The following is a 56,034-nucleotide window of genomic DNA, read 5'->3' on the forward strand; positions in this document are numbered from 1 at the left end:
GCCCCACCAGCTGCTGGAAACGGCGGTCGAAGGGGTTGCCGTGATAGCGGAGCGCTGCCAGCACCCGGCCGGCGCCGGCCTCCCAGTCGGCTTCGTCGCGACCCTCGTCGGCGAACACCGACTCGACCAGGTTGAGGCCCGGCCGGAGCCGATGGTCGCCGATCCGCCCGGCCGCCTCGTTGACGACCACCACGTCGAAGGTGCTCGAGACGACCATCGCCGGCGTCGTCGACCACCCCCGGAGCAGGTTCTCCAGTCGCGGGACCAGGTCGGTCGCGGGCTCCCCCGCGGACGACGGGTCGGGATGCAGTTGGATCTGCCGCAACCGCAGCAGGTGCTGCTCGGCGCTGTCGTCGAGCAGCAGCGCCTTCGCGATGCCCCGCAGGACCTGGTCGGACGGCTCGCGATCGTGGCCCTGCTCCAGCCGCAGGTAGTACTCGGGGCTGATCGACGCCAGCTTCGCGACCTCTTCGCGCCGGAGCCCCGGGACCCGGCGGTTGGGCGCCCGCACGAGACCGACCGCCTCGGGCTGGACGGCGGCACGGCGGGCCCACAGGTACTCGCCCAGGATCGTCGACGACCGGTTCGGCGTCACGCCGTTCACGATCGGCCTCCGACGCTGCGGACGGCTGCGGAGACGGCATCGTGATCCTGCCACGGAGACCCGCCACCCGCTCCGAGGCCGCCGATCACGACGCCGTCGCGATCGAGGATGGGCCTCCTCCGGCCACGAACACCAGCCTCACCTCCGACGAGGTCGCACTCGTCGCGAGCGGACCTCCCGCGGCCGCCGCGGCCCTGGCGTCGCCGTGACGATGGTCGGCGCGCATGGCCGGCGAGGCGTGGGCGATCCGCGACGACCTGACCACGTCGGCCGCCGTCGAGCCCTCCTCGGCGTGCAGGACGATGAGCAGGTGGTGCTCGTCGCCGGCCGGCCTCAGGCTCTGCAACGAGAACTCGACGCGGCCGTACCCCGCGACCTCCAGGGTCACGGCGGTCGAGTCGAACGGTGCTGCCGTGTGCGCGGCCCAGAGGCGGCGGAAGTCGGGGTCGCGCATCGAGAGCAGCCCCACGATGTCCTGGAACCGGGGGTCGGACGGGTCGGCGTGGAATCGCAGCGCCGCGAGGGCGCGATCGGCCGTGGTCTCCCAGTCGAGGTCGGATGCCCGCCAGTCCCGGCCGAAGACGGTGAGCACCAAGTTCGCGCCGGGATCGACGCCGCCGGGCAGGATCGCCCTCGCGAGGTCGTTGACCAGGACCACCGTCTGGTTGCGGTCGACGACGAAGGCCGGCATCGTCGACCACTGGGCGATCACCGGGCCGAGTGCGGCCTCCACGCGTCGCCGCGACTCGACCGTCCCGGTCAGTCCGGACTGGATCGCCACCAGCCGCGTCATGTACTGGACCGCATTGGCGTCGAGCTTCAGCGCACGCGCGAGGGAACGCACGACCTGGTCGCTCGGTTGATGTCCTCTGCCCTGCTCGATCCGGAGGTAGTACTCGGGACTGATGCCGGCGAGCTGGGCCACCTCGTCGCGGCGAAGCCCCGCCACACGACGACCCGGCATGCTCCGGAGCCCGACGTCTTCAGGCCGCAGGCTCGCCCGACGCGCCCTCAGATACTCGCCCAGTGGTGAGTCCACCACGCACCTCGCCTTCCTCGTGCCGGTCGCCGGCGCTGGTCCCGGTCACCGCTGGACCGTTCACCATCCACTGTGACGACCCGGTCGCGTCGCGTCCATGCAGAACACAGGCAGTCCAGAACGGAAGGTATCCGGTCGGCACGACTCTGCCGGTCTTCGGCGCACTCGTAGCGCTGCAGGATGCCCGCACCGGGTCGCACAGGCTGTCCCCGTAAGGGCCACGTGCTCCGCGGCACCGGATTCCTAACGTGGTGCACGTCGCACACCGACGACCCCACACCAAGGAGACAGATCATGCCGTACTTCACGACGTCCGAGGGCATCGAGCTCTACTACACCGACAACGGGGCCGGCCGGCCCATCGTCTTCAGCCACGGCTGGCCCCTCTCGAGCGATGCCTGGCAGGTGGAGCTGAAGGTGTTCGCCGACGCCGGCTACCGCACCATCGCCCACGACCGTCGGGGTCACGGCCGGTCGCAGAAGACCTCCACCGGCAACGACATCGACACCTACGCCCGCGACCTCGCCGAGCTGATCGACCACCTCGACCTGCACGACCTCGTCATCTGGGGGCACTCCACCGGCGGCGGCGAAGCGGTCCGTTACGCCGCCCAGTACGCCGAGGGTCGCGTCGCCAAGGTCGTCACCGCGGGCGCCATCCCGCCGGTGATGCTCAAGTCGGACAAGAATCCGGAAGGATCCCCGATCGAGGTCTTCGACGGCATCCGCGCGGGCGTGCTGAAAGACGCGTCGCAGTTCTGGATCGACCTCGCCGAAGGCCCGTTCTACGGCGCCAACCGCCCGGGGAGCTCCGTCTCCGAGGGGGCGAAGCGCGACTTCTGGCGCCAGGGCGCGCTGGTGAACCTCGCGGCGGCCTACGACTGCGTCAAGGCGTTCTCGGAGACCGAGCAGTTCGACGACCTGAAGGCGCTCGACGTGCCGATCTACATCGCGCACGGCTCCGACGACCAGATCGTCCCGATCGCCGGCGCCGCCGAGCAGAGCATCAAGCTCGTCAAGCACGGCACGCTGAAGGTCTACGAGGGCGCTCCGCACGGCATCTACGGCGACTACCAGGACGAGCTCATCAAGGACGTCCTCGCCTTCATCAAGGAGTGACGTGATGCCGGCACTCCGCTCCCGTCCGCCGCTGAACACCTTCGGCATCGCTTTCGGGTTGACCGGGCTGGCCGGGGCATGGACCGAGGCGACGCGATCACTCGCGTCGCCTCAGGTCGTCGGTGAGGCGATCTGGGTCCTCGCCCTGCTGGTCTGGCTCGTCACGGTCGGCCTGTACCTCGGCCGGCTGCACGGCTGGCGCGAGCTGATCGGAGACCTCGAGAACCCGGTGCTCGGACCGTTCGCCGCACTCGTCCCGATCCCGCCGATGCTCCTCGGAGCCCACCTCACGCCGGTGCTGCCCGAGGTGGGCGTGCCGCTCGTCTGGGTCTGCGTGGCCGCCTCCGCGGTGTTCGGGTCGTGGTTCATCTCGCAGCTGCTGACCGTCTCGCGGGGGTTCGGGCCCGTCCACAGTGGATACTTCCTCCCGACCGTCGCCGCCGCTCTGCTGACGGCGCAATCACTGGCGGTCGTCGGCGAGCCGAAGCTCGCGGTCGGCGCCCTGGGCATCGGGATGCTCTTCTGGCTGCTGATCGGCGGGGCCGTCATCGCCCGGCTGATCGGCGGCCCCGATTCCCTGGCAGCGCTGATGCCCACGCTCGGCATCTTCTCGGCCCCGCCCGCCGTGGCGGGGAACGCCTGGTGGATCATCAGCGGCGGTCAGAGCGGCATGGTCGGCGAACTGCTCGCTGGCGCCATGGCGGCGGTCATCGCGCCCCACCTGTTCCTGATCGGGCGGTACGCGAAACTGCCGTTCGCACTGGGATTCTGGGCGCTCACCTTCACGGCGGCCGCCAGCGCCACCTTCACGCTGCGACTGCTCTCGCTCGAGAGCGGAGCCTGGGCCCCCGTGGCGGCCTGGGTCGTGCTCGCGGCCGCCACGGTGTTCATCGGGGCGATCGGCGTGCGATCCCTGGCACTCCTGAGACCGCGACGACGAGTCCTGTCGTGAGGCACAGTCCGGCCGCTGCGACGAGCGGCCGGACGTCGACGTAGAACGCGGTCGCCGGATACGCGGCCGCCAGCACCCCGAACTCGGCGGCGGCCGTCGCGACCAGCGCGACGGCCCCGAGGAGGGTCGCCGTCACCACCCCGATGACCACCTCCCACAGGCGCTGCAGGATCATCACCCGGGTCCCGGCACCGAGCGAATCGAGCGTGCCCGTCTCGCGTCGACGCTGCACCGAGCGCAGCAGCAGTGCCGCACCTCCGCCGACGGCCGCGAGCAGCACGGGCCCGAAGAGCACCAGCACCGTTCCCGCCGTCGAGTCGTCGCCCGCGACACCGGCGGCGCTCGCGGCGGTCGAGGTGCCGGCCAGGAAGGTGACGGGGAGGCCGATCGCGACGACGAACGGCGTGATCGGCGCCGCGCCGTCGGAGCTCCGCGTGACGTCGGCGCGCGCCAGCAGGAACGACGTCGACCACCGGCCCGGAACCACCGCCGTCCACGCGCGTGCCGCGGCCGCCATCGCCCCGCGACCCGGCAGGCACATCAGCGCCACCACGGCCGGTCCCAGGAGGAGCGGCTGCGAGCCGCCCGTGGAGACGGACGACGGCAGGGAGACGAGCAGCTGATAGACGAGGAGAGCGAGGGCGACCGCGACGAGGCTCTTCCCGATCAACACCCCGGCGCCGCGACCGGCTGACGCGTCGGCCGTACCGACGCCGCTGAGCAGCCGGACGGGTGGGGTGGCCGCAGCGCGCCGGGCGGCGGGGATCGCGGCCCCGCCCACGACCAGTGCAACGGCCACGACCGCGATCACCAGCGTCGCGGGGCCGACGTGCGCGTCGAAGGCCCCCACGGCCTCCGTGAGGGTGGCCCGGGCGAACACCGGCCCGAACCACTGGCCGAGCAGCGCACCGGGCACGGCGCCGAGGATCCCCACGACGACCACCTGGGCGAAGACGACCACACCGACCTGGCCGGGCAGCACTCCGGCGATCTGCCAGAGCCCGAAGGTCGGCCGCCGCGCGTCGATCGTGGCGCGGGCGACCGAGCCCGTCACGATCACGAGAGACACCAGGGTGAACGCGATCACCGTGCCGGCGATCGCCAGCAGCGCGAGCGACGTGAGACCCTCGACCGGCAGCGCCGACTCGATCAGGGTCGCGGGCACGAGCGCGACGAAGGCGCCCGCCGCCGCCACGAGACCGGCCGCCGCCCACAGAACCCAGGAGTCGCGCAGATCCTGCAGTGCGAGCCGGCCGATCATGCCGCCTGCTCCACCGCGCGGAAGACGTCTCGGGCGCTCGGCCGCACCAGCTCGCGGTGCACGCGTCCGTCGCGCATGACCAGCACGCGGTCGGTCTTGGAGGCCGCTTCCGGGTCGTGCGTGACCATGACCACCGACCGGTCGTCGGTCACGGTCTCTCGGAGCAGGCGGATCACCTCGGCACCGGCCACCGCATCCAGGGCCCCGGTGGGCTCATCGGCGAAGAGCACCCGCGGGCGGGCGACGAGGGCACGGGCGATGGCGGTGCGCTGCTGCTGGCCGCCGGAGAGACCGCCGGGCCGGGCGCTTCCGAACGACTCCAGCCCGACCGACCGCAGGCTCGCCTCGACCTCGGCGCGCGGCACGCGGCGGCCCGCGAGGCGCGCCTGCAGTCCGACGTTCTCCCGCACCGTGAGCGAGGGCAGCAGGTTGTAGGACTGGAACACGAAGCCGACCAGATCGCGCCGCAGGCGGGCGATCTGCGAGCGGTTCAGTGATCCGAGGTCGGTCCCGGCGAGGCGCACCGATCCCTGCGAGACGGGTTCGAGCCCGGCGAGGCAGTACAGCAGCGTCGACTTCCCCGAGCCGCTCGGTCCGACGACCGAGACGAACTCGCCCGCCCGCACCTCGATCGAGACGTCGTGCAGCACCTCGACCGAGGAGCGGTTCCCCGCTCCTCGATAGCTCTTCCGGACCTCGCGCGCGACAACGAGCATGCAGCTCTCCTTCGGGATTGGACGGATTCAGCGTAGGGAGCGGGCTCCCGACGAGGGTGGCCTCGTCGGGAACAGCCCCATCGGCTGCCTGTCCGTGCAAGGGCCATGACCGCCTCCGCGGCCCTCCCTACCGTGTGAACAGGCCGGACCCCGCCGGAGCGATCACCCGATGAAAGGACGAACAGGATGACCACCACACTGGATGCACCCACTCTCTCGATCACCGCCGCGAACGGAGAGACCTACGCCTACCGACGGTTCGGCACCGGCTCCGACGACGTGCCGATGGTCTTCCTCCAGCACTTCCGGGGCAACCTCGACAACTGGGATCCGGCCCTGATCGACCCGATCGCCGAGCAGCGCGAGGTCATCCTGGTCGACAACACGGGCGTCGGCGGATCCTCCGGCCGAGTTCCCACCACCGTCGGGCAGATGGCGCGCGACATCACGGCGTTCCTGGATGCGCTCGGCATCGCCCGCTACGACCTGTTCGGCTTCTCGCTCGGCGGCTTCGTCGCCCAGGAGCTCGCGCTGCTGCGCCCGACCGCGGTACGGACGCTGACGCTCGCCGGCACCGGCCCCACCGGTGCGCCCCGGATGCACGGATGGCGTGAGGACATCCGTCGGGAATCGCACCACGACCAGCCCACCCCGGAGAGCCTGCTGTACATCTTCTTCGCCCACACGGACAGCAGCCGGGCCCTCGGCGGCCAGTTCCTGCAGCGCATCTTCACCCGCACCGAGGATCGGGACGCTCCCACCACCCCGGCGGTGCGGGATGCGCAGTACGACGCGGTGCTCGACTGGGGCATCCCGACCCTCGGCCGACTCGAACGGCTCCTCGGGATCACGCAGCCGACCCTGATCCTCCAGGGCGACGACGACCTGATGATCCCGACACCCGGGTCGCACCTCCTCGCCGGTCTCATCCCGGACTCGCGCATCCACATCTTCCCCGACGCGGCGCACGCGTCGATCTTCCAGTACCCGGCCGAGGCCGCGGCACTGGTCAACGACTTCGTCGACTCGACGAACAACTAGGAATCGGAGAAAGACCATGGGAACACTGCTCGAGAAGATCATCGACGCGCACGGCGGAAGCCGGTGGGACGAGGTCGATCGGATCTCGGCGAACCGGCAGTTCGGCGGGGCGTTCTGGTCGCTGAAATCCGTGCCGGGGATCGCGGAGTCCGGCCGGTTCACGGTCGATCTGCGCCGGGAGCACAGCCAGCTGTTCGACTTCGGCGACGCGGACCTGCACACCGACTTCACCCCCGACCGCGTCGCGATCGTCGCGGCCGACGGCACGGTCGTCAAGGAGCTGCGGCATCCGCGCGACTCGTTCGCGGGTCACGAGCTGATGACGCCTTGGAACGAGCTGCACCTGGCCTACTTCACCGGATACGCGATGTGGACCTACAACACCGAACCCCGGTCGTTCACCCTGGACGGGGTCGTCACCGAGGAGATCGGCCCGTGGACCGAAGAGGACGGAGAGGTCTGGGACAGGCTCCAGGTGACCTACCCGAGCTCGCTGGCCACCCACACGCCGGTTCAGACGATGTACGCCGATTCGGACGGAGTACTCCGTCGCCGCGACTACTCCGTCGACATCGCGGGAGGGTCGCCCGCGGTGGAGTACATGACCGGGCAGACCTGGGTCGACGGCCTCCTGCTCCCCCGACACCGCGAGATCTACGTGCGCGACGAGGCCGGTCGCGCGGTCAGGGATCCGCTGCTCGTCTCGATCGACATCGACGAGATCTCCGTCGGCTGAGAGGGAGGCCTCATGATCGCTGAGGCCTCACGAATTTCGAGGCCTCACCATCCCTGAGCCCTCCCGGAGCCGTCAGGCCCTGGGAGGGCTCAGTCGTCGAAGGATCGAGGCGGAGGCCTCGTCGGCGGGCTCCCAGGTGACGACCGAGTCCCCGCTGCCGTCTGCGACGGAGGTCAGCCGGTAGGTCAGCTCGAGGGGCGGCGATCCGGGGGCCGGCGCTCCGGGGGCCGGCGCTCCGGGGGCCGGGATGCGGAACGTTCCGGTCCCGGTCGGCGTCGCGCCCCGCGCCCAGACCTCGGCGAAGTCCGCGCTCAACGCCGCGAGCTCGCCCACGAGCGTGATGAACTCGTCGTCCTCCCCGAAGCGGTCCAACGACGCCTTCAGGGCGGCGGCCACGTGCTCGCAGGCGAGCCCCCATCCCGCGTCGGAGCGACGGGGCCTCTCGACCAGGAACACCGAACGGGCGATGTTCACCCCCACGGCGGAGGTCGGCAGGACGGCCGCCGCAAGGTCGTTGACGGCGAAGACCGTGAGATGCCTGTCCATCCCGAACGCGGGGATCTCCGTCGACGACGCGATCAGTGCGGCCGCGGCATCGCGGTCGGACGGCTCCTGAGGAGTGGTGGGCATGCGCTCCACGCTAACGGTCGGGTGGGGGCCGGAGGTGCTCTCCGAAGGGCCACCCTGGATCGTCCCGGATGCTCCGGCCCACCCGCGGCACGGCCCCGCATCCTGCCCCCGTGCGAGCCACGATGTCCCGGCCGCGGAACACTACGGTCGGGCTCATGACCGAATACACCTCCGCCGACGCGATCGCGGCCCACCCGATCCTCTCCGACGCCCAGTCGTCCCGATTGTCGGCCTACGGCGAGACCGTCGCCGCCGTGGCCGGCAGCGTGCTGTTCGGCTCGGGAGACGTCGCTCCGGACCTCATCCTGGTTCACGCGGGCGGGGTCGAGGTGGTCCAGCCGGCGACGGTGCTGGTCGAGGAGACGGTCATCGATTCGTTCGGACCCGGGGAATTCGTCGGCGAGCTGAACCTCCTGACCGGGCAGCGCATCTTCCTCCAGGGCCGGATGACGGAGGACGGCACGGTGACCCGGATCACGGCGGCCGGCTTCCGAACGGTGATGGCGGAGGATCCCGAGCTGTCCGACCTGATGCTGCGGACGTTCATCGACCGACGGCGATTCCTCAAGGACGGCACGGGCGCCCGCGGTGTGGAGATCGTCGGGAGCGCGCAGGACGCGCGGGCGCTGGCCCTCCGCACCTATGCCGCCCGGCAGAGGATCGCGCACTCCTGGATCGACATCGGGAGTCCGGAGGGAGCCGCCGTGGTGCGCGAGCTGCACCTCGCCCCCGAGGACCTGCCCGTGGTGCTGGCGCCGGACGGCACCCTGACGAACGCCAGCCCCGGCGACCTGGCGGTGCACCTCGGCCTCACCTACCGGCCGCGCGGCGAGCCCGAGGTGGTCGACCTCGCCGTCATCGGAGGGGCCCCTCCGGGCTGGCCGCCGCGGTCTACGGAGCCTCGGAGGGCCTGGACACCGTCGTGCTGGAGGCGGTGTCGCTGGGCGGACAGGCCGCGGCGAGCTCCCGCATCGAGAACTACCTGGGCTTCCCGTCGGGGCTGAGCGGCGAGGAGCTCACCGCACGGGCCATGGTGCAGGCGGAGAAGTTCGGCGCCCATCTCTACTCGCCCTGCCAGGTCACCGCTCTGGACCCGTCGGGGCCGCTGATCGAACTCGGGCTGGCGGACGGCGCGCGCATCCGGGTCAAGGCGGTCATCATCGCGACGGGCGCGCGATACCGGTCGCTGCCGATCGACGACTGGGCCGACTTCGAGGGGGCGGGGATCTACTACGCCGCCACCGAGATCGAGGCGAGGGACTGCGGTCAGAGCGAGGTCACCGTGATCGGCGGCGCCAACTCGTCGGGGCAGGCCGCACTGCACCTCGCATCGCGGGGTGCCACCGTCACGATCGCCGCGCGACGGGGAGACCTCCGGGAGACGATGTCCTCGTATCTGGTCGACCGCCTGGAGGCGCACCCGCTCGTCGAGATCCGCACCGGCACCGAGGTCGTCGGGCTGAGCGGCGACCGACACCTCGAGCGGATCGAGCTCGTCGACCGCGCGACCGGCACGACCTGGTCGCAGGCCTGCCGCGGCCTGTTCTGCTTCATCGGCGCCGATCCCGCGACGGGCTGGCTGGACGACGCCGCCCGCGACGCGTTGACGCTCGACGCCGGCGGGTTCGTGCTCACCGACGCCGACCTGCCGACCGCGGCGCAGGCCGCCTATCTCCCGCTGGGCCGGAGCCCACTCCCGTACGAGACCAGCATCCCGCGGGTCTTCGCGGTCGGCGATGTCCGGCAGGGGTCGATGAAGCGGGTGACCGGAGCCGTCGGCGAGGGGGCGAGCGCGGTGAGGTCGGTGCACGCCGCCCTGGCGGCGCACCAGAGCCGGCCCCACCGTGGCGACGGGGTGGAGCCGGCCGCCTTGGCAGCCTCCTAGTGGCTAGAGCCGCCGCTCGTGGTGCCTAGGCCGCCGCTCCTAGCGCCTAGAGCCGCCGCTCGTGCCGCACCGGCTTCAGGCGCTCCGGCGCATCCACGGCGGGCGGGAACTCGCACGCGAACCAGCCCTCGTAGCCGAACAGGAAGCCGAGCAGCCGGTTGCGCACCTCCAGCACCACGTGGAACTCGCCCCGCTCCTCGTCGTAGTCCTCGTGCAGCTCGGCCGAGCCCGAGAAGAGCATCGGGAACCGGAAGCCCAACGCGCCCTCGTAGAACCGCTGCTCGGTGGAGCGCAGCACCAACCCGCCGCGTTCATCCACGTCGAGGTCGAGATCCACGGCCAGGTGCTGGTGGGTGCCCAGGTAGTCGACGACGACACCGCGGCGCTCGTCGAGCACCATGGTGGCGTCGAAGCGCGCCGGGCGGCGGTGCACCCGGTACTCGCGCACGAAGGTGACCGTCTCGCGACCGAAGGGGTCGCGGTAGGGGTAGTTCTCGATCGTGAAGGGCACCTGCGTGCCCGTGTCGGCGACCAGGATGTGCCGCAGCCTCCCGATCAGCAGGAACGGCACGGTCCACCAGGGGCCGCGGCGGATGCTCGCCATCGTTCCGCGACCCACGCACGCGTAGCCGGCCTCGAGCGAGACCCCGAAGCGGCGCTGCAGCATCGGGTGCAGGCGGGCGAAGCGGTCCTCCCCCAGCGCGGTGCGGAAGATCGACCCGGTCACGAGAGCTCTCCGAGGGTGGCGGGGGCGTCGGCCATGGCCCCGGCCCGCGGCGGGCGGGTGCGGCAGCGCGCCGCCCGCGGCCTGTCGGGCCGCCACCAGGCGAGCACGCTCCGCAGCCCCCAGCGCTCCGGGGGCGCGTCCGTCTCGGCCCAGATGCGCAGGCGGTCGAAGCTCCAGGCCGTCATCCACAGCACCACCGGGCGCAGCAGCAGGTCGGGCAGCCGGCCGAACCCCGGAACGTAGTCGTACCCGGTGATGAAGCGCACCCCCTCCGGCGTCGGCACGTAGCGCCAGTAGCCCCGGCCGCTGCGGAGCGGCGAGAGCCGATCGCGGGTCTCGAAGGCCAGGGCGGAGGTGCGGGTCCCGTCGGCCCTGACCCGCTCACCCAGCGAGACGCCGCTGCCCCGGATGCGGTGGAGCGGCAGCGAGCGCTCGTACCGGAATCGCCGGCGGCCTCGCGCATCCGTGTCGGTGGGGACGATCGCGCTGAAGCGCAGGTCCCACCGCGGGTGCAGGGCCGGATCCTGGGTGAGCCGCCAGATCGTCTCGAGGTCGGCCCGGATGAGGGTCTCCACGTACAGCGCTCGTCGGCCGTCGTTCACGCGCGCTCCATGCAGCCATTATGGCCGGGGCGGGCTCGGCGGCTCCCGCGACCCTAGGCTTCCGGCGGGGTCAGGAGACGGCGCCGGCGTCGTGCACCGTGACGGTCGGCTCGAGGCCGTCGGCCCCGACGACGCTCTTCCAGGCGTCGAACCCGATCTGGAACGCCACGACGCCGGCTTCGGGGAGGGCGATCTCGAGCGCCTCGAGGATCTCCTGCGCGGTGAGCCCGAGGTCGAGCCCGACCCGGATGTGGCTCTCGATCTGGCCCTTCGGCGCCTTGAGCACGGTGAGGCTCACGATGAAGATGAGCTCCTTGACCTTTCGGTCGAGCAGCCGCGGCTTCAGGTAGGCGGCGTTGACGAGACCGTTCGTCGCCTTGAGCACCTCGAAATCGTGCTTGGCCATCACCTTGTGGTAGTCGAGCACGTAGCCACGGCTCGTGGCCATCTCGTCGATGTACTCCTGGGCGTCGGGGGCTTCACTCATCCGTCTCTCCTGCTTTCGCGTTCTCGAGGGAACGGTACCCGACCTTGACAGTCGGCGGTGGTTCCGAGACGATACGGGGAGTTCCTAAAATCATATAGGATACGATCCCGATGGAGGCTCAACGATGAGACGCACCACAGTTCCCCTCGCCGTCACGGCGATCACCGCCGGCGCCCTGCTCCTGTCCGGCTGCACCCCTCAGGCTTCGAGCGGCGACGCCGCCGCCACCGGCCTCGACACCGTGAAGGTCGCGCTCGTGCCCGGCGGCCCGCACCCCTACTTCCAGCCCTGGATCGCCGCGGCCGACAAGGCCAAGACCGACTTCGGGCTCGGCGACACGACCTTCAACGAGACGGCGGGCTGGGATCAGACGAAGGAGAACGACGTCATCAACTCCCTGGTCGCCAACGGCTACAACGCCTTCGGAGTGTTCGGCGTCTCCCCCACCGACATCAACTCGACCTTCCAGGACCTCAAGCAGAACGGCATCGCGAGCGCGGCCCTCGGCTCCTGCCCCGCGGGCGACACCAACGACGCCGACTTCTGCCTCTCGACCGACACCGAGACCGCGGCCTACAAGGCGGCGAAGGCGACCATCGAGGCCATGGGCGGCACCGGCACCCTGGCCCACCTGACCGGGGTCAACGTCGACTCCAACACGCAGCGCCGCATCGCCGGCGTCAAGAAGGCGGTCGACGAGACCAACGGGGCGGTCACCCTGCTGCCCGACGTCACCGACATCGACACCGACCTCACCACGGCCCAGAAGGCCGTCGCCGACCTCCTCGCCTCGAAGGGCACCGAGATCACCGGCATCGTCTCGACCGCCTACAACCCGGCGGTCGCCGCGGCCACCGCGGTCAAGGAGTCGGGCCTGCCGATCAAGCTGGTCGCGATCGACGACGACGCGACCATCCTGGCGGCCATCAGCGACGGCTCGGTCTACGCGACGGTCGCCCAGAACCCGACGGGTCAGGCCTACGTGGGCAGTTACGCCCTCGCGAAGCTGGCGAGCAAGGAGTGCACGATGGCCGACCCTGGCGCGATCATCGACTCCGGCTCCTTCATCGTGACCAAGGACAACGTGGCCACCTACGACGACGAGCGCACCGCGGCGAGCGCGCAGTTGAAGAAGGACTTCGACGACGAGTACCTCACCTGTTCCTGATCCTCACCGCACCGCCCGTTCCCGTCCGCGACCGCGGCCGACCCCTGGAGGCACCGTTGCCCACCATCACCACCGCCCGCGCCTATCTCGTCGACCTCGAGGTCGAGACGGTCCGCACCGACGCCGTGCAGAGCTTCGTCAAGCAGGAGACGATCTTCGTCGAGATCGCGACCGACGACGGGCTCACCGGCACCGGCTACTCCTACACGATCGGCACGGGGGGTCGCGCGGTGCTGTCGATGCTGCGCGACCACCTGATCGCGCTGCTGCCGGGTCAGGATGCCCGCGACATCGAGGCCATCTGGATGCGGCTGTTCGCCTCCACCCGGGCCACCACGACCGGGGCCATCACCTCGCTCGCCCTCGCGGCCGTCGACACGGCGCTCTGGGACCTCAAGGCCCAGCGCGCCGACGCCCCGCTCTGGCAGACGGCGGGCGGGTACCGCCGCGAGGTGCCGCTCTACGACACCGAGGGCGGATGGCTGCACCTGTCGAAGGACGAGCTGGTCGAGGGCGCGCTGGCTTCGCGCGACGCCGGCTGGGCGGGGCTGAAGATCAAGGTGGGCAGCCCGCACGTGGCCGACGACGTGGAGCGGCTCCGCGCCGTGCGCGACGCGGTGGGCGACCGGATCGACATCATGGTCGACGCGAACCAGTCGATGACCTCGGCCGAGGCCGTGCGGCGGGCGAAGGCCTTCGAGGAGCTCGAGCTGTTCTGGTTCGAGGAGCCCCTCCCCGCCGACGACGTGTCCGGCCACGTGCGGCTCGCCCGCTCGACCTCGATCCCGATCGCGGTCGGCGAGTCGATGTACTCGGTGGCCCAGTTCCGTGAGTACCTCGAGCGGGGCGCCGCCGGCATCGTGCAGGTCGACGTCGCCCGGATCGGCGGGATCACCCCGTGGCTTAAGGTCGCCCACCTCGCCGAGGCCTTCAACGTGGCGGTGTGCCCGCACTTCTTGATGGAGCTGCACGTGAGCCTGGTCGGGGCGGTGCCGAACGGCCGCTATGTCGAGCACATCCCTCAGCTGCGGGCGATCACGCACGGCGAGATGGCGATCGTCGACGGTCACGCGCTGGCCCCGGAGACCCCGGGCCTCGGCATCGACTGGAACCGCGACGCGATCGACGACCGGGTCGTGGCATGACCGCGCGGTCGGCCCCGTTCCCGGCTCTTCTCCGCTGGCTCGCCACCCCGCGGTTCGTGCTCGTGGCGATCATCGCGGTGCTCGTGATCGTGCTGATCGCCTTGAAGCCCTCGTTCTTGAACGGCGCGTTCGTGCTGGCACCGCTGATCACGAGCATCGCCATCTTCACCGTGGTGGGGCTCGCCCAGATGGTGGTGCTCTCGATCGGGCACATGAACATCGCGGTCGGCCAGATGGCGGCGTTCGGGGCGATGATCGCGGGGATCTCGTTCGATCTGTTCTCCTTCCCCCTTCTCGCCGGCATCCTGGTCGGGCTGGTGGGCGGTGCCGCGATCGGCGCGCTCACCGGTTGGATCATCGCCCGCACGGGAGTCAACTCCTTCATCGTGACGCTCGCCATGAGCTTCGCCCTGCTCGGCCTGGTGCCCACCGTGTACTCCGCACTCAGCACCGGATCGGCGTTCATCGTCAAGCCCGACGGCTTCGACCTGCTCGGCCGCACCTCGTTCGCCTCGGTCTGCCTGGCCGGCTGGTGCGGACCGGCCGCGATCCCGCTCATGGTCGTTCCGGTCGTGCTGGTGATGCTCGTGATCGGCCTGCTCTACAGCCGTACCCGGTACGGCCGGGAGCTGCTGCTCACCGGCAGCAACGTGCGGGCGGCCGAGCTCTCCGGCATCCCGACCTCGCGTCGGATCGTGCTGGCCCACACGCTCTCGGGGGTGCTGGCGGCTCTCGCGGGCATCCTGCTCGCCACCAGCATCGGTTCGTTCACCCCGTCGATCGGCGACGAGTTCATGCTGCAGTCGTTCGTCGGGCCCATCCTCGGCGGCACCCTGCTGGCCGGCGGGTACGTCTCGGTGGTCGGCACCTTCCTCGGCATCACGCTGACCCTGGTCATCCGCAAGGGGCTCGAGCTGTTCGGCGTGGGCATCGAGACGCTCAACGTGCTGCTGGGCGTGATCCTGCTCGTCGCGCTCTCGGCCGACCGGGTGCGCGAGCTGCGGCTGCGGCGCGGTCGCACGCCCGACCGTTCTCCCGACACCGCGGAGGTGCCCGCATGACCTTCTCGACCCGATCCCTGCTGCGCTCGCAGAGCACGACCCTCGTCGCCATCATCGTGCTCGGCACGATCCTGCTCGGCATCGCCTCCGGAGGCGACCTGTTCTCGCCCGTCGGGCTGCGCACCTTCTTCCAGTTCCTGGCCGTGCCCATCCTGATCGGCCTGGCCCAGATGATCACCGTCGCGGTCGGCCAGCTCAACCTCGCGGTGGGCGCCATCGGCGGTGTCGCCGCCGCCCTGGCCGCGGTGCTGATGGCCGACGCCGGACTGCCGCCGCTCGTCGGCGCCATCGTGCCGCTCGTGGTCGGCGCCCTGGCCGGGCTCGCCAACGGCTGGCTGGTGGTGCTCACCCGCATCAACGGCTTCATCGTGACGCTCGCCACCATGACGATCCTGATCGGCGCGCAGTACGCGCTGGTGAACACCCGCACCGTCGCCTCGTCGAACTGGCCGCCGCTCGCCGAGTTCGGCCGGGCCACCGTGCTCGGCATCCCGGTGATCTTCCTCCTGGCCGTGGCCGTCGCCGTGCTGGTGGCGCTCGCCTTCCGCTACACGCGGTCGGGGCGACGCCTGCTGGCCACCGGCGACAACCCCGAGGCCGCCCGGCTGATGGGGATCTCGAACGATCGCAGCGTCGTGCTCGCCCACACCGCATCCGGTCTGCTCTGCGGGGTCGCGGCCCTGGTGAGCCTCGCCTCGCTGCCCGGCGTGAACCAGAGCGTGGGCGGCGACTGGCTGCTGCCGAGCTTCGCGGCGCCGATCATCGGCGGTGTCTCGCTCACGGGCGGCACGATCGCCGTGCTCGGCACGGTGCTCGCCGCGACGGTGATCCGGCTGGTCGACACCGCCCGGGCCGAGTTCCAGCTGGCTCCGGCGTGGGTGAACTTCGTGATCGGGGCCGTCGTGCTGGGCACGGTCGCCCTCGACCGGGTGCGCCAGGTGCGCGCCGAGCGGCGGCGCGGGGCCGAACGCGCCCGGGATGCCCGCTCCGACCAGACCCTGGAGGCCGCACGATGACGATCCCCGCGCGCCCGGACACACCCACGCCCGCTGCCATGCCTGCACCGACGCCGACGCCGACGCCGACGCCCACGCTCGAGGCCGTCTCGATCTCGAAGTCCTTCCCCGGGGTGAAGGCGCTCGACCAGGTGTCGCTCCGCCTCCTACCCGGGTCGGTGCACGCACTCCTGGGCGAGAACGGCGCCGGCAAGTCCACCCTGATCAAGGCGCTGACCGGGGTGCACCGGCCGGACTCCGGCCGCATCCTGGTCGCCGGCACCGAGGTGTCGTTCGGCGACCCCGCGGCCGCCCGCGACGCGGGGATCGGGGTGGTGCACCAGGAGCGCAACGTCATCCGCGGCTTCACGGTCGCCGAGAACATCGTGCTCGGCCGGATGCCCCGCCGCGGCGGCCGCATCGACTGGGCCCGGGTGCGCGAGGAGGCCGCGGCCTGCCTGACCCAGCTGGAGGTCGACCTCGACCCCAGCACCCCTATCACCGAGCTCTCCTCGGCGCAGATGCAGCTGGTCGAGATCGCCCGCGCGCTCTACACCGAGACCCGCGTGCTGCTGCTGGACGAGCCGACCGCCTCGATCAGCGGCGCCGAGAGCGACCGGCTGTTCCGGGTGGTCGACCGGTTGCGCGACGAGGGTGCGGCGATCCTGTTCGTCAGCCACAAGCTGGATGAGGTCTACGCGCACTGCGACACCGTCACGGTGCTGCGCGACGGCCGCTCGGTGCTCGAGTCGCAACCGCTCGCGGCGCACGGCCACGACGAGATCGTCGACACGATGGTGGGCCGGGCCCTCGGCTCGCTCACCGTGCCGCCGCGACCGGCCCGGCCGACCGGACGGCCGGCTCTCGAGCTGGCCGACGTCGCCACCTCGGCCGGGCACAGCGGCATCTCGCTCGAGGTGCATCCGGGCGAGATCGTCGGCCTCTACGGTCTCGTCGGGGCGGGCCGCACCGAGCTGGCCCGGGCGATCGTGGGCCTCGAGCGGATCACCGCCGGGGAGCTGCGGGTGGAGGGGAAGCCGGTGCGCATCCGCTCGGTGCGTCAGGCGCTGCACGAGCACCGGCTGGGGTACGTGACCGAGAACCGCAAGGAGGAGGGCGTCTTCCTCGAGCAGAGCATCACTCGCAACATCGCGGTCACGGTCTGGTCGACGCTGCAGCGCGGCCCCGGCCTGATCAGCGGCCGGCGCGAGCGCGAGCTCGTCGACGGGTACGTGCGCGACCTCGACATCCGCATCTCGTCGCAGAACCAGCTCGCGGGGCGGCTCTCCGGCGGCAACCAGCAGAAGGTGTCATTGGCCAAGTGGCTCGCGGCCTCGCCGCGCATCCTGATCATCGACGAGCCGACGATCGGCATCGACCTGCGCACCAAGCGGGCCTTCTACGAACTGATCTGGAAGCTGGCCGACGAGGGCATGGCCATCCTGCTCATCTCGAGCGACCTGGCCGAGATGATCACGCTGGCCGACCGGATCGCGGTCATGGACCGGTTCGAGATCGGCGGCGAGATCGCCAACACGCACGACTACGACACGATGAGCCGGGACGTGATCCGGCTGATCCACTCGCGCGAGAGGGCGCAGCCGTGAGGTCCCGGGCCCTCCGCACCGGCCTCGAGCTGACCGAGCTCGGGCTCGGGGCCGCGCAGTTCGGCAACCTGTTCCGGGAGACCACCGAGGCCGCCTCCGTCGCGGCGGTGGAGGCGGCCTGGGCCGGCGGCATCCGTTATTTCGACACCGCCCCGCACTACGGGCTCGGTCTGTCCGAGCGCCGGCTCGGGCGGGCGCTCGCGGGGCTGCCGCGAGACGAGTACGTGCTCTCGAGCAAGGTGGGGCGGATGCTCGTGCCGAGCCCCGAGACCGCCGGCCTCCTCGACGACCAGGGCTTCGTCGTGCCGGCGGAGACCCGGCGGGTCTGGGACTTCGGTCGCGACGGCATCCTCCGCTCGATCGAGTCGAGCCTCGGCCGGCTCGGCACCGACCGGCTCGACATCGTCTACCTGCACGACCCCGACGACCACTTCGCCGCCGCCTCCACGACCGGGGTCGACACCCTCGTCGAGCTGCGCGAGCAGGGCGTGATCGGGGCGGTCGGGGCGGGGATGAACCAGGCGGCGATGCTCGCCGAGTTCGTGCGCCGCACCGACGTCGACGTCGTGATGGCCGCGGGCCGGCTGACGCTCGCCGACCAGTCCGCCCTCGACGAACTCCTGCCGCTCGCGGTCGAGCGGCGGGTCGCCGTCGTGGCGGCGGCCGCCTACAACTCGGGACTGCTCAGCGGTGACACCGTCTCGGACGACGCCTTCTACGACTACGGCCCGCCCCCCGCCGAGGTGATCGACCGCGCCCGGCGGGTGGCGGCGATCTGCGCCGAGCACGGCGTCACCCTGCCGCAGGCGGCGGTGCAGTACGCGCTGCGGCACCCGGCCGTGGTCTCGGTCGTGCTCGGGATGCGCACGGCCGCGCACGCCGCCGGCTCGCTCGAGCGCTGGGCGGCACCCGTCCCCGAGGAGCTCTGGCGCGCCCTCGACCGCGCGAACCTGGTCCCGTTCCTCCCCGGCGCGGTCGGTCAGGGCTGGCTGTAACCGACGGTGCCGTTCGAGAAGAAGGGCAGGTGCACGAGCTGGCCCGGCTGCCACGACCCGAGGTCGAGGCCGAGCAGACCCGCGTGCTGAACGAGGATCAGGACGACGGTCACGGCCGCCAGGACGATCACCGCGCGTGTGGTCCGCAGGGCCATCGACCCGAACACCACACCGAGCAGGATGATCAGGCCCTGAGCGACCGGCGACGGGGTCAGAGCGACCGAGACGCAGCCGCTCGGTGCGGTGCCGGGCCCGCGGCAGATGCCCGCAGAGGCCGTCGAGAGCGCCGTGTAGATCGCGAGCATCAGAAGCGTCGTGAGCACGATCGCGACGAGCGGCCGCGCCGGCACTCGAGCCGACTCACCAGGAGACGGGTCAGCGGGGCGCAGCGGCGCGGGGGCGGCGGGCTGCTGGGTCACGAGGCCGCGGCGGTGACGATGCCTCGGGCGAAGGCGGCCTGGCCGGCGTGCTGCAGGTCGTCGGAGACGACGCTCACGAGGCGCACCGCGAGGGTGACCGGCGGATCCCAGTTCTCGTCGACGACCCGGTCGAGATCGGCGTCGTCGAGGGTCGCCAGGTAGGCCGAGGTCGCCTCGGTCACGGCGTCGAGGTAGCCGGCGAGCGACTCGGCCGTGACGCCGGGGCCGGCCACCTGCCCGACCTCGTCGGCGCTCTGGCCGTAGCCCGTCGCATCCGGAGCGAAGGGCAGCCCGAAGCGCGCCTGCCACCCGCCCTCGTGCCAGACCTGCGCGGTGCCGGCGGCATCCGCCACATGGTCGTCCTGCACCCGCGCGAGGTGCCAGGTGAGCCAGGCGATGGTGTTCGCGCCGGGCGCCACCCGCGCCGTGAGCTGCTCGGGGGTCAGCCCCTTCAGGGTGGACCGCACGGTCGACCGGATGCGCCCGAAGGCGTCGTCGAGAACCTCGATGCTCGTCGTCATGCCCCCAGCCTAGGCACGGCCCACGGCGGGAGCACAGCTGTCGACCGGCGAAATCCCGCGCAGCTATCAGGATCTTCCCGATCGGTGCGCTTACCCTGGCGCATATGCCCGAGAGTCCCCACCGTCTCGTCAGCGCGTTCCAGCGCATCGTCGACGGCACCAAACGCCCCGTCGGCATGATGCTCGCACTCAGCGTGGCCGCCGGCCTGCTGGTCACCGTCATGGCCGTTCCCGCCGTCGCCCTGACCGGTGTCTACGCCTCGCGGTCGGTGGACGTGCTCAACACGCTCCCGGACTACATCCGCCCCACCACCCTCGCCCAGAAGTCCGAGATCTACGCGACGAACAGCGACGGCACGAACTCGCTGCTCGCGACCGTCTTCGACCAGAACCGCCAGGAGGTGGGCTGGGACGACATCTCGCAGTTCGTCAAGGATGCGGTGGTCTCGACCGAGGACCCGCGCTTCTACGAGCACTCCGGCGTCGACATCGCCTCCACCCTCCGCGCGGCCGTCGGCAACGTGGCCTCGGGCGGGGTCGAGAGCGGCGCGTCGACGATCACGATGCAGTACGTGCGCAACATCCTCGTGCAGCAGGCCGAGATGATGGACACCAAGGAGGAGCGCGACGCCGCCTACGCCGCCGCGACCACCGAGTCGGTCGACCGCAAGCTCACCGAGATGCGCCTCGCCATCGCGCTGGAGAAGCAGTACACGAAGGACGACATCCTCCTCGGCTACCTCAACATCGCCAACTTCGGCGGCTCGGTCTACGGCATCGAGGCGGCGGCGCAGTACTACTACAGCGTCAGCGCGAAAGACCTCACCCTCGCCCAGGCCGCCAGCCTCGCCGCGACCGTGAACGCCCCGAACGGGCTGCGGATCGACGAACCCGACAACGTCGCCGACAACAAGGCCCGCCGCGACGAAGACGTGCTGGCCTCGATGCTGAAGCAGAAGTCGATCACCCAGGCGCAGTACGACGAGGCGGTCGCGACCCCCGTCACGCCCCAGATCACCCAGCCGACCACGGGCTGCCAGGCCGCCCAGAACGGCGCCGCGTACTTCTGCGACTACGTGACCTACATCGTCAAGAACGACCCCACCTTCGGCGACACCGCCGACCAGCGGTGGCAGCACTTCAAGCAGGGCGGGTACAAGATCTACACCACCCTCAACACCGCGCTGCAGGCCAACGCCGACGAGACGATGAAGAAGTACGTGCCGTCGAACTCCGACGAGGCCGACCTCGGTTCCACGATCGTGACGGTCGAGCCGGGCACCGGGCGCATCCTCGCGATGGCGCAGAACACGAACTTCGACGAGGATCCGGATTCCACGGATCCCGGCGCGACCGCGATCAACTACAACACCGACATCGACTACGGCGGCTCCTCGGGCTTCCAGGTCGGCTCGACGTACAAGGTCTTCGCGCTCGCCCAGTGGCTGAAGGACGGCCACTCGCTCTCGGACCGCGTGAGCGGGAACGAGCGGGTCTGGGACACCTCCACCTTCACCAACAGCTGCGAGGAGATGGGCGGCCCCTGGGATCCCGCCAACGACGGCAGCTCGCGGCCCGGCACGATGTCGGTGCAGAGCGCCCTCACCAACTCGGTCAACAACGCCTTCGTCGCGATGACGCAGGAGATGGACCTGTGCCAGATCAAGGACACGGCCCAGGCGCTCGGCGTGCACCGGGCCGACGGCTCCGACCTCAACACGCTGCCCTCGTCGGTGCTCGGCATCAACGAGATCGCGCCGCTGACCATGGCCGCCGCCTACGCCGGCATCGCCGCGAACGGGCTCTACTGCCAGCCGGTCGCGATCGACAAGATCCTCGACCCCGAGGGCAACGACGTGACGCCGCCGCCCGCCGACTGCAAGCAGGCGCTCGACCCGGGCATCGCCGCGACCCTCGCCTACGCCATGCTCGGCCCGATCGAGAGCGGCACCGCGACGGCCTCCGACCCGGATGACGGCATCACCCACATCGGCAAGACCGGCACCACCGACAACGAGAAGGACACCTGGATGGTGGGCGCCTCGACGAAGGCCGCCACCGCGGTCTGGGTCGGCAACGTGACGGGCAACGTCTCGATGAACGACGTCTACCCGAACGACTACCTCGGGTCGAACGTGCGGCACCGCATCTGGCGGGCGGTCATGACCGCGAACGACGACACGCTCGGCGGCGGAGACTTCCCGGATCCGGAGAAGGCCCTGGTCAACGGCTCCTCGAACCGCTTCGACTCGGGTTCCGACTCGGGCTCGGGTTCCGGCTCGTCGAGCCCCTCGCCGACGCCCACCCAGGCTCCGGCGCCCGCGCCTGCGCCGACCCAGGATGCGCCGGTCACCCCCTCGACGCCGGTCGCCCCCGACCCCGCCGTGACCCCGACCCCCGCCGCCACCCCCGCGGCGGGTGCGGCGGGCACCGTCGGCGGCTAGCGCGCGGTCGGCACACCGCGGACAAGCCTGGGCCGGCTAGGACTGGGCGGAGAGCTCGGCGAGCTTCTGCTCGATCACGGTGGCGGCGTCGTCGATGAGGGCCTCGGAGATGACGACGCTCGGCAGGAAGCGGAGCACGCTGTCCCAGCTGCCCGCATCCAGCACGATCACGCCGTTCGCCGCCGCGTGGCGGATCACCGCCGTGAGCGCCTCGGGGTTCGGCTTCTTGGTGCCGGGCAGCACGAGCTCGACGCCGATCATCGCGCCCTTGCCGCGCACCTCGCCGACGATCGGGAAGCGCTCGGGCCAGTCGCCGATGCGGTCGAAGAAGGCGCGCTCGACGCGCTGGGCCTCGGCGATCAGGTCGTCGCGCTCGATCACCTCGAACACCGCGAGGGCCGCCGCGGTCGAGACCGGGTTGCCGCCGAAGGTGCCGCCGATGCCGCCGGGCTGCACCGCATCCATGATCTCGGCCCGGCCCGTGACGGCCGCGAGCGGGAAGCCGCCCGCGATGCCCTTGGCGCTCGTGATGAGGTCGGGCACGACCCCGTGGTGCTCGATCGAGTACCAGGCGCCGCTGCGGGCGATGCCGGCCTGGATCTCGTCGGCCACGAACACGATGCCGTTCTCGGCGCAGAACTCGCTGAGGCGCTTGAAGTACCCGGGAGCCGGGATCACGATGCCGCCGTCGCCCTGGATAGGCTCGACGAACAGCGCCGCCAGCTCGGTGGCGCCGATGTGGGTGACGATGTAGTCGATCGTGCGCTCGGCCGCCTCCTCACCCGTCATGCCCTCCGGGTCGCGGAAAGGGTAGCTGATCGGCACGCTGAAGATGTCGCCCGGCATGGGGCCCATGCCGGCGCGCTCGGGCCAGGGGCGGTAGGTCATGGCCATGGTGAGGTTCGTGCGCCCGTGAAACGCGTGGTCGAGCGCCGCGATCACCCGGCGGCCGGTGTACTTGCGAGCGATCTTGACCGCGTTCTCGACGGCCTCCGCGCCGGAGTTGACCAGGATCGACCGCTTCTCGAAGTCGCCGGGAGTGATCTCGGCGAGCTTCTCGGCCACCTTGAGGTAGGTCTCGTAGGGCGTGACCGTGAAGAGCGTGTGGGTCAGCTTCGACGCCTGCGCGGCAGCGGCCGCCACGACCTCAGGATGCGCGTGACCGACCGTGGTGACGCCGATGCCGCAGCCCAGGTCGATGATCTGGTTGCCGTCGACGTCGACGAGGATGGCGCCGGACCCGTGATCCATGTAGATGTCGGCGAGCGTGCCCGCGCCGCGCGACACGGCCTTGCGGCGCCGCTCGTGCAGCTCGCGCGACTTGGGGCCGGGCAGCTCGGTGACGAGCTTGCGCTCCTGCGGAACGGAGAAGGATTCGGGTGAGATGGCCATGCTTCGAGCCTACGCCGGAGGGTGTTTCGCGGCTGTTTCGGCGATCGCGGCCTTGCGCGGGCAGGAGTCGACGTGGTCGTCGACCACGCCGACGGCTTCGAGGTAGGCGTAGACGATGGTCGAGCCCACGAAGGTGAAGCCGCGCTTCTTCAGGTCTTTGCTCAGCCGGTCGGAGAGCTCGGTGGTCGCCACGAGGTCGCCCAGGCCTCGCGGGTGGTTCACGATCCGCTCGCCGCCGACCCAGCCCCAGAGGTAGTCGGCGAACGAGCCGAACTCGGCCTGCACCCGCTGGAAGGCGATCGCGTTCTTCCGGGTGCCGAAGATCTTGAGCCGATTGCGGATGATCCCCTCCTCCGTCATCAGCTCCTCCAGCCGGTCGTCGCCCAGCTGCGCGACCGCCTCGACGTCGAAGCCCTCGAAGGCGCGCTCGTAACCCGCCCGCCGGTTGAGGATCGTCGACCAGGAGAGCCCGGCCTGGGCGCCTTCGAGCACCAGCATCTCGAACAGGTGGTGGTCGTCGCGGCTCGGCACACCCCACTCGGCGTCATGGTACGCACGCATGGCGGGGATGTGGACGGCCCAGCCGCAGGTGCCGTCGTCGGGGCTCGGGCCCGCATCCGTTTCGCTCATGGGACGAGTGTGGCAGGCGCCCCCGACATCCGTCAGCCGGGATCAGCCGCCGGCGGTCGACCCGAAGCCCGACTTGCCCGACGACCCGAACCCGCTCTTCAGCGGCGCCCGGTCACCGGTCTTCGCGCCGCTCGGCGCGGGGCTGACCACGTCCGGCTGCAGCTTCGCGCCCGGCGCGGCGAACCCGCCCGACGCCACGTTCGACCAGCCCGCCACGTTGGGCGAACCCCAGCGCGACCCGGCGAAGATGATGGGGCCGAGCCACGGATGCGCGTAGTGCGCCCGCGGGTAGGCGTCGGAGGACTCGCACAGGTCTTCCGGGTTGTCGGCGATCTGCTCGCCCTGGGCCTCGAGCTGCTGGATCTGCGCGGTCACGTCGGCGATGCAGGCCTCTTTCGAGTCGTACATCGGGCGCTCGGCGTTGTCGGGGATGACGTACTTCTGGCCGTCCTCACCCTCGAGCACGATGCCCTCGTCGGTCGGCGCGCAGCCGGACAGGGCCAGCACGGCACCCGCGATCGACACCACGGCGACGCCGCGGGCGACGGCGGGCCGGCGGAGGGCGGGCCGACGGGTCGCGGCGATTCCGGAGAGGTCGAGGGAGGAGGAACGGGAGGCCATCAGGATTCCATCATCCCCCACCGGGCGGCCGTTCGTGCACGGGTGTCGATCGGTGTGCGGCGAGCCCTCAGCCGCCGAGTCGGCCGCCGGTTCGGCCGGCGGGTCAGCCGTCGATGAAGTGCGGCACGAACTCGGCGAGGTCGCCCGTGATCGGGCCGCCGGTCTCGCGCAGGTCGATGCCGGCCGGGGTCTCGCCCACGATCCAGCTGCCGATCACCGGGGTCTTGGGCTCGCCGCCCCCGGTCGTCCCGCCGCCCGCGCCGGTCGTGATCGGCGTGAACCGGGCGCGCTCCTGGTACACGAAGCCCTCGTCGCCGTACCCGCCCTCGTTCGCGGCGACCGGCGCATCCGACCCGTCGAACACGGCGACGTTGGCGCCCTCGCGACCGAGCCGGGGCTTGGAGACGTACCCGGCTCCGGTGCGACGGAGCGCATCCGGAGTCTCGAAGGCGGGCAGGAGGTTCGGGTGCCCGGGGAACAGCTCCCACAGCACGACCAGCAGCTGCTTGTTGCTGAGCAGCAGCTTCCACGCCGGCTCGACCCAGGCCGTGCGGCCGCGGGTGCCGGGGAGGAAGCCGCCGAACTGCTCGGTGATCATCCACTCCCAGGGGTAGAGCTTGAAGATGTGCCGGATCTCCTCGTCGTCGGCGTCGAGGAAGGCCTGGCGATCGACGCTGTACCGCAGCTCCTCCATGAAGACGAGCTTCGGGTCGAAGCCGGCCGCCGCCGCGGTCTCGGCCATGTAGGCGACGGTGTCGAAGTCCTCGACGATGAGCTCGGCGCCCGGCTCTCCCGTGTCGTGCAGCGAAGCGAGGTGCAGGCGGACGCCGGGGGCGAGGCCCCAGCGGGCGGTGCGGATGTGCTGCCACTGCTCGATCAGCAGCTCGTGCACCGCGTTGAACTGGTCGGCACCCGCCGGGATCGCGCCGGCGGCCTTCTGCTCCTCGAGCCACTGCCACTGGGCGGCGGCGGTCTCGACCAGGGAGGTGGGGGTGTCGGCGTTGAACTCGAGCAGCTTCACCGTCGGGGTGCGGGCGGTGCCGAAGCGGGCCGGGCGGCCCGAGAGGTCGGGCGGGCCGGCGCCGTCGTCGTAGGCGAGGTCGAAGCGGCCGTAGACGGTGGGGTCGTCCTCGTCCCAGGATGCGCGGACCAGTTCGTGGAACCGCTCCGGGATGCCGAACTCGGCGAACCGGCCGGCGCGCACGACGTGCTCGACCGCATCCATGCACCGGGCGAAGAGCTCGGCGGTGGCGGTCTCGAGCAGCGTGATCTCGGGCGGGGTGAAGACGTAGGCGGCGCCCTCGCTCCAGTAGGGGCGGCCGCCCTCGGACTCGAGGTCGTAGAAGCTGAAGCCCACGGCGTCGGCGCGCTCGCGCCAGTTCGGGCGGGGGGTCACCGTGGTGCGTCGCATGACGTGTGAGCCTACCGACAGTCCGCGCCCCGCCCCTGCCCGCGTCCCGCGCGACGCCCCCTGTCCACGGCCCGCCCGACTGTCCGCGACCCGTCAGTTGTTGTCGCTACGGAGCAGGTTTAGCGACAACAAGTGACGGGTCGCGGACAGTCGGTGGGGCCCAGGGGGCGCCGGCCCGGGGTCAGCTCAGGGCGTCGAGCTCGGCGAACTCCTCGTCGGTGAGCTCGACCGAGGCGCCCGCGACGTTCTCCTCGAGGTGCGCGACCGAGGAGGTGCCGGGGATCGGCAGCAGCACGGGCGACTTGCGCAGCAGCCACGCGAGCGCGAGCTGGCTCGGCGTGCTGCCGTGCCGCTCGGCGAGCTCGGCCAGCGGGGATCCCTCGCCCGAGAGCTTGCCGGTGGCGAGCGGGAACCACGGGATGAACCCGATGCCCTCGGCCTCGGCGTACTCCAGCAGGGCCGACGACTTGCGGTTCGTCAGGTTGAACAGGTTCTGCACCGACACGATCTCGGCGACCTCGCGGGCGGCCTTCACCTCGTCGACCGACACCTCGGAGAGCCCGATGTGACGTACCTTGCCCTCGTCCTGCAGCGCCTTGAGCTCGCCGATCTGGTCTTCCAGCGGCACCTTCGGGTCGATGCGGTGCAGCTGCAGCAGGTCGATGCGGTCGACGCCGAGGTGGCGCAGGTTGAGCTCGGTCTGCTGGCGCAGGTACTCCGGGCGGCCGACCGGGATCCACTCGTTCGGCCCCTGACGGGTGAAGCCGACCTTCGTGGCGATGACGAGGTCGTCGGCGTAGGGGTGGAGGGCCTCGCGGATGAACGCGTCGGTCACGAACGGACCGTACGCATCCGCGGTGTCGATCAGGTTCACACCGAGCTCGACGGCCCGGCGCAGCACGGCCACGGGGGCCTCACGATCGTCGGGCCAGCCCCAGACCCCCTTGCCGGTGAGCTGCATCGTGCCGAAGCCGAGGCGGTTGACGGTGAGGTCGCCCCCGATGGTGAAGGTTCCGGATGCCTCTGCCGGCAGTGCGTTCGCTGAATCAGTCATACGGTCAGTCAACTCCGGTCGGCGCATCCGTGTTCCGGATGCCTGTTCGCTCTGCGCGCATCCCTGGGCAGACTGAGGGCATGAAGATCACCGACACGAGCGACCTGTGGTGGAAGAACGCCGTCGTGTACTGCCTCGACGTGGAGACCTACCTCGACTGGAACGGCGACGGGGTGGGCGACTTCACCGGCCTCGCGAACCGCATCGACTACCTCGCCGAGCTCGGCGTGACCTGCCTCTGGCTGATGCCGTTCTATCCCACGCCCGATCGCGACGATGGCTACGACATCGTCGACTTCTACGGCGTCGACCCGCGGCTCGGCCACTTCGGCGACCTGGTGGAGGTGATCCGGATCGCGCGCGACCGGGGCATCCGGGTGATCGCCGATCTCGTGATCAACCACACCTCCGACCGGCATCCGTGGTTCAAGGCGGCTCGCTCGAGCCGCGACAACCCCTACCGCGACTACTACGTCTGGCGCGACGAACCGCTCGACGACGGCGAGCCGGTGTTCCCCGACCAGGAGTCGAGCAACTGGGAGCTCGACGAGAAGACCGGGCAGTACTACCAGCACGTGTTCTACAAGCACCAGCCCGACCTCAACATCACCAATCCGCTCGTGCGCGACGAGATCGCGAAGATCATGGGGTTCTGGCTGCAGCTGGGGCTCTCGGGGTTCCGGGTGGACGCGGTGCCGTTCCTGCTCGACGAGAGCGGCGTGGTGGGCGGCTCGGAGCTGCTGCCCGACCCGCACGCCTACCTGCGCTCGCTGCGGTCGTTCCTAGGCCGGCGATCCGGCGAGGGCGTGCTGCTCGGCGAGGTGAACCTGGAGCGCGCCGATCAGGAGCTGTTCTTCGGCGGCGCCGAGGGCGACGAGCTCACGATGCAGTTCGACTTCATCTCGATGCAGAACCTCTACCTCGCGCTGGCGCGACAGGATGCGGCGCCGCTGGTCGCCGCGCTGCTCTCGAGGCCGGCGGGCTCACCCGACTCGCAGTGGGCGAACTTCGTGCGCAACCACGACGAGCTCACCCTCGACAAGCTGAGCGACGCCGAGCGGGCCGAGGTGTTCGCGGCCTTCGGGCCCGAGGAGCGGATGCAGGTCTACGGCCGCGGGCTGGTGCGACGGCTGCCGCCGATGCTCGACGGGGATCCCCGACGCATCCGGCTGGTCTACAGCCTGCTGTTCTCGATGCCCGGCACCCCGGTGCTGTTCTACGGCGAGGAGATCGGCATGGGCGAGAACCTCGAGGCCGAGGGGCGGATGGCGGTGCGCACGCCGATGCAGTGGACGCCCGGGCCGAACGGCGGTTTCTCGACCGCGCGCCCCTCGCGCCTCCGCAACGCCCTCGTCTCGGGCGGCTACGGGCCCGAGCACGTGAACGTGGAGACGCAGCGGCGCGACCCCGACTCGCTGTACTCCTTCATCCGGATGCTCGTGCAGCACTACCGCAACGCCCCCGAGCTGGGCTGGGGAGCGTTCACGGTGATCGAGGGCACGCCCTCGTCGGTGCTCGCCCACACCCTCTCGTGGGACGGGCGGACGGTGCTGCTGGTGCACAACTTCTCGCCGACGCCGGTCGACGTGCCGCTGGCGCTCGGCCGCGACCTGGCCGGCTGCCGCGTGAACCGGCTCCTCGGAGCCGAGACGGGCCGGCTGCCGGTCGCCGGGCCGCTCGCGCTCGACGACGCGGGCCGGATGACCGTGCCACTCGAGGGCTACGGCTTCGAGTGGTTGCGGGTGATCGCCCCCGGCGACGAGCTCCAGTACTGAGAGGAGGAACCGATGGAATTCACCGACGTGATCGAGACGGTCGGGCGGGTGATCGACGCCTCCGGGGTCATCGCGATCGTGGTGGGGGCGCTGTTCGCCGCCGTGAACGCATTGGTGCGGGGCATCCGTGGGGTGCGGCCGGTCTACACGCAGTTCAGGCGCATCCTCGGGCGGGCCATCCTGCTCGGGCTCGAGCTGCTGGTGGCGGCCGACATCATCCGCACCGTCGCCGTGACGCCGACGCTCGAGAACGTGGCCGTGCTGGGCGCGATCGTGCTCATCCGCACGTTCTTGAGCTTCTCGCTCGAGCTCGAGATCACGGGGCGGTGGCCATGGCAGAAGGCCCCGGGGACGGAGGGATCCGACCGCGATGGGGACTCTCAGCTCGCCGAGGCCTCCGAGCCGGCCGCCGGCTCGGCGGACCGCCCCGCCGCGATCAGGCGGGAGTGACGGGCTCCAGGCGCACGGTGCCGTCGGCGTCGACGCTCCAGCCGGGGTTGTACGCGATCTCCCAGACCACCCCGTTCGGGTCGGCGACGTGCCCGTGGTACCCGCCGAAGGCCGCCGCCTGCGGTCGCTTGCGGAGGACGCCGCCGGCCTCGAGCATCCGCTCGGCGACCGCGTCGACCTCGTCGGGCGAGCCGACGTTGTGCGAGAGGGTGAGCCCCTCGACCCGGGTGGGCTCGGGATCGGGCAGCTGCGAGACCCCGCCGTCGAGGTCGGCGTCGAAGGCGCGCGCCTCGAAGAGGCCGAGCACCACGCCGTGGCCGACCCGGAAGAACAGGATCTCGCCCGGCACGTCGACGAGCGGCTGCCAGCCGAGGCCGTCGCGGTAGAAGGCCCGCGCCGCGTCGAGGTCGGGGGTGGCCAGGGTGATGAAGTCGACTCTCTTCTGCATGACTCCAGCTTGGCCGCCGGACGGCGACGGTGGAACCCGCTGCTCAGACCGCCTGCGCGAACGCCCCCGGCGTCTCGGCCGCCTCGGCGAGCGCCGCGAGCGCGGGCGGCACGGCCCAGCCCTTGCGCTGCATCGACTGCGCCCACAGCCGCCCGGCACGGTACGACGAGCGCACCAGCGGGCCCGCGAGCACCCCGAGGAAGCCGATCTGCTCGGCCTCCTCCTTGATCTCGACGAATTCCTCCGGCCGCACCCACGACGCCACCGGCAGGTGCCGCGGCGAGGGCCGCAGGTACTGCGTGACCGTGATGATGTCGGTGCCGGCGTCGTGCAGATCCTGCAGCGCCTGCGAGATCTCGTCGCGGGTCTCGCCCATCCCGAGGATGAGGTTCGACTTGGTGATCAGCCGCGCATCCCGGGCCCGGCTCAGCACGTCGAGCGAGCGCTCGTACCGGAACGCGGGGCGGATGCGCTTGAAGATGCGCGGCACCGTCTCGACGTTGTGGGCGAAGACCTCGGGGCGCGAGTCGAACACCTCGGCGAGGAGCGCCGGGTCGCCCGAGAAGTCGGTGGCGAGGAGCTCGACCCCCGTGCCGGGGTTCAGCGCGTGGATGCGCCGCACGGTCTCGGCGTGCAGCCACGCTCCCCCGTCGGGCAGGTCGTCGCGCGCGACCCCGGTGACGGTGGCGTAGCGCAGTGCCATCGACCGCACCGACTCGGCCACCCGGCGTGGTTCGTCGGTGTCGTAGTCGGCGGGCCTGCCGGTGTCGATCTGGCAGAAGTCGCACCGGCGGGTGCACTGCGAGCCGCCGATCAGGAAGGTCGCCTCGCGATCCTCCCAGCACTCGAAGATGTTCGGGCAGCCGGCCTCCTGGCAGACCGTGTGCAGCTCCTGCGTCTTCACCAGCTTCTGCAGCTGCTGGTACTCGGGGCCGAAGCGGGCCTTGGTCTTGATCCACTCGGGCTTGCGCTCGATCGGGGTCTCGGCGTTGCGCACCTCGAGCCGCAGCAGGCGGCGGCCGCCGGGCCCGCCCTCGGCGCTCATCGCCCGACCCCGGATGCGGTGGGCCGCGCGAACAGCGACTCCGCCGTCTGCCACGCCTTCCGCGCCTGGGTCTCCAGCGGCGACTCGAAGCGCTCGCGCACCAGTGCGGCCGCATCGGCGGGCCGGATGCTCCGCCCCAGCAGCGCGCTCAGCGTCGTCACGCCCGCATCCCGGATCCCGCAGGCCACGATCCGGTCGTAGGGGGCGAGGTCGTTGTCGCAGTTCAGTGCGAAGCCGTGAGTGGTGACGCCGGAGGCGACACGGATGCCGATCGCCCCGATCTTCGCCGACCGCCCGTCGACGTCGACCCAGACGCCCGAGCGCCCCTCGACCCGGTGCGCGCCGAGCGCCGCGCCGCCCGGGATCGCGGCGATCACGTCGAGCAGCAGCTGTTCGAGCATCCGCACGTAGGCGACCACGTCGACCGGCTGCGGCAGTCGCACGATCGGGTAGCCCACCAGCTGGCCGGGGCCGTGCCAGGTGATCTTACCACCCCGGTCGACGTCGACGACGGGGGTGCCGTCGGCCGGACGCTCGGAATCCTCGGTGCGACGGCCCGCGGTGTACACGGCCTCGTGCTCGAGCAGCACCAGCGTGTCGGGGGCGTCGCCCGCGACGACGCGGTCGTGGAGGTGCGTCTGCAGCGCGAGCCCCTCGGCGTAGGGCACGAGTCGCTGCCCCAGTCCTTCGATGACGATCTCGGTCATGACCCGAGGGTAGCGTTAATTGGACTCCGACCATAAAAGGTTTGCAGCCGTTCTTACGTGCGCGCCATCACCAGGGAGGCCCGAGGTTTCACTCACCGTCAAGAACGACGGTTCTTGACGCACCGATCGGCCGAAAGGCCCCCAGAACAATCGCGTCGGGATGCGATCCTGACATCATGTCCGACCGCATCACCCTCCGCTTCCTCGCCGCCCCGCAAGACGCCGCGACCGGCGGCACGACCGTGGCGGCCGGCCGCGTGCTGGAGTGGATCGACAAGGCGGGCTTCGCCTGCGCCGTCGGCTGGAGCGCGAGCTACTGCGTCACCGCCTACGTCGGCAACGTGCAGTTCACCCGCCCGATCGCGGCCGGCGAGCTGATCGAGGCGAACGCCCGCATCATCCAGACCGGCCGCACGAGCATGCAGGTGCTGGTCACGGTGGGGGCGGCGGATGTGCGGAGCCGCCGGTTCACCCCCGCGACCCACTGCATCCTGGTCTTCGTCGCGGTCGACGCCGAGGGCTCACCGGTCGCGGTGCCGCCCTGGTCGCCGATGGACGACACCGACCGGATGCTGCACGAACGCGCCGAGGAACGGCTGGCGCCCCGGCGCGCGATCCGCGACGCCATGCAGCAGCAGACCTATTCGGCGGAAGGGACCACTCCGCGCACCGTGTTCCGCTTTCTCGCCGCGCCCGCGGACGCGAACTACGGCGGCAACGCGCACGGCGGCACCGTGCTGCGCTGGATCGACGAGACCGCGTTCGCCTGCGCCGCCAACTGGTCCGGCGAGGCGGCAGTCGCCGTGTACTCCGGCGGCATCCACTTCTACCGGCCGATCCGCATCGGGCACATCGTCGAGGTGGATGCGCGGCTGATCCACACCGGCTCCCGCAGCATGCACGTCGCGGTGCACGTGCGGTCGGGGTCGCCCCGGCGGCCCGAGGAGCTCGAGCTGACCACGCAGTGCATGAGCATCTTCGTCGACCCCGGGGCCGACGGGCGCGCGCTGCCGGTGCGGGCGCTGCCGCTGGTCTCGGAGGAGGACCGGCGGCTCGACGCCCATGCCCGGGAGCTGATCCGGATGCGGGCCGACCTCGAGGCGCTTCCGGTCGCGGCGCTCGCCTGAATCGACGGGAGGGCGCCGACGGGAGGGCGCCGACGCGTGCGGGCCGCGCCGCCCACCCGGCCCCGCATCCGCCCGCCCCGCCCCGCATCCGCTCGCCTGAGCCCCGGTCGCTACTCTTAGCTGGCGCATAGCTGCGCTCGTTAGCATCGCGCTGCAGCGATCCGCCCGCACGACAGGAGCATCCCCGGTATGAGCCCCGCCACCTCGGACAAGAGCATCTACGACGGCCTCTCGAAGAAGGACCGCCAGGCGCTCAACCGGGAGCTGAACCGGATCAAGCGCGAGGAGGAGCGGAAGCGCCGGAAGCGCAACCGGATCATCCTGGTCACCAGCCTGATCGTGGCGGCCCTCGCGGTGATCGCGATCGTCGGGCTGGTGGTGTTCAACAGCATCCGGGCCACCTTCGTCGGGCCGGCGAACATGCTCTCCGACGGCATCCTCTTCACCGGCGACGGCACGAACGTCACGGCGACCAAGACGGCCGCCATCCAGCCCGACGCCCAGCCGGTGGCGAACGACCTCGACACCTCGACGGTGCTGCGGATGACGGAGTACGTCGACTACTCCAGCCCCGACGTCGCCACCTTCGAGACCACGAACGGCGCCTCGCTGCAGTCGTACGTCTCGGCCGGCTACGCGAGCCTCGAGCTGCATCCGGTGGCGCTCGAGGGCGCCGACAGCTACGCGGGGCGCGCCGCGAACGCGGTGGCCTGTGTGGCGAACACGGTTCCGGATGCGGTGCTCGCGGTGCACAACTCGCTGGTCACCGCGCAGAAGACGCTTCCCGACGGCGGGCTGAGCAACGACGACCTGGTCGGGCTCGTCGAGACCGCGGGGGTCAAGAACGACACGGTGTCGTCGTGCATCCGGGGCAACGACTTCTCGGACTGGGTCACGGATGCGACCGACCGCGCCAAGGCGTCCATCCCGAACTCCGATGTGACGGCGCTCTCGACGGTGCCGCTGCTCGTGGTCGACGGCACGGCGTACACCGGTGCGCTCGACGATGCGGATGCGCTGTCGACGTTCATCACGGACGTGTTCACGGCGGCCTCGGGTGGTGCGGACGCGGGCGACGACGGATCGGGCGCCGATGGGGCAGGCACCGATGGTTCGGGCACCGATGGGGCGGGCACCACGGGTGACGGGGCCGGTACGACCGACGGCACCGGGACGGCTCCCACCGACGGCACGGGGACCGACGGCACGGGAACCGACAGCACGGGAACCGACGACGGGACGGCCCCCTCCGGCCAATAGTGCGAGATGCTTGGCCGCAAACGATCCGACCGATCGAGGAGACACCGATGAAGTACATGCTGATCATGCGCAACACCGCCGAATCGCTCGAGGCCGCCCAGGGTCTCGACTTCGAGCAGGTCATCAACGCGATGGGCGCGTTCAACGAGTCGATGATCACCGCCGGCGTGCTCACGGGCGGCGACGGGCTGACGGATGCCGCCGACGGGCAGGTCGTCGAGTTCACCGACGGAGCCCCGATCGTGACCGACGGCCCCTACGGCAAGGTGCACGAGCTGTTCAACGGCTACTGGGTCGTCGAGGCGGGGTCGAAGCAGGAGGCGCTGGAGTGGGCGCTGCGGGCGCCGCTCACCCCCGGGCAGAAGCTCGAGGTGCGCCGCATCACGGATGCCAGCGACTTCGCGGAGTTCGCCGAGAACGAGTTCGTGAAGAAGGAGGAGGGCTGGCGCGCCGACCAGGACGGCTCGCCCGCGCTCTAAAACGCGCGTCCGTACCGGCGCGGACCTGTCCGGGGATGAACACGACAGGTGTCGGCGTGCGCTGATAATGGTCCAATGCGATCAAGCGGCCGCCCCGGCGGATTCCGGGCGGCGCGCTCCCGCGCCGACTCCGGCCTGCTGACGACGATCGCCGCGGTGGTGCTGCTCGGCTGCGCGGTTCTCGGCGGCATGACGTCGACCGTCGCCTCCGCGACCGTCTCGGCCGCCGGTTCGGTGATCGCCGCGGCGGCCGGGCCCGCGGGGGCCGTGCGGGTCAGTGTGCCGGCCCCCGTCGCGCCCGGGGTCGGCGAGTCTTTGCCGGCGGTGCTGGCCGACCGCTTCGCGGGCATCCCGGTCACGATCATCCGCTCGATCGACACGCAGCCCACGCCGCTGGGCCTGCCGGCGGCGACTTCGTCGGCCACCGCGGCGTCGTCGCCTTCGGTATCGACCGCCGTGCTGCTGGCCGACGACTCGATCGCGGAGCACGCGGCGCTCGTCAGCGGAGGCTGGCTCGACGGCACCCCCGGCACCGTCGTCGTGCAGGCGGATGCGGCCGCGGCGCTGGGCCTCGCGGTCGGGTCGACGGTCGCGCTCGGGTCGGGAGGCGCATCCTTCACCGTCGTCGGAACCTGGCGGGCGGACGACGCGCTCGACCCCCTGTGGCTGGGCGACCCCGCCGCCGCCTCGGGCCGGCTCGGCGGGGCGGCGGGGCCGTTCGTGGTTTCGGAGGCGGACCTGCTCGCCCTCCCCGTCGCGGCCACCGCGCACTGGACCGTGACCGTGCCCGCACCGCCCGACGGGTGGACGGCGGCCCAGATCGAGGCGCTGCCCGAGGCCGCCGATCGCACCGGGATCGCCGACGCGATCGCCGTGCAGAACGACGAGATCGTCGAAGGACTCTCGGTCACGGGCGACCTCGCCGCCACGGCCGTCCGGGCCCGCACCGGGATGACCTCGGCGCAGTCGCTCGCCCTGGTTCCGACGGTGCTGGTCGGCGTGCTCGCGCTGATCGGGCTCAGCCGGCTCGCTGCGCTGCTCGCGGCCCGACGCCGCTCCGCCGACGCCCTGCTCTGGGCGCGGGGCGCGGCCCCGGCGCAGTTCGCGTGGTGGGGTGCGCTCGAGGGGGTCGTCGTCGCCGGGCCGGCCGGGGTCGTGGGCACCGCGCTCGGGCTCGGGGTGGCGTGGCTGTTCCGCGGGGCCGCACCGGTCGTGACCGCTGCCGTGCCGATCACGGTCGCGGCGTTGGCAGCCGGAACCGTGGCGGTACTCGTGGGGTCGGGTGTGGCCGGGGTGCGAGCGGATGCCGCCGAGCGGGCCGGCCGCTCGCGCACCAGCGGCGCCGTCGTCGCGGGGGCGGCGGTCGCGGTGCTCGCGGTCGTCGCCGGGCTGGCCGTCTGGCAGCTCGAGTCCGCCGCGGCCTCGCCTTCTGCCGCGCCCGGCGCTGCGGCCGGTGACGCGCCCGGCACTGCGGCGGGCGGCCCTGGCCCCCTCGCCGTGCTGGCGCCGACCCTCGTGCTGCTCGCGGCGACGGCGGCGCTGATCCTGGCGGCCACCCTCCTCGCTTCCCGGGCGGCCCGCCCCACCGCGCTCGCCCCGCGCGAGCCCGCCCGCGTCCGGCCCGCGCCGCCCACGCCGGTCGGGTCGAACGCGTCGGTCGGGCCCACTCGGTCCGGCAGATCGAGCGGGCCTGGCGGGCCGGACAAGTCGGGCGCGCGGGACACGTCGGGCCGGCCGGCCACGTCGGGCGCCCGAGACACGTCAGGCCGGCCGGACACATCAGGCCGGCGGGGCACGCCGGCGCGGCCGGACACGTCAGCCCGGTCGGGCACGTCCGGGCGGCGGGACGGAGCCGGGGGGTCGGTGGTGCGGTTCCTGGCGGGGCGCACGGTGGCGCTGCGTGCATCCGTGTTCGCTGCCGCGGCTCTCGTGGTCGCCCTCGCCGCCGGTGGAGCCGTCTACGCCGCCGCGGTCACCGCGACCGCAGACGCGCAGAACTCCGTCGCTGCCGAGCATCTCGCCGGGGCCGACCTGCGCCTCGCCCTCGGCGTCGACTCCACCGTGGGCACGGGCACTGCGGGGCCCGATTCCTCCCGGTACGCCGCCCTGCCCGGAGTCGCCACCGCCTCCACCGTGCTCGACTCGACCGCGACGATCGCGCGCGACGAGGTCACCCTCCTCGGCCTCCCCGCCTCGACGCAGCTCGCGATCACCAGCCGCGAGACGGTCACGCCTGACACCGCCGCACCCGCCCTCGACGGCACGGCTCTCGCGGTCACGCTGCGCACCGATGCCGCAGAGGCCACCCGCCCGGGAGTGCTCGGCGTGCGCGCCTGGGTCGCCGATGCCGACGGCGCCCTCTCGGCCCTCGACCTCGGCACCGTCGACGTCGCCGCGACCGCCGCCGATGGGGGTGCGGGAGCAGAAGGCGCGGCCGGGTCTGCGGTCAGGGCCGCGGTCGGGGCGACCCTCTCAGGGCCGCTGCCCTCCGGCCCGGCGCCCTTCCACCTGCTGGCCCTCGACGTCTCGCTGGCCCGGTCCCCTGTCGAGGGCGACCTCACCGTCGACCTGACCGCGGTGACGTCGACGGATGCGCCCGCATCCACGCCCCTCACCGGCGCCTCGCAGTCGCCCGCCGGCGCGACAGCCACAGCTCCCGCCGCACCAGCCGCATCCGCAACAGCCCCTGCGCCCGCGCTCGCCACCGGCACGTCAGCCGCATCCGCCCCCGCACCCGCGCTCTCCACCGACGCGACAACCGCACCCGCCCCCGCACCCGCACCCGCGCTCTCCACCGGCACGACAGCCGCATCCGCGCTCGCCACCGACGCGACAGCGGCGTCTGCGCCCGTCTCCACGATCGATCCCGCGCGACTGTCGGCCGGGTCGGTCAGCGTGTCGGCGCAGCGATCGACCGCACGAGTGCAGGTGGATGCGCCCACGACGCCCGTGCCGGTGACCGTCACGAGCGAGCTCGCCGCCCATCTCGGACTGGCCGTCGGCGACGAACTCGACATCACCCCCACGACCGGACGCGTGGTCCCGACCCGCATTGCCTCGGTCACCGACCGCATCCCCGGCTCGACCGACGCCTGGACCATCGCCGCCGACCTCACCGCCCTCGACCGCGGGGTGCTCGTGGCCGGAGGCTCCGTGCCCCAGGCGAACCAGATCTGGATCGCGGCCTCCGACTCGGACCACCTCGCTGCGGCCGCGGTCGGCGTGACCACCGAGCCGTGGTCGCTGGTGACCCGCGAGGGCTCGTCGTCGGACGGCTTCACCGGCCCGGTCGTCGCCGCGCTCTGGGCGTCCGCCGCCGCCGCGGCCGCCCTCGCCGTGCTCGCGGTGATAGCGGCCGGGGCGCTCCTCCGCCGCTCCCAGCGTCGCGAGCGCGCCGCGCTGAGCGCTCTCGGCATGACCGCTCGCCAGCAGTCACGGCGTTCCGCGCTGCAGACCTCCCTCACCGTCGCGGTCGCCGTGGCGGCGGGGCTGCTCGCGGGAGTCGCGACGGCCCTCCTCTGCGCGGGCCCGGCCACCGCATCCCTCGTCTACGGCGCGGCCGCCCTCGCCCCGGCGGTGTCCGGATGAACCGCGACGACCACCAGACGAACCGCGACGGCGACTGGATGAACATCGGCGGAGACCGAATGAACGCGGGGGTTTCCGGATGAACGGGGGCGCGCTCCGGATGCCCGGGCTGCTGCGGCGGACGGTCCTCGCCGCCCCGGGGGCGACCGTCGCTCTCGCCGTGCTCGCCGCCGTACTGGGCGGCGCGGGGATCGCCGTGCCCGCCCTGCTCGACCACGCGCAGACCGCCGCCGTGCAGCACGACCTGACCGCGGGGGTGCGCCCGGGGCGCCTCGATGTGGTCGCGACCTCCCTCGGCGGCCCCGCGACCGGCCCGCGCCCCGCCGCCGGCGATGCCGGGGGCACGCCCTCCCCACCCTGGGACCCCGCCGTCGACGCCGTGTGGGGGGCCGACGACCAGGCGCTCCGCGACATCCGCTCGACCGTGCCACCCGTGCTCGACGGGGTGCTCGGGGCACCGCGTCACGTCGTCACGTTCCCTGAGCTCTTCGCCTCGCCGGCTCCGGGGGGCACGCCCTTCTTCCCCACCTCGATCGCCCTGGCCGTCGACCCTGATTTCGCCGACGAGGTGACGCTCGTCGACGGCCGGCTTCCCGACCCGGCCGTGCCCGACGCGTCCACCACCGGCACCGGCTCGGGGTTCGACCCCGCGACCGGCCAGCCGATCACCGGCAGCACCGCCGGCGCGGGCGCCACCCCATCCGACCGATCCCCGGTCGAGATTGCCCTCGCGGCCCCCTCGGCCGAGACCATGCAGTGGGCCCTCGGCGAGACCCGGCAGCTCGCGGTGCCCGACGGCGGCACCCAGGCCGTCACCCTCACCGGCACCTTCACCCCGAACGACCCCGCCGACAGCACCTGGGCCAACATCCCCGCCTCGACCGAGGCCGAGATCGAGCCGACCCCCGACGGCGGACTCATCGCCTTCGGCTCCGCCTTCGCGAACGCCGCCTCGTGGCCGGTGCTGTCGACCCTGCCCGCGCACTCCACCTCGACCGTCTGGCTGCCGATCGATCGCGACGCCGTCACCGCCTCGAACGCCGCTGCCGTGGCCGACGCGATCCGCGTCTTCACGCGCATCCACTACACCCTGCCCGCCCCCGCCGCCCCGTCGACGGGCGCCGCAGACACAGCCGCCGGCGGCACTGCGACCGACGGCACGAGCGCATCCGGCACCGACGTCAGCGGCAACACCGACGCCGGCACCGCCACCGCCACCGCTACCGACGCTGGCGCCGCCCCCGGCACCGGGTCGACGGATGCCGCGGCCCCCGTCTTCCCTTACGACCCGCCCGCCGCCGAGTACGCCTTCACCTCCGCCCTGCCCGACGCCCTCGACGCCTCGGCCGCGAGCACCACCGTCACCGCCGCGTTCCTGACCATGACGGCGAGCGGACCGGCCATCGGCATCCTCGCCCTGCTCGTGCTGGTCGCCGGGGCCGTGCGCACGGCGCGGTCGTCGGCGTACTCGCTGCTCGCCGCCCGCGGAGCCTCCGCCCGCCAGCTCACGAGCCTCCTCGCCGGCGAGGGGCTGCTCGCGGGGATCTCGGGCGCCGCCGTGGGCGGGGTCGCAGGGGTCGGCGCCGTAATGGCCCTGCAGGCTACGACACCCGCCACCGCTGCGGGAATCCCCGCGTTCTCCCTGCCCTCGCCGGCACTGATGGCGGTGGGGCTGCTGGCGGCGATCCTGCTTCCGGCGATCGTCCTCACCGGGCAGACCGTGGCGGGTCGGGCCGTGAACCGGTCCGGCCGCGCGGGCGGAGGGGGTGCAGGGGGCGCGGCCGGCGGCACCTCACCGGCCGCCCTCGGCCTCGGCTCCGGCTCGGGCGGCGACTCCGGCGCCACCGGCAGTGCCCGCACCCCCGCCCTCTCCGCCGCCCGGCTCGCCCTCGAGGCCCTCCTCGCCCTCGTGACCGCCGCGGCCGTGGTCGACCTGCTCCAGCATCCCGGATCCCCCGACGCCCTCGGCTCCCTCGTCCCGGCCCTGCTCGCGCTCTGCGGCTGCGCGCTCGCGGCACGGGTCTTCCCGCTGCTCCTCCGCGCTGCCCGCCGGGCCACCGCCGCCCGGCGGGGCGCGATCGGCCTGATCGGCGCCGCCCGCGCCGCCGCCCCCTCGGCCGCCGGCGTCGTCGTGGTGGTCTGCGTGCTCGTGGGCCTCGCGGTGTCGCTGTTCTCCGCGGCCTTCCTCAGCACCGTGCACGCCGGCGTCGAGCAGGCCGCGGTCGAGCAGGTCGGGGCGGATGTCGCGGTCAGCGGCCCCGGACTGACCACCGAGGTCACCCAGGCGATCGCCGCCACCCCCGGGGTCGAGGCCTCGGCCGCGATCGTCGGCGACGCGCCCGTCACCGTCACGGTCGGCTCGGCCCGCAAGCTGCTGCGCCTCGTCGTGACCGACACGACCGCGCTCGCCCGCGTGCAGCAGGGCCTCCCCGGCGCGATCACCCTCCCGGATGCGCCGACCGGGTCGGCAAGTGCGGATGCCGATGCGAGCGGTAGCGCGGATGCCGATGCGAGCGGTAGCGCGGATGCGGATGCGAGCGGTAGCGCGGATGCGGATGCGAGCGTCAGCGCGGATGCGAGCGCGGCTACGAACAGCAGCCCGGACGCGGATGCCAACGCGAACGGCAGTGCGGACGCGGATGCCGACGGCGGCGAAAATTCGGATGCGGACGCGAATGCGAATGGCAGTGCGGACGCGGATGCGAACGGCAGCGCCGACGCGGCATCGCCCGACCCCGACGCCCCTATCCCCGTCATCGCCTCCGACTCCGCCGCGGCCCTGCTCGGCGGCGAGGAGTTCGCGCTCCGCGGGCATCCGCTCACCATCACCGGCCGGCACAGCCCGTCGGTCGCGTTCACCGCCGCCGAGAACTGGCTGCTGGTCGACTCCTCGGTCTCGGGCGCGGTCATCGACACCTCGGGGCTCGCCGACCTCGTGCTCGTGCGCCTCGCCGACGACGCCGATCCGGATGCGGCCCTCGCCGCCATCCAAGACGCCGCGGGACCCGACGCCCAGCTGATCACCCCGCAGGCGGTGGCGGATGCGGTGACCACGAGCCCCCGCGTCGCCACCCTGACAGCGGCCCTGATCGCCGCCACCGGAGTCTCGCTGCTGCTCGCCGTCGCCGCGATCGCACTGTCGGCCGCCGCCGGACGCCGCTCCCGCGGAGTGCTCGCCGGCGTGGTCGGGGCGCTCGGCGTCTCGCGCCGGCAGGTCGGCGCGCTGGCGGTCTGGGAGGTGGCGCCGCCGGTCGTCGTGGCGGGGGTTCTCGGGGTGCTGACCGGCATCCTGGTGCCGTTCGTCGTGCTGCCGTCGGCCGGGGCCTCGGCACTGACCGCCGGCACGGGTGAGCCGCCGGTGGTGGTCGACCCGCTGCTGTCGGCCGCGATCGTCGCGGTCTTCGCCGTCGCCGCGGCGGCCACCGTGGCCCTGTCGACCCGCATCAGCCGCCCCCGCGCGCCCGGCCCGTCCGCCGCGACCCACGCGCCCGGCCTACCCAGCGCGAGCCATGCATCCGGCGCGCCCCGCCCACCACGCGCACCCGGCGCGCCCGGCGCCCAACGCGCGACGCCGCCCGACGCACCCACCGACGACCGAGAGCGACGAGGATGACCAGCATGCCCCCTTCCCCCACGCCCGACGTGCTCTGCGCCGACCTGGTGCGCGTCTACCAGTCGCGCGGCGTCGAGGTGCAGGCGCTGCAGGGCCTCAACCTCCGCGTCGACCCGGGCGAGCTCGTCGCGATCGTCGGCGAGTCCGGGTCGGGCAAGTCGACGCTGCTCGGCATCCTCTCCGGGCTCGACACCCCGACGGCCGGCACCGTGCGGGTCGCCGGGCACGACCTGCTGGCGCTCACGCCCAAGCAGCGCGTGGGCTTCCGTCGCCACGACGTGGGCTTCGTCTGGCAGCAGACCGGCCGCAACCTCCTGCCCTACCTGACCGTGCAGCAGAACATCGACGCCGTCACGGCCGTCGCCCGCACGGGCACCGCGACTGAGCGGGCCGCCCGCTCCGACGAGCTGATCGAGCTGCTCGGTCTCGGAGACCTCCGCGACCGCCGCCCCGAGCTGCTCTCGGGCGGCCAGCAACAACGGGCCGCCATCGCGGTGGCCCTCGCGAACCGACCCCGCGTGCTCTTCGCCGACGAGCCCACCGGCGAGCTCGACGACGCGGCGAGCATCGACGTGCTCGAGGCGCTGGGCACACTGAACGAGGAGAACGGCGTGACGACGGTGATCGTGACCCACGACCCCTCGGTCTCCGAGCACGTGCGGCGCACGGTGCAGATCCGCGACGGGCGCACCTCGACCGAGACCGTGCGCAGCACCCGCACCGACGAGCACGGAGCCGAGCAGGTGCACGCCGAGGAGTTCGCCGTGCTCGACCGCGTCGGCCGCCTGCAGCTGCCCGCCGAGTTCACCGCCGCCCTGGGCCTCCGCGACCGCGTGCGGCTCGCGCTCGAGCCCGATCAGATCGCAGTCCGTCCCGACGAGACCCAGGAGCCGCGCCCGTGACCGACGCCGACCGCCCCACCACTTCCGCCTCCCCGGCCTCCCCGGCCCAGCCCCTCACCCGTGCGGCCGCCCGAGCCGCCGAACGCGCCGCCGACCAGGCCGCCCGGCACCGCGCCGACCCGCCCGCCGCCGATCCCGCCGACCAGCCCAACCGCCACCCAGCCGACCAGGCCATCCACCAGCCCGCCGCCGACCAGGCCCTCCACCTTCCCGCGCCCACCAACACCGCCGCCCAGCCCGCACCCGGCACCCGCACCCCCACCCGCACGACCACCCCCGTCGTCAGCGCCCACGCCGTCACCCGCGTCTTCACCACCCCGGCCGGCGACGTCGTCGCCTGTCACGGCATCACGCTCGCCGCCCACCCGGGCGAGCTCGTCGTCGTGCGCGGCGCATCCGGCGCCGGCAAGACCACCCTCCTCAACCTGCTCGGCACCCTCGACACCCCCACCTCGGGCACCGTCTCGATCGACGGCGAGCCCGTCGCCGGCCTCGGCGTCGATCGCATCGTCGAGCTCCGCCGCACCACCCTCGGCTTCGTCTTCCAGGATTTCGGCCTGCTCGACGACCTGACCGCACGCGAGAACGTCGGCCTCCCCCTCCGACTGCGACAGACGGATGCACGTGACCGCGACGAGCGCGTCGACGAGGCCCTCGCGCTGGTCGGCCTCGCCGGGCACGCGAACCAGCGGCCCGAAGAGCTCTCCGGCGGCCAGCGTCAGCGCGTCGGCATCGCCCGAGCGCTCGTCGGCGACCCCAGGCTCCTCATCGCCGACGAACCGACGGGCCAGCTCGACAGCGGCAACGCGGCCGCCGTGATGGACCTGATCGCCCGCCTCACCCACTCCCGCGGGCTCGCCGCGGTGGTCGCGACCCACGATCCCGCGTTCGTCTCCCGCGCCGACACCGTGATCACGCTCCAGGACGGTCGATCCGTCTGATCCCGTCGCACGACCTCAGAGGCGCAAGAACACCCGGGCGTCCTGCTCGAGCTGCTCGCGCGTGAGCCCGCGCTCCACCGCGTGCACCACGGGATCCGGATCCGCCATGTCGAAGGGGTAGTCGCTGCCGAGCAGCACCCGCCCCTCGCCCGCCTTCGCCGCGAGCAGGTCGAAGGCATCCGTGTCGTGCGTCACGGTGTCGAGCCAGAGCGAGCGGAAACCCTGCTCCGGCGGCGTGCTCGACCCGGCCGAGACGTCCGGCCGAGCATGCCACGCGTGGCTCCAGCGGCCGAGCAGGTCGGGCGCGCAGCCGCCGCCGTGCACGAAGCAGATCCGCAGTTCCGGGATGCGCTCGAGCACCCCGCCGAGCAGCACCGACGCGATCGCGGTCGCGGTCTCGACCGGATTGCCGATCAGGTTCACCAGGTAGTGCTTCGCGAGGGTCGGCGAGGGCAGCTGCATCGGGTGCACCAGCACCGCGAGCCCGAGCTCGGTCGCGCGGCGCAGCACCCCCTCGAGCGGCTCGGCGTCGAGCGAGCCGGCGCCGAGCAGAGGCGGTATCGCCACACCCAGGATGCCCGGGGTCGCCGCGAGCTCACCGAGCTGGCGGGACGCGGCATCCGGATCGGCCAGGCTCACGCAGCCGAAGCCCGCGAACCAGCCTGCGCCATCCGTGACCACCCGGGCGAGCTCACCGTTGAACGAGGCGACGTACTCCTCGGTGCCGGCCGCGGTGCCGAGCGCGAAGGCGAACGGCGGGGCCGAGAGCACGCGGGCCCCGACCCCCTTCTCCTCCATGTCGGCGCGGATCGCGTCGACGTCGCTCATCAGGCGGGTGTCGATCGAGAGCGGGGTGTCGCCGATGAACATCCGGCCGTCGCGGTCGGTGATGCCGCCGAACGGGGCGCCCGGCGGCAGGGCGAACAGGTCGCGGGGCAGCCAGTGCGCGTGCACGTCGATCGGCCCGGGCCGGAGATCGGCCGTCGGCAGAGGCACAGAGGTAGGCACAGTCGCCGGCGCCGGCGCCGGCGCCGACATCGGCACCGCGTTCGCGTCGCTCACAGCGCCAGCGGTTCGTTTTCGCTGTTCAGGTGCTCGACCGTGGTGAACACCAGCGGGGTGTCCCCGACGTTCTGGATGTCGTGCAAGAGGTACTCCCCTGGTCCGAAGTGGAAGTGGCGGGTCTCTCCGGCATCGTACGAGACGTCGCGGGTGGTTCCGTCGAAGGTGTGCTGCCGGCTCGTCCCCGCGTTCACCGCGGTCCAGAAGTAGTCGAGCACGTGCCGGTGGGCGTGCCACCGCTCGCCCGGCTCGAGCCGGATCTCCCAGACCCGCACCCGGTCGTCCTCGCTCAGCAGGCGGGAGCCCACGGCCCCGTCGAAGGCGTGGTCGGCGAACTCCTGGCGGAGCTCGTCGCTCCAGCCGTCGAAGTCGGTGCCGACGAGGGTGCCGGCGAGGGGCAGGTCGGCGAGGAAGTCGCTCATGGTGTTCTCCGTTCGGATGCGGGGCCCGGGTCGGCCCGGGCGGGGGTGTTCAGGTGACGAGAAGGGGCGGGTGGATGCGGCCACGCGGGTGGCCGGCCGGTGGATGCGGGCCGGTGTGCGGCTGGCCCGTGGATGCGGCCACACGAGCGGGCGGGACGAGACGAACCGCCGGCTCAGGCCACCGCGGTGCGGCGGTCCTCCGGGTAGAGCACGCCCGGCCCGTACAGGCCGAAGCGGAGGCTCGGGTCGCCCGGGGTCCAGGTGCCGAGGAACTGCGAGCGGTCGCCCATCTCCATCACGCGGTCGAGCAGCTGGCGGCTGAGCTCGAGCTGGCCGGGCTCCCAGGCGGCGAGCGCGGCGGGGATGTCGCCGGCCGCGGCGACCAGCGCATCCCGGAGCGCCCAGGCGTCGGCAGCGGCCTTCGCCGTGCCGGCGGCCGCGTGGGGCCGGGCGCTGCAGGCCGCGTCGCCGATCAGGGCCGCGCGGTGCAGCGCCATCCGGTTCGACCGCACGTCGAGCACGACCTGGAGGTAGGGCTCCTCGGTCGCGAGCACGACCTCGGCGGCGGCGGGCGCGAGGGTCGCGGCCGCCGTCTCGCGCAGCTCGGCGACGAACCGGTCCTGCACCAGCCCGGGCGGCAGCGAGACCGCGCCGACCATCCCGTTCTTGCCGGTGAGCAGCTCGGTCAGCTCGGGCCCCTCGGGCACGTTGCGGTACCAGACGTAGTTCATCAGCTGGTGCTCGGCCTCGACGCCCTCCTCGCCCGGGATCGGGTAGAGGGTGATGTGCGAGTTCGGCACCACCGAGTAGGTGATCGCGTCACCCATGAGCATCTGCGACACGGTGCTCAGGTCGCGCAGCGGCACGGTGCCCCGCCAGCCGACGTACCCCGAGTACGACGGCACGGCATCCGGATCGAACTGCTCGCGCGCCGGCGAGTTGATGCCGTCGGCGAAGACCACCAGGTCGGCGGTCTGGCTGCTGCCGTCGGTGAAGTGCACGGTCGCCGTGTCGCCGCTGTCGTCGAAGCCGCTCGCGGTGGCGCCGAGGTGGTAGTGCTCGGTGCCGAAGTCGTGCAGCAGCGCCCGGTAGAACGTGCCCCAGGAGGTGTACTCCCAGGTGCGCTCGTCGTGCGAGACGATGTGGTTGGCCTGGTCGAGGTACTGCACCCAGGAGGTGGAGGTCGCGAGCTCGGCCGGGTCGGTGTCGCTGCGCTCGGCGAACCAGCGGAGGGTGTCCGGCTGCAGCACGATCCCGCTGCCCCGGCCGTGCAGCGGCGAGGCGGTGCGCTCGTAGACGTCGACGTCGAAGCCGAGGTCCTTCAGCACGAGGGCGGCGGTGAGGCCGCCGATCGAGCCGCCGACGACGACGGCGCGCGAGCCGCGGTAGGAGTGGGTGGACATGTGATCACGCCTTTCGGGTGGGAGCGGAGGCCGGGCTCGCCGGCTCCGCGGGAGAGGTGCCCGCCGCATCCGCCGCCGCATCCGCCGCGAGGGACTCCTCGGTGGGCAGCGGCCGGCCGTTGGTCTCGCGGGCGAAGGCGACGCCGACCAGGCCGATCAGTCCGATCGCCGAGATCACCGCGGTGGCGATGCCCAGGTTGCCGTCGAACCAGGAGACCGCGATCACGCCGGCGACCAGGGGCCCGGCGGCGGTGAAGAAGCGGCCGACGCTGTTGCAGAAGGCGATCGCCGAGGCGCGGACGCTGGTCGGGAACACCTCGGGGCTGTAGATGAACGCCCCGGACAGCGAGCCGAAGAGGGCGAAGCCGAGCACGGGCATCACGATCATGTAGGTCGTCACGTCGCGCTGGAACGGGAAGAGGAAGGCGATCGCCACGGCCGCGGCCCCGAAGGTGATGAGGAACGTGGGCCGCCGGCCGATCTTGTCGGCGATGAAGCCCCAGGCCGCGTAGCCGACGATGCCGCCGGCGTTGAACAGGATCGAGGCGAGCGCCACCCGCGAGGCGATCAGGTCGGGCGACCACTGCTCGGCCGCGCCCATCTGCCGGATGATCTGCGGATACCAGGTCGTCACGCTCCAGAAGGCGATCAGGGCCCCGGTCGCGATCGCCGTGCAGACGAGGGTCGGGCGCAGCAGGGGCTTCCGGAACAGCCGCTTCAGCACGAAGTCGTCGCGGGCGACCGCCCGGCCGGCGCGCTTGCGTTCGCGGCGCTCCCGGATCGCGTCGGCCGACTCCGGCGGCTCCTTCACGAAGCGACGGATGAACCAGACCAGGATGGCGGGGATGACCGCCAGCGCCATCATGAAGCGCCAGCCCAGCCCGCCGGCCAGGGCGAACACGAGCGCGGCCACGAAGAACCCGGCCGCGTAACCGGACATCATCACGCCGCCGGCCCGGGCGCGGTACCGGTTCTTCCAGCTCTCCGCGATCAGGGCCGCTCCCACCGGAGCCTCGACGCCCGAGCCGAGCCCCGCGATGAAGCGCAGGATGCCCAGCTGCCACCAGGTGTCCGCGAAGGCGGCCGCCGCGGTGAAGACGGCGTAGGTCAGGATGCCGATGGCCAGGATCCGGGTGCGGCCCAGGTAGTCGGCCAGCACCCCGAAGACGATCCCGCCGAGGGCCCACCCGCCGAGGAAGAGCGCCACGGTCAGGCCGCCGTAGAGACCGATCGCCGCCGGGCTGACCTCGATGCCGCTGTGCGGCAGCAGCTCGGTCATCGCCGGGCCGAGCACCAGCGTGTAGAGACTGCCGGCGAAGCCGTCCAGCCCCCAGCCGAGCATGGTGCCGGTGAGCACGAGCCACTGGGCCTTCGTGATCTCCTGGCGCCAGCCCGAACGGAGTTCGTTGCGCGTGTTGCGAGTCTGCGTCACCATCGACGTGCTCTCCTTCGGAATTGGTGGGACCGGTCCCGGGTGCCCGGGGTTCGGGGTGGTGCTCGGAGTTCGGGTGGTGCTGGGGGTTCGGGCAATGCTCGGAGTTCGAGTGGGGCTGGGGCGGGTCGGGTCGCGCTCAGTTCAGGCGCTGGGTGCCCGATCCGCCGTACCAGTCGACGGAGTCGGGCGCGATCCGGGTGACGACCGTCTTGAGCCAGGAGAAGTCGTCGAACGACTCCACGCCGGCGTCCTTCCCGATGCCGGACTCCTTGATGCCGCCCCAGGGGAGGGAGGGCTCGAGGCGGTGGTGGTCGTTGATCCAGACCATGCCCGCCTTGATCCGGTCGGCCACGCGGTGGGCGCGGGCGACATCCCTCGTCCAGAGGCCGGCGCCCAGGCCGTAGGGGTTGTCGTTGGCCATGGCCACGGCGTCGTCCTCGTCGTCGAAGGGGATGACGACCGCGACCGGCCCGAAGATCTCCTCGCGGGCGACGCGCATCTGCATGGTGGCGTCGGCGAGCACGGTCGGGGCGTAGAAGAAGCCGGTGCGGAGCGCCTGCTCGTCGGAGCCGAACTCGGGCTCGGCGCCGCCCGCCGTCACCGAGGCGCCCTCCTCGCGGCCCGACTCGACCAGGGCCTCGACCTTGTCGCGCTGACGGGCGCTGATCAGCGGACCCATCTGCGTGTCGGGGCTGGTCGGGTCGCCGATGCGGATGGCCTTCGCGCGGGCGGTCAGGTGCTCGACGAACTGGTCGTAGACCGCGCGCTGCACCAGGAAGCGGGATCCGGCGACGCAGGACTGGCCGGCGGCGACGAAGGCCGAGAACGCGGCCCCCTCGGCCGCATCCCGCGGGTCGACGTCGTCGAAGACGACCACCGGGGTCTTGCCGCCGAGCTCTGCGGTCATCCGGGCGAACCGGCGGGCCGTCGCGACCGCGGCCGAGCGGCCGGTCTCGGTGCCGCCGGTGAGGGTGATCTTCGCGATGTCGGGGTGCTCGGTGAGCGCCCGGCCGGCCTCGGCCGCACCCGTGACGATCTGCACGACGCCCTCGGGGATGCCCGCGCGCTCGAGGATGGGCAGCAGCGCGAGGGTCGTCAGCGGGGTGAGCTCGGAGGGCTTCACGACCACGGTGTTGCCGTTCGCCAGGGCGGCCGAGAGGCTGCGGGCGAGGATCAGCATCGGGTGGTTGAACGGCGTGATGATGCCGCAGACGCCGAGCGGGGCGCGGCGCTGGTAGGTCAGGTAGGGCCCGTCGGAGGGCAGCACGCCGGTGCGCTGGGCGGCGAGCAGTCCGGCGTTGTAGCGGAACCACTCGGGCACGCGGGAGAGCTGGGCGCGGGTCTCGGTCACGGGCCGGCCGTTGTTGAGGGCCTCGAGGCGGTAGAGCTCCCCGGTCGAGGCCTCGATCTCGTCGGCGACGCGGAGCAGGATGCGGGCACGCTCGCTCGGGTGCAGGGCCGGCCACGGCCCGGACTCGAACGCGGCCTTCGCGGTTGCGACGATGCGGTCGACGTCGGCCGCTCCGTGCTCGGGCACCGACTGGATCACCGCACCCGTCGAGGGGTTGATGATGTCGCGGGTCGGGCCGTCCTCAACCAGAGCGGGGGTGTCAATCACTGCGGTGTCGGTCACGTCGGTCTCCTCAGGCTGGACTTGGTTCCGAGAGAGGTTCCGCAAGGCCACGGCGCCCCACTCAGGTTCCAACAGCATGCCTGCCCGCGATATCCACGACAATGTCCATGACACCACTCTTGACGCGAGAGCATGTGCGTGCTGACATGAGGGATGGATTCCGAACTGCTCGTCTGGCTGGGCCGGCTGCGCGAGTTGAGCGCGGTGGCGGTGGGCGGGCGATCCGTCGACCAGGCGCTCGAACTCGTGGCCGAGACGGCCCGGGAGCTGCTCGGTTTCGACTTCTGCGGGGTGCTGGTTCCGGATGCGGCGGGCACCGCCCTGGTCATCACCGGCTGGAGCGGGCTGTCGCGCGAGTACGTCGACGGCGTGAACCGCTCGAGTCCGGTGACGCTCGGCTCGACCGCCCCCTCCAGCCGGGCCTACTTCGGCGGGCGTCCGGTCGCGGTGACCGACATCGAGGTGGAGCGCGGCTTCGCGCCCTGGGGAGGGGTGGCGCAGGAGCAGGGCTACCGGTCGATGATCAGCGTGCCGCTCATCGGCACCGACCGGGTGCTCGGCGCCGACCGCGTGCTGGGCACGCTGAACGGCTATCACGCGCGCATCCACGACTACAGCGAGCAGGAGATCGAGCGGCTGATCCTGCTCGCGAACCACGCGGCGGCGGCGCTGACCAGCGCGGCCCTGGTCGAGGAGCTGCGCGGCGCCAACGCCTCGCTCCTCGAGCAGCGCGACCTGCTGGCGAAGTCGGAGGACATCCACCGCCGCCTCCTCCGCGTCTCGCTCGAGTCGGGCGGGCTCGACGGGGTCGTGCGCACGCTCGCCGACCTGATCGGCCGGCCGGTGCGGCTCGAGGACCCTCGGGGTGCCGTGCTCGCGGCCTCGTCGGTGCCCGCCACCGGCGCCCTCGCGGCAGCGTCAGCGCCCGCCACCCGCGGCGCGCTCGCGGCCGCGTCGGGGTCCGCCACCGGCGGCGGCGATGAGGCCGGCGCGGAGGTCGAGGTGGTCGTGCCCGTGCGACTCGGACCCGAAGAGGTGGGGGTGCTGCGCGTCGACGACCCGGCGGGTGCCGGGCTCGACGCGCTCGATGCGCGTGCGGTCGATCACGCGTCGGTGGTGATCGCGCTCGAGGTGCTGCGCATCCGGGCGGCGCTCGAGACCGAGTACCGCATCCAGGGCGAGGTGCTCACCGATGTGCTGCTCTTCGGCGTCACCGAGCAGGCCTCCCGGCGGGCCGCGGCGCTCGGACACGACCTCGCGAGCCTTCGCGTCGCCACCGTCGCGAGCGTGCCCGGACTCGGCGGCACCCTCGGCATCAGCGCCGCCGACACCCGGCGCACACTCGCGGCACTGTCGGCCGTCTCGGCGCTCACCCTGCCCGGTGCCGCATCCGCTCGCCCGCTGGTCGCGGCGTTGCAGGGGATGGTCGTGGCGCTGTGGCCGGTTCCGGGCGATCCCGAGCCCGATTCTGCATCTGCATCTGCTTCTGGTCCTGCTTCTGCTTCTGCTTCTGCGGCGCTCGACGAGGTCTCGGAAGCGGCCGGGCCGATCGTGCTGCGGGCGCTGCACGCGGCGTTCCCGGGAGAGAAGGTGCTGGTCGCGGCCTCCGGACCCCACCACCGCCCGCTGCCCGAGGCCTTCCGCATCGCGCGGGGTGCTCTCACGCTGGCGCGCGCTGCGGGCCGCTCCGACGAGGTCGTCTCGCCGGCGGGGCTGGGCCTGGTGGGAGTGCTGCTGCAGACCGACCAGCCCGAGGCGCTGCTCGATTTCGCCCGCGAGCGCCTCGGCCCCCTCATGGACTACGACCGGGCCCGTGGCACCGACCTCGTCGAGACGCTCCGTCGTCACCTCGACGACGGCCTCGATCGTGCGGCCACCGCGGCCGCCCTGCGCCTGCACCCGAACACGGTCAACCAGCGCCTCCGCCGCATCGAGTCGCTCACGGCCACCCAGCTCCGTCGTCCCGCCGACGTCGTCTCCTTCGCTTCCGCCCTGGCGGTCTGGGACGTGGCCCGCTCCCTCACCGCCACCCTCGTCTGACCCCGCTTCGCTCGACCCCGCCCCCCGCCTGACCGCGCCCCGCCCGCCCGCGCGCCTCCGTCCCGCCCCGCCCCCGCCCGAATGCCCTCGACCCGTCACCTGTGGTCGCTATCCCGCGCCGATAGCGGCAACAACTGACGGATCGGTGTCCTACGCTCGGAGCGTGAGACCTCGGAGTCGCAAAGGGTCGGCCGCGGGCGGGTTGTTCCTCATCGCCCTCGGTGTGATCTACGTCATCGTCTTTCCCGCGCAGCAACGCGAGGGCGCCTGGTGGGTGCCGTGCGCGCTCATCCTCTTCTTCGGTTCGGTCCTCCTGGCAGGAGCCTTCCCTCGTAGACGTCGTGACGAGTAGCGCCAGACCGTCCCGAGTCGGTCAACCAGCGCCGATGGCCTCGATCCGTCACCTCTTGTCGCCATTCGGTGGCCATAGCGGCAAGGAGTGACGGGTCGAGGACATTTGGGGGCGGGGGGTGCGGATCGTGGCCTTTCGGGGCGAGACGTCAGGGGGTGGCGTAGCCGGGGAGGGCTCGGATGAACGCGTCGACCAGGCGGTCGTAGCTGCGGTCGACGTCGTCAGGCATTCCGAACCCACCGGCGGCCTCGAGCGACACGAAGCCGTGCAGCAGCGAACGCAGCGCCCGAGTCGCGTCGATCGCGTCACCGCCCTCGAGCCCGAACCCGGCGAGCGCGTCGAAGATCACCGACAGCGCCGCCTCCGCCGCGACGACCTCGCCCGAAGCCGCGACGGCGCCATCGCTCGCGCCGGCATCCACCGCGGCCGCCCTCGCACTGGCAGATGCCGCAGCCGCATCCGCGTCAGCCGCGGCTGCATCCGCCGCGTCGATGGCAGTGGGTGCGGCGACGGCAACCGCGGCTGCATCGGTAAGCGTCTCGGGGGTTGCGGGGGCGGAGCGACGCGGGGGCGCCACCGTGGCCGAGTAGCGGCCCGGGTGGGCCCGCGCCCACTGCCGCAGCGCCCGCGCGAGGCCGGCCACCGCATCCGCCCCCGAACGGCCGACGGTCGCCCTCGCCATGACCTCGGTCAGCTCACGGATGGCGCGCTCGCCCACCGTCGCCTTGAGCGCGGCGAGCGAGTCGATGTGCTTGTAGAGGCTCGGCAGCCGGATGCCCAGCCGCGCGGCCACGGCCGCGAGCGTGATGTTCTCCAGCCCCACCTCATCGGCGAGCGCCTCCGCCTCTTCGGCGACGCGGTCGCTCGTGACGCCGGCCCTAGGCATCCGCGGCAGCCCCCGCGCCCGCGGCGCGCACGCGGCGGGCGAAGTCGAGGATGGCGGGGGTGACGAGCTCGGGCCGCTGCGCGTGGGGGTAGTGCCCGGCCTCCGGCACCATCAGCACCTCGGCCGCCCCGCCCCGCGCGGCGTCGCGCCCCGCGAACTGCTCGGCGATCCAGCCGGCCTCGGCGGCGGCGCCCTTGGCGGCGAAGTCGGGATCCATCTCCCCCATTATGACCAGCACGGGCGCCGAGACCGCCGGCAGCGCCGCCTCGGCGGGCGCGTGGGTCACGTGCGTGGTCTTCGAGAAGGCCGCGGCGTGGCCCGGCCGACGGAGCGCGGCGACGATGGCGGCGCGGTGCGCCTCGAAGTCGGCGGGCTTCCGGCCCGCGTAGAGCGACGGCAGGTAGCCCCGCCACACCGGCGTCACCCACGGCCGCGCCATCATCGCCCGGAACGCCACCAGCAGCAACGGGTTCATCGCGGGGTTCCGCACGAACGGGCCCACCAGCACCAGTCCCGAGACGAGGTCGGGCCGCCGGGCCGCGACGATCACGGCGGCACCCGCACTCATCGAGTTGCCGACGACGATCGCCGGACCGCCGAGGTGCTCGATCAGGGCGATGAGATCGGATGCGGTCTCCTCGTCGCCGTACGACGCGAAGCCCGCGTCGCTGTCGCCGTGGCCGCGGAGTTCGGCATCCGCCACCCGGAATCCGGATGCGACGAGCTGCGGTGAGAGGGCGCGCCAGGTGGAGCGCAGATCGCCCATCCCGGGCGAGGTGACGACGAGGGGGCCGTGGCCGGCCAGCCCGTAGGCCAGTCGTCCTTCCCCGCGATCGAGGCGGTGGAGCTGGGACGAGGTGTCGGTGGAGTTCATGGTGGCTACTCTAGCTAGCTTATTGGCTATTAGCAATAGCTTCGAGCCACCTACATCAACGATGGGGAATTTAGTTGTACCGACAAGTGTTCTACCCTGAACCATGACGAACCCCACCGACCTCCTCGCCCCCGACACCGCGATGGGTGCCGTCACCCTCCGGGTCGGCGACCTCGACCGCATGATCGCCTACTACCGCGACGCCGTCACCCTCGACCTGATCAGCCACCACGGCGACACGGCCGTGCTCGGCCGGGGCGGGATCCCTGCTGTCATCCTGCAGCACGCCCCCGAGCTGAAGAACCCCGAGCCCCGCTCGGCGGGCCTGTTCCACACCGCGATCGTCTTCGACTCCGAGGCCGCCCTCGCCGCCGCCGTCTACTCGGTCGCGCAGCGCTTTCCGCACTCCTTCACCGGGTCCTCGGACCACCTCGTCTCGAAGGCCTTCTACTTCACCGACCCCGAGGGCAACGGCGTCGAGCTCTACTGGGACCGCGACCGCACCTCCTGGAGCTGGGCCCACGGCCAGATCGAGATGTCGACCCTCTACCTCGACCCGAACGAGTTCCTGCAGCAGAACCTCACGGGCGAACTGGTCGAGGATCCCCGCATCGGCCGCGCCTCGGTCGGCCATGTGCACCTCTCGGTCGGCGACATCGCGACCGCGCGCGACTTCTACGTCGACACCCTGGGCTTCGAGGTCACCTCGGCCTTCGGCCCGCAGGCCCTGTTCGTCTCGGCCGGCGGCTACCACCACCACATGGCGATGAACGTCTGGAACTCCCTCGGCGCCGGCCGCCGCCAGCAGACCCTCGGGCTCGGCCAGGTCGAGATCGTGCTCCCGGATGCCGACGGGGTCGCCGCGACCGAGGAGAGGCTGCGGCATCACGGCCTGCAGACGGCGAACGACGGCCGCACGGTCACGGTGGCCGACCCCTGGGACAACACCCTCCTGCTCCGCACCCCCACTCCCGCCTGACCCGCCGCCGAACCAGCCACGCGAGGAAGTGCTCGGCTCACGGCGCGAGTTCGGCCCGCCGGAACCCGAGTTCTCGCTCGACCCGCCTCATCGGCGACCCGTCGAACCCCAGCGCGCCGAGATCGACAGCGGCCGCGGCTCGGAGCGCAAGGGCCTCCGCCGAGCGGGCGGCCCGGTCCGGGAGCCCGATCGTGCGGGCGAATTCCCGCTAGTGCCGCGCCTTGAGTGTCGTCGTACGGCCGCCGATCGGGAGGGCGAGACTGTCGTCGTCGTAGATCAGCCCGCGTCCCGCCCGAATCGGCATGATTGTGCCGATTCGATCCCATTCGAGCACCTTCGGGTGCACAGGCGAGATGAATCGGCATGATCTTGCCGACCGCGGGAGGGAAGGGGGGTCACCTCGCGAGCGGGCCGGGGCCCGGATCGGACTTCGGGGCGGGACGGGGCGGGGGCACGGGACGGCGCGACCTCACGGTGAGGTAGAGCCGGTGCGCCGTGATGATGAGCGCCAGCCACGCGGCGCCGAGGATCCAGCCCGCGAGCACGTCGGTGAACCAGTGGTGGCCGAGGAAGACGCGGCTGAGCCCGACGGCGAGCGCGAACAGCACCGCGACCGCCCCGATGGCGACCCGCGCCCGGCGCGACTTGCGGCGCAGGATGATCAGGTACGCGACCACCCCCACCACGACCACGGCGTTCAGGGTGTGCCCGCTCGGGAACGACGCCGAGTACTCGTACGGCGGCACCGCATCCACCAGCGGCGGGCGGGCGCGGTCGATCAGGCCCTTGCCCGCGATCGTCATCAGCAGCGACCCGCCGCCGGCCGCGACGATCAGCACGACCGGGGTCCACGAGCGGCGATGGATGGCGAGGATCAGGATGGCCGTGACCGCGATGACCGGCATCCCGATCGGCCCCGCGATGTCGGTGAAGTACGTGATGACGGTGTCGGCGACCGGATCGCGGAGGGTGAGCGCGAAGTCCAGCAGCGGTCGGTCGAGCCCGGCGACGCCGTCGGAGTCGGTGACCGCGTCGTAGACCTGCCCGGCGGCGAGGCTGAGCAGGAGGGCGATCCCGGCGCCCACCACGACCGTGAGGATCAGGGTGGCGTTGGGCCCGAGGCGGTCGCCCACCCACTTCGCGAACAACGCCAGCACCCGGCCGACCGGCGTGTACCAGTGGGTCAGGTCGGTGGGGCCGAGGTAGCGATCCTGCTGGAGTTCGCCTCGCACGCCCTTCTCGGGCTCGGCACCGGCGCCCCGGGCCGCAGCCGACTGGGCACCGGCACCGGCACCGGCGCCCCCGTGAACAGCGGGCTCGCCGGCCCCGTCTCCGGGCACCGTCACGACAT

52 protein-coding genes (2 of these 52 running past the window's edge) are annotated in these 56,034 nt (G+C 72.3%); 25 read left to right on the forward strand and 27 right to left on the reverse strand.

The features are described from left to right. On the reverse strand, positions 1–595 hold the 5' portion of the coding sequence (locus tag AC59HU_RS06590; protein ID WP_497222576.1) for a helix-turn-helix domain-containing protein. 236 nt of this gene lie to the left of the window's left edge; only the first 595 of its 831 coding nucleotides appear in the window; the start codon lies at positions 593–595; the stop codon falls past the left edge of the window. A gap of 94 nt (positions 596–689) precedes the next feature. Continuing rightward, positions 690–1,646: a helix-turn-helix transcriptional regulator gene (locus tag AC59HU_RS06595; protein WP_497222577.1), complete on the reverse strand. Its 957-nt coding sequence runs from the start codon at positions 1,644–1,646 to the stop codon at positions 690–692. A gap of 291 nt (positions 1,647–1,937) precedes the next feature. On the opposite strand from AC59HU_RS06595, the gene AC59HU_RS06600 reads away from it, so the two are divergent. Then, positions 1,938–2,762, forward strand: a complete 825-nt coding sequence (locus tag AC59HU_RS06600) for an alpha/beta fold hydrolase (protein ID WP_497222578.1) — start codon at positions 1,938–1,940, stop codon at positions 2,760–2,762. Between the two features lie 4 nt (positions 2,763–2,766). Further along, entirely contained in the window at positions 2,767–3,714 is a 948-nt protein-coding gene (locus tag AC59HU_RS06605) for an SLAC1 family transporter (protein ID WP_497222579.1), read from the forward strand. On the opposite strand, the gene AC59HU_RS06610 is transcribed toward AC59HU_RS06605, so the two are convergent. After that, a complete protein-coding gene (locus tag AC59HU_RS06610; protein ID WP_497222580.1) occupies positions 3,650–4,975 on the reverse strand; it encodes an FtsX-like permease family protein in 1,326 nt (441 codons plus the stop codon). The two genes, AC59HU_RS06605 and AC59HU_RS06610, sit on opposite strands and share 65 nt — an antisense overlap. Then, positions 4,972–5,691, reverse strand: coding sequence for an ABC transporter ATP-binding protein (locus AC59HU_RS06615; RefSeq protein WP_497222581.1), 720 nt, complete (start codon positions 5,689–5,691; stop codon positions 4,972–4,974). The genes AC59HU_RS06610 and AC59HU_RS06615 overlap by 4 nt, the downstream gene beginning before the upstream one ends. A 186-nt stretch (positions 5,692–5,877) precedes the next feature. Here AC59HU_RS06615 and AC59HU_RS06620 point away from each other — a divergent pair, with 186 nt between their 5' ends. Together AC59HU_RS06620 and AC59HU_RS06625 are read left to right on the forward strand one after the other, a co-directional pair. Beyond that, the gene (locus AC59HU_RS06620; RefSeq protein ID WP_497222582.1) at positions 5,878–6,732 is read left to right on the forward strand and encodes an alpha/beta fold hydrolase; all 855 of its coding nucleotides are present in this window, start codon (positions 5,878–5,880) and stop codon (positions 6,730–6,732) included. Between the two features lie 16 nt (positions 6,733–6,748). Further along, positions 6,749–7,468, forward strand: a complete 720-nt coding sequence (locus tag AC59HU_RS06625; RefSeq protein ID WP_497222583.1) for a hypothetical protein — start codon at positions 6,749–6,751, stop codon at positions 7,466–7,468. A 72-nt stretch (positions 7,469–7,540) separates the two neighbouring features. Here AC59HU_RS06625 and AC59HU_RS06630 read toward each other — a convergent pair whose 3' ends face one another. Then, positions 7,541–8,098: an MmyB family transcriptional regulator gene (locus AC59HU_RS06630; protein ID WP_497222584.1), complete on the reverse strand. Its 558-nt coding sequence runs from the start codon at positions 8,096–8,098 to the stop codon at positions 7,541–7,543. Between the two features lie 155 nt (positions 8,099–8,253). On the opposite strand from AC59HU_RS06630, the gene AC59HU_RS06635 reads away from it, so the two are divergent. Together AC59HU_RS06635 and AC59HU_RS06640 are read left to right on the forward strand one after the other, a co-directional pair. Further along, positions 8,254–9,102, forward strand: coding sequence for a Crp/Fnr family transcriptional regulator (locus AC59HU_RS06635; RefSeq protein WP_497222585.1), 849 nt, complete (start codon positions 8,254–8,256; stop codon positions 9,100–9,102). After that, positions 9,021–9,983: an NAD(P)/FAD-dependent oxidoreductase gene (locus AC59HU_RS06640; RefSeq protein ID WP_497222586.1), complete on the forward strand. Its 963-nt coding sequence runs from the start codon at positions 9,021–9,023 to the stop codon at positions 9,981–9,983. The genes AC59HU_RS06635 and AC59HU_RS06640 overlap by 82 nt, the downstream gene beginning before the upstream one ends. A 46-nt stretch (positions 9,984–10,029) precedes the next feature. On the opposite strand, the gene AC59HU_RS06645 is transcribed toward AC59HU_RS06640, so the two are convergent. From AC59HU_RS06645 to AC59HU_RS06655, 3 genes are all read right to left on the reverse strand, one after another. Continuing rightward, on the reverse strand, positions 10,030–10,710 hold the full coding sequence (locus tag AC59HU_RS06645) for a DUF4166 domain-containing protein (RefSeq protein ID WP_497222587.1): 681 nt from the start codon (positions 10,708–10,710) through the stop codon (positions 10,030–10,032). After that, positions 10,707–11,312, reverse strand: coding sequence for an SRPBCC family protein (locus AC59HU_RS06650; protein ID WP_497222588.1), 606 nt, complete (start codon positions 11,310–11,312; stop codon positions 10,707–10,709). The genes AC59HU_RS06645 and AC59HU_RS06650 overlap by 4 nt, the downstream gene beginning before the upstream one ends. 70 nt (positions 11,313–11,382) lie before the next feature. Further along, on the reverse strand, positions 11,383–11,799 hold the full coding sequence (locus tag AC59HU_RS06655) for a carboxymuconolactone decarboxylase family protein (RefSeq protein ID WP_497222589.1): 417 nt from the start codon (positions 11,797–11,799) through the stop codon (positions 11,383–11,385). Positions 11,800–11,923: 124 nt separating this feature from the next. Between AC59HU_RS06655 and AC59HU_RS06660 the strand changes: the two genes are divergently transcribed. Genes AC59HU_RS06660 through AC59HU_RS06685 form a run of 6 tightly spaced genes read left to right on the forward strand, consistent with a single transcriptional unit; the run spans position 11,924 to position 18,770 of the window. After that, a complete protein-coding gene (locus AC59HU_RS06660; RefSeq protein ID WP_497222590.1) occupies positions 11,924–12,967 on the forward strand; it encodes a sugar ABC transporter substrate-binding protein in 1,044 nt (347 codons plus the stop codon). A gap of 56 nt (positions 12,968–13,023) precedes the next feature. Continuing rightward, positions 13,024–14,112 (forward strand): mandelate racemase/muconate lactonizing enzyme family protein, encoded by a 1,089-nt coding sequence (locus AC59HU_RS06665; protein ID WP_497222591.1) that lies wholly within the window; start codon positions 13,024–13,026, stop codon positions 14,110–14,112. Further along, a complete protein-coding gene (locus AC59HU_RS06670) occupies positions 14,109–15,173 on the forward strand; it encodes an ABC transporter permease (RefSeq protein ID WP_497222592.1) in 1,065 nt (354 codons plus the stop codon). The genes AC59HU_RS06665 and AC59HU_RS06670 overlap by 4 nt, the downstream gene beginning before the upstream one ends. After that, the gene (locus AC59HU_RS06675) at positions 15,170–16,189 is read left to right on the forward strand and encodes an ABC transporter permease (RefSeq protein WP_497222593.1); all 1,020 of its coding nucleotides are present in this window, start codon (positions 15,170–15,172) and stop codon (positions 16,187–16,189) included. Before AC59HU_RS06670 ends, AC59HU_RS06675 begins: the two co-directional genes overlap by 4 nt. Before the next feature lie 38 nt (positions 16,190–16,227). Then, positions 16,228–17,775: a sugar ABC transporter ATP-binding protein gene (locus tag AC59HU_RS06680; protein WP_497222594.1), complete on the forward strand. Its 1,548-nt coding sequence runs from the start codon at positions 16,228–16,230 to the stop codon at positions 17,773–17,775. Continuing rightward, positions 17,772–18,770: an aldo/keto reductase gene (locus AC59HU_RS06685; RefSeq protein WP_497222595.1), complete on the forward strand. Its 999-nt coding sequence runs from the start codon at positions 17,772–17,774 to the stop codon at positions 18,768–18,770. Before AC59HU_RS06680 ends, AC59HU_RS06685 begins: the two co-directional genes overlap by 4 nt. Here AC59HU_RS06685 and AC59HU_RS06690 read toward each other — a convergent pair. Together AC59HU_RS06690 and AC59HU_RS06695 are read right to left on the reverse strand one after the other, a co-directional pair. Then, positions 18,755–19,120: a hypothetical protein gene (locus tag AC59HU_RS06690; RefSeq protein ID WP_497222596.1), complete on the reverse strand. Its 366-nt coding sequence runs from the start codon at positions 19,118–19,120 to the stop codon at positions 18,755–18,757. The genes AC59HU_RS06685 and AC59HU_RS06690 overlap by 16 nt on opposite strands. A gap of 65 nt (positions 19,121–19,185) precedes the next feature. Beyond that, positions 19,186–19,710: a mycothiol transferase gene (locus tag AC59HU_RS06695; protein ID WP_497222597.1), complete on the reverse strand. Its 525-nt coding sequence runs from the start codon at positions 19,708–19,710 to the stop codon at positions 19,186–19,188. Between the two features lie 104 nt (positions 19,711–19,814). Between AC59HU_RS06695 and AC59HU_RS06700 the strand changes: the two genes are divergently transcribed. After that, the gene (locus tag AC59HU_RS06700) at positions 19,815–22,154 is read left to right on the forward strand and encodes a transglycosylase domain-containing protein (protein ID WP_497222598.1); all 2,340 of its coding nucleotides are present in this window, start codon (positions 19,815–19,817) and stop codon (positions 22,152–22,154) included. A 36-nt stretch (positions 22,155–22,190) separates the two neighbouring features. On the opposite strand, the gene AC59HU_RS06705 is transcribed toward AC59HU_RS06700, so the two are convergent. The 5 genes from AC59HU_RS06705 to AC59HU_RS06725 all read right to left on the reverse strand — a co-directional run bounded on the left by AC59HU_RS06705 (position 22,191) and on the right by AC59HU_RS06725 (position 27,262). Next, positions 22,191–23,546 (reverse strand): aminotransferase class III-fold pyridoxal phosphate-dependent enzyme, encoded by a 1,356-nt coding sequence (locus tag AC59HU_RS06705; protein ID WP_497222599.1) that lies wholly within the window; start codon positions 23,544–23,546, stop codon positions 22,191–22,193. Between the two features lie 9 nt (positions 23,547–23,555). Further along, complete coding sequence (locus AC59HU_RS06710) at positions 23,556–24,176, reverse strand: DNA-3-methyladenine glycosylase I (RefSeq protein ID WP_497222600.1); 621 nt, start codon at positions 24,174–24,176, stop codon at positions 23,556–23,558. A gap of 42 nt (positions 24,177–24,218) precedes the next feature. Continuing rightward, positions 24,219–24,797, reverse strand: a complete 579-nt coding sequence (locus tag AC59HU_RS06715; protein ID WP_497222601.1) for a hypothetical protein — start codon at positions 24,795–24,797, stop codon at positions 24,219–24,221. A gap of 103 nt (positions 24,798–24,900) precedes the next feature. Further along, positions 24,901–26,208 carry a glutathionylspermidine synthase family protein gene (locus AC59HU_RS06720; protein WP_497222602.1) on the reverse strand — a complete coding sequence of 436 codons (1,308 nt, stop codon included), beginning with the start codon at positions 26,206–26,208 and terminating at the stop codon, positions 24,901–24,903. Positions 26,209–26,389: 181 nt separating this feature from the next. Beyond that, the gene (locus AC59HU_RS06725) at positions 26,390–27,262 is read right to left on the reverse strand and encodes an aldo/keto reductase (RefSeq protein ID WP_497222603.1); all 873 of its coding nucleotides are present in this window, start codon (positions 27,260–27,262) and stop codon (positions 26,390–26,392) included. Positions 27,263–27,342: 80 nt separating this feature from the next. Here AC59HU_RS06725 and AC59HU_RS06730 point away from each other — a divergent pair, with 80 nt between their 5' ends. Next, entirely contained in the window at positions 27,343–29,037 is a 1,695-nt protein-coding gene (locus AC59HU_RS06730; protein WP_497222604.1) for an alpha-amylase family protein, read from the forward strand. A gap of 12 nt (positions 29,038–29,049) precedes the next feature. Next, positions 29,050–29,487 carry a DUF1622 domain-containing protein gene (locus AC59HU_RS06735; RefSeq protein ID WP_497222605.1) on the forward strand — a complete coding sequence of 146 codons (438 nt, stop codon included), beginning with the start codon at positions 29,050–29,052 and terminating at the stop codon, positions 29,485–29,487. Here the strand turns inward: AC59HU_RS06735 and AC59HU_RS06740 are convergent. The 3 genes from AC59HU_RS06740 to lipB are packed head-to-tail and all read right to left on the reverse strand — an operon-like array spanning position 29,474 to position 31,687. Beyond that, positions 29,474–29,935, reverse strand: coding sequence for a VOC family protein (locus tag AC59HU_RS06740; protein ID WP_497222606.1), 462 nt, complete (start codon positions 29,933–29,935; stop codon positions 29,474–29,476). The genes AC59HU_RS06735 and AC59HU_RS06740 overlap by 14 nt on opposite strands. 43 nt (positions 29,936–29,978) lie before the next feature. Beyond that, positions 29,979–30,980, reverse strand: coding sequence for a lipoyl synthase (gene lipA / locus AC59HU_RS06745; RefSeq protein WP_497222607.1), 1,002 nt, complete (start codon positions 30,978–30,980; stop codon positions 29,979–29,981). After that, a complete protein-coding gene (gene lipB / locus AC59HU_RS06750; protein ID WP_497222608.1) occupies positions 30,977–31,687 on the reverse strand; it encodes a lipoyl(octanoyl) transferase LipB in 711 nt (236 codons plus the stop codon). The genes lipA and lipB overlap by 4 nt, the downstream gene beginning before the upstream one ends. A 176-nt stretch (positions 31,688–31,863) precedes the next feature. Here lipB and AC59HU_RS06755 point away from each other — a divergent pair, with 176 nt between their 5' ends. The 7 genes from AC59HU_RS06755 (at position 31,864) to AC59HU_RS06785 (ending at position 43,597) form a co-directional block, all read left to right on the forward strand. After that, the gene (locus tag AC59HU_RS06755) at positions 31,864–32,814 is read left to right on the forward strand and encodes an acyl-CoA thioesterase (protein ID WP_497222609.1); all 951 of its coding nucleotides are present in this window, start codon (positions 31,864–31,866) and stop codon (positions 32,812–32,814) included. Between the two features lie 189 nt (positions 32,815–33,003). Next, on the forward strand, positions 33,004–34,074 hold the full coding sequence (locus AC59HU_RS06760; RefSeq protein ID WP_497222610.1) for a DsbA family protein: 1,071 nt from the start codon (positions 33,004–33,006) through the stop codon (positions 34,072–34,074). 47 nt (positions 34,075–34,121) lie between these two features. Further along, positions 34,122–34,553, forward strand: coding sequence for a YciI family protein (locus tag AC59HU_RS06765; protein ID WP_497222611.1), 432 nt, complete (start codon positions 34,122–34,124; stop codon positions 34,551–34,553). Positions 34,554–34,628: 75 nt separating this feature from the next. Beyond that, on the forward strand, positions 34,629–38,141 hold the full coding sequence (locus AC59HU_RS06770) for a hypothetical protein (RefSeq protein WP_497222612.1): 3,513 nt from the start codon (positions 34,629–34,631) through the stop codon (positions 38,139–38,141). A gap of 79 nt (positions 38,142–38,220) precedes the next feature. Then, positions 38,221–41,754, forward strand: a complete 3,534-nt coding sequence (locus AC59HU_RS06775; protein ID WP_497222613.1) for an FtsX-like permease family protein — start codon at positions 38,221–38,223, stop codon at positions 41,752–41,754. Beyond that, the gene (locus AC59HU_RS06780) at positions 41,751–42,656 is read left to right on the forward strand and encodes an ABC transporter ATP-binding protein (RefSeq protein WP_497222614.1); all 906 of its coding nucleotides are present in this window, start codon (positions 41,751–41,753) and stop codon (positions 42,654–42,656) included. Before AC59HU_RS06775 ends, AC59HU_RS06780 begins: the two co-directional genes overlap by 4 nt. Next, positions 42,653–43,597, forward strand: a complete 945-nt coding sequence (locus AC59HU_RS06785) for an ABC transporter ATP-binding protein (protein ID WP_497222615.1) — start codon at positions 42,653–42,655, stop codon at positions 43,595–43,597. The genes AC59HU_RS06780 and AC59HU_RS06785 overlap by 4 nt, the downstream gene beginning before the upstream one ends. A gap of 15 nt (positions 43,598–43,612) precedes the next feature. Here AC59HU_RS06785 and AC59HU_RS06790 read toward each other — a convergent pair whose 3' ends face one another. From AC59HU_RS06790 to AC59HU_RS06810, 5 genes are all read right to left on the reverse strand, one after another. Then, a complete protein-coding gene (locus AC59HU_RS06790; protein ID WP_497222616.1) occupies positions 43,613–44,593 on the reverse strand; it encodes an amidohydrolase family protein in 981 nt (326 codons plus the stop codon). A 62-nt stretch (positions 44,594–44,655) separates the two neighbouring features. Then, positions 44,656–45,081 carry a cupin domain-containing protein gene (locus AC59HU_RS06795; RefSeq protein WP_497222617.1) on the reverse strand — a complete coding sequence of 142 codons (426 nt, stop codon included), beginning with the start codon at positions 45,079–45,081 and terminating at the stop codon, positions 44,656–44,658. A 173-nt stretch (positions 45,082–45,254) separates the two neighbouring features. Further along, positions 45,255–46,484, reverse strand: a complete 1,230-nt coding sequence (locus tag AC59HU_RS06800; protein WP_497222618.1) for an FAD binding domain-containing protein — start codon at positions 46,482–46,484, stop codon at positions 45,255–45,257. Between the two features lie 4 nt (positions 46,485–46,488). Next, complete coding sequence (locus AC59HU_RS06805) at positions 46,489–47,919, reverse strand: MFS transporter (RefSeq protein ID WP_497222619.1); 1,431 nt, start codon at positions 47,917–47,919, stop codon at positions 46,489–46,491. 136 nt (positions 47,920–48,055) lie between these two features. After that, positions 48,056–49,552, reverse strand: coding sequence for an aldehyde dehydrogenase (locus AC59HU_RS06810; RefSeq protein ID WP_497222620.1), 1,497 nt, complete (start codon positions 49,550–49,552; stop codon positions 48,056–48,058). Positions 49,553–49,705: 153 nt separating this feature from the next. Here AC59HU_RS06810 and AC59HU_RS06815 point away from each other — a divergent pair, with 153 nt between their 5' ends. Both AC59HU_RS06815 and AC59HU_RS06820 read left to right on the forward strand, forming a co-directional pair. Then, positions 49,706–51,592, forward strand: coding sequence for a helix-turn-helix domain-containing protein (locus AC59HU_RS06815; RefSeq protein ID WP_497222621.1), 1,887 nt, complete (start codon positions 49,706–49,708; stop codon positions 51,590–51,592). 163 nt (positions 51,593–51,755) lie between these two features. Beyond that, positions 51,756–51,944, forward strand: a complete 189-nt coding sequence (locus tag AC59HU_RS06820) for a hypothetical protein (protein ID WP_497222622.1) — start codon at positions 51,756–51,758, stop codon at positions 51,942–51,944. A 148-nt stretch (positions 51,945–52,092) separates the two neighbouring features. On the opposite strand, the gene AC59HU_RS06825 is transcribed toward AC59HU_RS06820, so the two are convergent. Further along, positions 52,093–52,830, reverse strand: coding sequence for a TetR/AcrR family transcriptional regulator (locus AC59HU_RS06825; RefSeq protein ID WP_497222623.1), 738 nt, complete (start codon positions 52,828–52,830; stop codon positions 52,093–52,095). Then, a complete protein-coding gene (locus AC59HU_RS06830; protein ID WP_497222624.1) occupies positions 52,823–53,704 on the reverse strand; it encodes an alpha/beta fold hydrolase in 882 nt (293 codons plus the stop codon). Before AC59HU_RS06830 ends, AC59HU_RS06825 begins: the two co-directional genes overlap by 8 nt. 103 nt (positions 53,705–53,807) lie before the next feature. On the opposite strand from AC59HU_RS06830, the gene AC59HU_RS06835 reads away from it, so the two are divergent. Further along, the gene (locus AC59HU_RS06835; RefSeq protein WP_497222625.1) at positions 53,808–54,683 is read left to right on the forward strand and encodes a VOC family protein; all 876 of its coding nucleotides are present in this window, start codon (positions 53,808–53,810) and stop codon (positions 54,681–54,683) included. Between the two features lie 395 nt (positions 54,684–55,078). Here the strand turns inward: AC59HU_RS06835 and AC59HU_RS06840 are convergent, their stop codons facing one another. Then, positions 55,079–56,029 (reverse strand): phosphatase PAP2 family protein, encoded by a 951-nt coding sequence (locus AC59HU_RS06840; RefSeq protein WP_497222626.1) that lies wholly within the window; start codon positions 56,027–56,029, stop codon positions 55,079–55,081. Further along, positions 56,026–56,034, reverse strand: partial view of a diacylglycerol/lipid kinase family protein gene (locus tag AC59HU_RS06845; RefSeq protein WP_497222627.1) — the 3' portion only. The gene runs 993 nt beyond the window's last position; 9 of the gene's 1,002 nt are visible here — the last part of the coding sequence; its start codon lies off the right edge, out of view — the gene reads right to left on this strand; its stop codon occupies positions 56,026–56,028. Before AC59HU_RS06845 ends, AC59HU_RS06840 begins: the two co-directional genes overlap by 4 nt.

Source organism: Herbiconiux sp. 320_LB, from assembly GCF_059691755.1.

Bases quoted from the DNA above. Each gene is read 5' to 3' on its own strand.
- AC59HU_RS06600 (WP_497222578.1), top strand. From the start codon at position 1,938: ATGCCGTACTTCACGACGTCCGAGGGCATCGAGCTCTACTACACCGAC.
- AC59HU_RS06605 (WP_497222579.1), top strand. From the start codon at position 2,767: ATGCCGGCACTCCGCTCCCGTCCGCCGCTGAACACCTTCGGCATCGCT.
- AC59HU_RS06610 (WP_497222580.1), bottom strand. From the start codon at position 4,975: ATGATCGGCCGGCTCGCACTGCAGGATCTGCGCGACTCCTGGGTTCTG.
- AC59HU_RS06615 (WP_497222581.1), bottom strand. From the start codon at position 5,691: ATGCTCGTTGTCGCGCGCGAGGTCCGGAAGAGCTATCGAGGAGCGGGG.
- AC59HU_RS06620 (WP_497222582.1), top strand. From the start codon at position 5,878: ATGACCACCACACTGGATGCACCCACTCTCTCGATCACCGCCGCGAAC.
- AC59HU_RS06625 (WP_497222583.1), top strand. From the start codon at position 6,749: ATGGGAACACTGCTCGAGAAGATCATCGACGCGCACGGCGGAAGCCGG.
- AC59HU_RS06630 (WP_497222584.1), bottom strand. From the start codon at position 8,098: ATGCCCACCACTCCTCAGGAGCCGTCCGACCGCGATGCCGCGGCCGCA.
- AC59HU_RS06635 (WP_497222585.1), top strand. From the start codon at position 8,254: ATGACCGAATACACCTCCGCCGACGCGATCGCGGCCCACCCGATCCTC.
- AC59HU_RS06655 (WP_497222589.1), bottom strand. From the start codon at position 11,799: ATGAGTGAAGCCCCCGACGCCCAGGAGTACATCGACGAGATGGCCACG.
- AC59HU_RS06660 (WP_497222590.1), top strand. From the start codon at position 11,924: ATGAGACGCACCACAGTTCCCCTCGCCGTCACGGCGATCACCGCCGGC.
- AC59HU_RS06670 (WP_497222592.1), top strand. From the start codon at position 14,109: ATGACCGCGCGGTCGGCCCCGTTCCCGGCTCTTCTCCGCTGGCTCGCC.
- AC59HU_RS06675 (WP_497222593.1), top strand. From the start codon at position 15,170: ATGACCTTCTCGACCCGATCCCTGCTGCGCTCGCAGAGCACGACCCTC.
- AC59HU_RS06680 (WP_497222594.1), top strand. From the start codon at position 16,228: ATGCCTGCACCGACGCCGACGCCGACGCCGACGCCCACGCTCGAGGCC.
- AC59HU_RS06695 (WP_497222597.1), bottom strand. From the start codon at position 19,710: ATGACGACGAGCATCGAGGTTCTCGACGACGCCTTCGGGCGCATCCGG.
- AC59HU_RS06700 (WP_497222598.1), top strand. From the start codon at position 19,815: ATGCCCGAGAGTCCCCACCGTCTCGTCAGCGCGTTCCAGCGCATCGTC.
- AC59HU_RS06705 (WP_497222599.1), bottom strand. From the start codon at position 23,546: ATGGCCATCTCACCCGAATCCTTCTCCGTTCCGCAGGAGCGCAAGCTC.
- AC59HU_RS06710 (WP_497222600.1), bottom strand. From the start codon at position 24,176: ATGAGCGAAACGGATGCGGGCCCGAGCCCCGACGACGGCACCTGCGGC.
- AC59HU_RS06715 (WP_497222601.1), bottom strand. From the start codon at position 24,797: ATGGCCTCCCGTTCCTCCTCCCTCGACCTCTCCGGAATCGCCGCGACC.
- AC59HU_RS06720 (WP_497222602.1), bottom strand. From the start codon at position 26,208: ATGCGACGCACCACGGTGACCCCCCGCCCGAACTGGCGCGAGCGCGCC.
- AC59HU_RS06725 (WP_497222603.1), bottom strand. From the start codon at position 27,262: ATGACTGATTCAGCGAACGCACTGCCGGCAGAGGCATCCGGAACCTTC.
- AC59HU_RS06730 (WP_497222604.1), top strand. From the start codon at position 27,343: ATGAAGATCACCGACACGAGCGACCTGTGGTGGAAGAACGCCGTCGTG.
- AC59HU_RS06735 (WP_497222605.1), top strand. From the start codon at position 29,050: ATGGAATTCACCGACGTGATCGAGACGGTCGGGCGGGTGATCGACGCC.
- AC59HU_RS06740 (WP_497222606.1), bottom strand. From the start codon at position 29,935: ATGCAGAAGAGAGTCGACTTCATCACCCTGGCCACCCCCGACCTCGAC.
- lipA (WP_497222607.1), bottom strand. From the start codon at position 30,980: ATGAGCGCCGAGGGCGGGCCCGGCGGCCGCCGCCTGCTGCGGCTCGAG.
- lipB (WP_497222608.1), bottom strand. From the start codon at position 31,687: ATGACCGAGATCGTCATCGAAGGACTGGGGCAGCGACTCGTGCCCTAC.
- AC59HU_RS06755 (WP_497222609.1), top strand. From the start codon at position 31,864: ATGTCCGACCGCATCACCCTCCGCTTCCTCGCCGCCCCGCAAGACGCC.
- AC59HU_RS06760 (WP_497222610.1), top strand. From the start codon at position 33,004: ATGAGCCCCGCCACCTCGGACAAGAGCATCTACGACGGCCTCTCGAAG.
- AC59HU_RS06765 (WP_497222611.1), top strand. From the start codon at position 34,122: ATGAAGTACATGCTGATCATGCGCAACACCGCCGAATCGCTCGAGGCC.
- AC59HU_RS06770 (WP_497222612.1), top strand. From the start codon at position 34,629: ATGCGATCAAGCGGCCGCCCCGGCGGATTCCGGGCGGCGCGCTCCCGC.
- AC59HU_RS06775 (WP_497222613.1), top strand. From the start codon at position 38,221: ATGAACGGGGGCGCGCTCCGGATGCCCGGGCTGCTGCGGCGGACGGTC.
- AC59HU_RS06780 (WP_497222614.1), top strand. From the start codon at position 41,751: ATGACCAGCATGCCCCCTTCCCCCACGCCCGACGTGCTCTGCGCCGAC.
- AC59HU_RS06795 (WP_497222617.1), bottom strand. From the start codon at position 45,081: ATGAGCGACTTCCTCGCCGACCTGCCCCTCGCCGGCACCCTCGTCGGC.
- AC59HU_RS06800 (WP_497222618.1), bottom strand. From the start codon at position 46,484: ATGTCCACCCACTCCTACCGCGGCTCGCGCGCCGTCGTCGTCGGCGGC.
- AC59HU_RS06805 (WP_497222619.1), bottom strand. From the start codon at position 47,919: ATGGTGACGCAGACTCGCAACACGCGCAACGAACTCCGTTCGGGCTGG.
- AC59HU_RS06815 (WP_497222621.1), top strand. From the start codon at position 49,706: ATGGATTCCGAACTGCTCGTCTGGCTGGGCCGGCTGCGCGAGTTGAGC.
- AC59HU_RS06825 (WP_497222623.1), bottom strand. From the start codon at position 52,830: ATGCCTAGGGCCGGCGTCACGAGCGACCGCGTCGCCGAAGAGGCGGAG.
- AC59HU_RS06830 (WP_497222624.1), bottom strand. From the start codon at position 53,704: ATGAACTCCACCGACACCTCGTCCCAGCTCCACCGCCTCGATCGCGGG.
- AC59HU_RS06835 (WP_497222625.1), top strand. From the start codon at position 53,808: ATGACGAACCCCACCGACCTCCTCGCCCCCGACACCGCGATGGGTGCC.